This is a genomic window from Saccharothrix lopnurensis (genome assembly GCF_042658445.1).
Classification (GTDB): Bacteria; Actinomycetota; Actinomycetes; order Mycobacteriales; family Pseudonocardiaceae; genus Actinosynnema; species Actinosynnema lopnurensis.
This window is the reverse complement of sequence record NZ_JBHSQO010000007.1, coordinates 163483-220372: the sequence shown is the minus strand read 5'-3', so window position 1 is coordinate 220372 and position 56890 is coordinate 163483. Positions and strand designations below refer to the sequence as shown.

At 73.9% G+C, this 56890-nt stretch carries 54 protein-coding genes (1 of these 54 cut by a window edge); 31 read left to right on the top strand and 23 right to left on the bottom strand.

Annotated features, from left to right (window positions below):
• The 3 genes in view from alr to tsaE are tightly spaced (at most 11 nt apart) and all read left to right on the top strand, a layout consistent with a single transcriptional unit that may run on beyond the window.
• Nucleotides 1-679, top strand: partial view of an alanine racemase gene (gene alr, locus ACFP3R_RS10205; RefSeq protein ID WP_380634959.1) — the 3' portion only. Its footprint begins 431 nt before the window's first position; the window shows 679 of its 1110 coding nt (coding positions 432-1110); its start codon lies off the left edge, out of view; the stop codon is at nucleotides 677-679.
• Entirely contained in the window at nucleotides 676-1779 is a 1104-nt protein-coding gene (locus ACFP3R_RS10200) for an alpha/beta fold hydrolase (RefSeq protein WP_380634958.1), read from the top strand. Before alr ends, ACFP3R_RS10200 begins: the two co-directional genes overlap by 4 nt.
• Nucleotides 1780-1790: 11 nt before the next feature.
• On the top strand, nucleotides 1791-2243 hold the full coding sequence (gene tsaE, locus ACFP3R_RS10195) for a tRNA (adenosine(37)-N6)-threonylcarbamoyltransferase complex ATPase subunit type 1 TsaE (protein WP_380634957.1): 453 nt from the start codon (nucleotides 1791-1793) through the stop codon (nucleotides 2241-2243).
• A gap of 156 nt (nucleotides 2244-2399) precedes the next feature.
• Here tsaE and ACFP3R_RS10190 read toward each other — a convergent pair whose 3' ends face one another.
• From ACFP3R_RS10190 to ACFP3R_RS10180, 3 genes are read right to left on the bottom strand one after another with little or no spacing between them, the layout of a single operon-like run.
• Entirely contained in the window at nucleotides 2400-3731 is a 1332-nt protein-coding gene (locus ACFP3R_RS10190; protein ID WP_380634956.1) for an acyl-CoA synthetase, read from the bottom strand.
• Nucleotides 3732-3765: 34 nt separating this feature from the next.
• Complete coding sequence (locus tag ACFP3R_RS10185; protein ID WP_380634954.1) at nucleotides 3766-4071, bottom strand: thioredoxin family protein; 306 nt, start codon at nucleotides 4069-4071, stop codon at nucleotides 3766-3768.
• A complete protein-coding gene (locus ACFP3R_RS10180) occupies nucleotides 4059-4430 on the bottom strand; it encodes a MerR family transcriptional regulator (RefSeq protein ID WP_380634953.1) in 372 nt (123 codons plus the stop codon). Before ACFP3R_RS10180 ends, ACFP3R_RS10185 begins: the two co-directional genes overlap by 13 nt.
• A gap of 71 nt (nucleotides 4431-4501) precedes the next feature.
• Between ACFP3R_RS10180 and tsaB the strand changes: the two genes are divergently transcribed.
• The 4 genes from tsaB to ACFP3R_RS10160 are packed head-to-tail and all read left to right on the top strand — an operon-like array spanning nucleotide 4502 to nucleotide 7196.
• Nucleotides 4502-5191 (top strand): tRNA (adenosine(37)-N6)-threonylcarbamoyltransferase complex dimerization subunit type 1 TsaB, encoded by a 690-nt coding sequence (gene tsaB / locus ACFP3R_RS10175; RefSeq protein WP_380634951.1) that lies wholly within the window; start codon nucleotides 4502-4504, stop codon nucleotides 5189-5191.
• On the top strand, nucleotides 5188-5646 hold the full coding sequence (gene rimI / locus ACFP3R_RS10170) for a ribosomal protein S18-alanine N-acetyltransferase (RefSeq protein WP_380634950.1): 459 nt from the start codon (nucleotides 5188-5190) through the stop codon (nucleotides 5644-5646). The genes tsaB and rimI overlap by 4 nt, the downstream gene beginning before the upstream one ends.
• Complete coding sequence (gene tsaD, locus ACFP3R_RS10165; RefSeq protein WP_380634949.1) at nucleotides 5639-6691, top strand: tRNA (adenosine(37)-N6)-threonylcarbamoyltransferase complex transferase subunit TsaD; 1053 nt, start codon at nucleotides 5639-5641, stop codon at nucleotides 6689-6691. Before rimI ends, tsaD begins: the two co-directional genes overlap by 8 nt.
• Before the next feature lie 7 nt (nucleotides 6692-6698).
• Nucleotides 6699-7196 carry an imine reductase family protein gene (locus ACFP3R_RS10160; protein ID WP_380634987.1) on the top strand — a complete coding sequence of 166 codons (498 nt, stop codon included), beginning with the start codon at nucleotides 6699-6701 and terminating at the stop codon, nucleotides 7194-7196.
• Here the strand turns inward: ACFP3R_RS10160 and ACFP3R_RS10155 are convergent.
• Complete coding sequence (locus ACFP3R_RS10155) at nucleotides 7193-8719, bottom strand: alkaline phosphatase D family protein (RefSeq protein ID WP_380634948.1); 1527 nt, start codon at nucleotides 8717-8719, stop codon at nucleotides 7193-7195. The two genes, ACFP3R_RS10160 and ACFP3R_RS10155, sit on opposite strands and share 4 nt — an antisense overlap.
• Nucleotides 8720-8945: 226 nt before the next feature.
• Between ACFP3R_RS10155 and groES the strand changes: the two genes are divergently transcribed.
• Both groES and groL read left to right on the top strand, forming a co-directional pair.
• Nucleotides 8946-9239: a co-chaperone GroES gene (groES, locus tag ACFP3R_RS10150; RefSeq protein ID WP_015105192.1), complete on the top strand. Its 294-nt coding sequence runs from the start codon at nucleotides 8946-8948 to the stop codon at nucleotides 9237-9239.
• 83 nt (nucleotides 9240-9322) lie between these two features.
• Nucleotides 9323-10945: a chaperonin GroEL gene (groL, locus tag ACFP3R_RS10145; RefSeq protein WP_380634946.1), complete on the top strand. Its 1623-nt coding sequence runs from the start codon at nucleotides 9323-9325 to the stop codon at nucleotides 10943-10945.
• Nucleotides 10946-11154: 209 nt separating this feature from the next.
• Here groL and ACFP3R_RS10140 read toward each other — a convergent pair whose 3' ends face one another.
• On the bottom strand, nucleotides 11155-11451 hold the full coding sequence (locus ACFP3R_RS10140; RefSeq protein ID WP_380634945.1) for a WhiB family transcriptional regulator: 297 nt from the start codon (nucleotides 11449-11451) through the stop codon (nucleotides 11155-11157).
• Between the two features lie 271 nt (nucleotides 11452-11722).
• On the opposite strand from ACFP3R_RS10140, the gene ACFP3R_RS10135 reads away from it, so the two are divergent.
• From ACFP3R_RS10135 to ACFP3R_RS10115, 5 genes are all read left to right on the top strand, one after another.
• On the top strand, nucleotides 11723-12631 hold the full coding sequence (locus ACFP3R_RS10135) for a MerR family transcriptional regulator (protein ID WP_380634943.1): 909 nt from the start codon (nucleotides 11723-11725) through the stop codon (nucleotides 12629-12631).
• A gap of 108 nt (nucleotides 12632-12739) precedes the next feature.
• Nucleotides 12740-13648 (top strand): hypothetical protein, encoded by a 909-nt coding sequence (locus ACFP3R_RS10130; RefSeq protein WP_380634942.1) that lies wholly within the window; start codon nucleotides 12740-12742, stop codon nucleotides 13646-13648.
• 80 nt (nucleotides 13649-13728) lie between these two features.
• Nucleotides 13729-14325 (top strand): response regulator transcription factor, encoded by a 597-nt coding sequence (locus tag ACFP3R_RS10125; RefSeq protein WP_015805222.1) that lies wholly within the window; start codon nucleotides 13729-13731, stop codon nucleotides 14323-14325.
• Nucleotides 14326-14570: 245 nt separating this feature from the next.
• Nucleotides 14571-15143, top strand: a complete 573-nt coding sequence (locus ACFP3R_RS10120; RefSeq protein ID WP_380634940.1) for a sigma-70 family RNA polymerase sigma factor — start codon at nucleotides 14571-14573, stop codon at nucleotides 15141-15143.
• A gap of 36 nt (nucleotides 15144-15179) precedes the next feature.
• Nucleotides 15180-16088, top strand: a complete 909-nt coding sequence (locus ACFP3R_RS10115) for an anti-sigma-D factor RsdA (RefSeq protein ID WP_380634938.1) — start codon at nucleotides 15180-15182, stop codon at nucleotides 16086-16088.
• A gap of 67 nt (nucleotides 16089-16155) precedes the next feature.
• Here ACFP3R_RS10115 and ACFP3R_RS10110 read toward each other — a convergent pair whose 3' ends face one another.
• Entirely contained in the window at nucleotides 16156-16602 is a 447-nt protein-coding gene (locus ACFP3R_RS10110) for a DUF5319 domain-containing protein (RefSeq protein WP_380634936.1), read from the bottom strand.
• A 66-nt stretch (nucleotides 16603-16668) separates the two neighbouring features.
• Here ACFP3R_RS10110 and guaB point away from each other — a divergent pair, with 66 nt between their 5' ends.
• Entirely contained in the window at nucleotides 16669-18183 is a 1515-nt protein-coding gene (guaB, locus tag ACFP3R_RS10105) for an IMP dehydrogenase (RefSeq protein ID WP_380634935.1), read from the top strand.
• 61 nt (nucleotides 18184-18244) lie between these two features.
• Nucleotides 18245-19378 carry a GuaB3 family IMP dehydrogenase-related protein gene (locus tag ACFP3R_RS10100; protein WP_380634933.1) on the top strand — a complete coding sequence of 378 codons (1134 nt, stop codon included), beginning with the start codon at nucleotides 18245-18247 and terminating at the stop codon, nucleotides 19376-19378.
• A gap of 9 nt (nucleotides 19379-19387) precedes the next feature.
• Here ACFP3R_RS10100 and ACFP3R_RS10095 read toward each other — a convergent pair whose 3' ends face one another.
• Together ACFP3R_RS10095 and ACFP3R_RS10090 are read right to left on the bottom strand one after the other, a co-directional pair.
• Nucleotides 19388-21199 (bottom strand): hypothetical protein, encoded by a 1812-nt coding sequence (locus tag ACFP3R_RS10095; protein ID WP_380634931.1) that lies wholly within the window; start codon nucleotides 21197-21199, stop codon nucleotides 19388-19390.
• Entirely contained in the window at nucleotides 21196-21336 is a 141-nt protein-coding gene (locus ACFP3R_RS10090) for a hypothetical protein (protein WP_380634930.1), read from the bottom strand. The genes ACFP3R_RS10095 and ACFP3R_RS10090 overlap by 4 nt, the downstream gene beginning before the upstream one ends.
• 84 nt (nucleotides 21337-21420) lie before the next feature.
• Here ACFP3R_RS10090 and ACFP3R_RS10085 point away from each other — a divergent pair, with 84 nt between their 5' ends.
• A complete protein-coding gene (locus ACFP3R_RS10085; RefSeq protein WP_380634928.1) occupies nucleotides 21421-23139 on the top strand; it encodes an FAD-dependent oxidoreductase in 1719 nt (572 codons plus the stop codon).
• Between the two features lie 18 nt (nucleotides 23140-23157).
• On the opposite strand, the gene ACFP3R_RS10080 is transcribed toward ACFP3R_RS10085, so the two are convergent.
• Nucleotides 23158-24603 carry an aldehyde dehydrogenase family protein gene (locus ACFP3R_RS10080; RefSeq protein ID WP_380634927.1) on the bottom strand — a complete coding sequence of 482 codons (1446 nt, stop codon included), beginning with the start codon at nucleotides 24601-24603 and terminating at the stop codon, nucleotides 23158-23160.
• A 35-nt stretch (nucleotides 24604-24638) separates the two neighbouring features.
• Nucleotides 24639-25130 carry a protein kinase family protein gene (locus ACFP3R_RS10075; protein ID WP_380634925.1) on the bottom strand — a complete coding sequence of 164 codons (492 nt, stop codon included), beginning with the start codon at nucleotides 25128-25130 and terminating at the stop codon, nucleotides 24639-24641.
• Between the two features lie 42 nt (nucleotides 25131-25172).
• Between ACFP3R_RS10075 and guaA the strand changes: the two genes are divergently transcribed.
• Complete coding sequence (gene guaA / locus ACFP3R_RS10070; RefSeq protein ID WP_380634923.1) at nucleotides 25173-26732, top strand: glutamine-hydrolyzing GMP synthase; 1560 nt, start codon at nucleotides 25173-25175, stop codon at nucleotides 26730-26732.
• Nucleotides 26733-26805: 73 nt separating this feature from the next.
• On the opposite strand, the gene ACFP3R_RS10065 is transcribed toward guaA, so the two are convergent.
• Nucleotides 26806-27015, bottom strand: a complete 210-nt coding sequence (locus ACFP3R_RS10065) for a hypothetical protein (protein WP_380634921.1) — start codon at nucleotides 27013-27015, stop codon at nucleotides 26806-26808.
• Nucleotides 27008-28276 carry a PspC domain-containing protein gene (locus ACFP3R_RS10060; RefSeq protein ID WP_380634920.1) on the bottom strand — a complete coding sequence of 423 codons (1269 nt, stop codon included), beginning with the start codon at nucleotides 28274-28276 and terminating at the stop codon, nucleotides 27008-27010. Before ACFP3R_RS10060 ends, ACFP3R_RS10065 begins: the two co-directional genes overlap by 8 nt.
• Before the next feature lie 60 nt (nucleotides 28277-28336).
• Between ACFP3R_RS10060 and ACFP3R_RS10055 the strand changes: the two genes are divergently transcribed.
• Complete coding sequence (locus ACFP3R_RS10055; protein WP_380634919.1) at nucleotides 28337-29611, top strand: ATP-binding protein; 1275 nt, start codon at nucleotides 28337-28339, stop codon at nucleotides 29609-29611.
• Between the two features lie 16 nt (nucleotides 29612-29627).
• Nucleotides 29628-30278 (top strand): response regulator, encoded by a 651-nt coding sequence (locus ACFP3R_RS10050; RefSeq protein WP_380634917.1) that lies wholly within the window; start codon nucleotides 29628-29630, stop codon nucleotides 30276-30278.
• Between the two features lie 5 nt (nucleotides 30279-30283).
• Here the strand turns inward: ACFP3R_RS10050 and ACFP3R_RS10045 are convergent, their stop codons facing one another.
• The 3 genes from ACFP3R_RS10045 to ACFP3R_RS10035 all read right to left on the bottom strand — a co-directional run bounded on the left by ACFP3R_RS10045 (nucleotide 30284) and on the right by ACFP3R_RS10035 (nucleotide 33250).
• A complete protein-coding gene (locus ACFP3R_RS10045; protein WP_380634916.1) occupies nucleotides 30284-31660 on the bottom strand; it encodes a serine/threonine-protein kinase in 1377 nt (458 codons plus the stop codon).
• A gap of 38 nt (nucleotides 31661-31698) precedes the next feature.
• Entirely contained in the window at nucleotides 31699-32109 is a 411-nt protein-coding gene (locus ACFP3R_RS10040; RefSeq protein WP_380634914.1) for an SsgA family sporulation/cell division regulator, read from the bottom strand.
• Nucleotides 32110-32293: 184 nt separating this feature from the next.
• Nucleotides 32294-33250 carry a DMT family transporter gene (locus ACFP3R_RS10035; protein ID WP_380634912.1) on the bottom strand — a complete coding sequence of 319 codons (957 nt, stop codon included), beginning with the start codon at nucleotides 33248-33250 and terminating at the stop codon, nucleotides 32294-32296.
• Between the two features lie 54 nt (nucleotides 33251-33304).
• On the opposite strand from ACFP3R_RS10035, the gene ACFP3R_RS10030 reads away from it, so the two are divergent.
• Nucleotides 33305-34201, top strand: coding sequence for a LysR family transcriptional regulator (locus tag ACFP3R_RS10030; protein WP_380634910.1), 897 nt, complete (start codon nucleotides 33305-33307; stop codon nucleotides 34199-34201).
• 4 nt (nucleotides 34202-34205) lie between these two features.
• Here the strand turns inward: ACFP3R_RS10030 and ACFP3R_RS10025 are convergent, their stop codons facing one another.
• From ACFP3R_RS10025 to ACFP3R_RS10000, 6 genes are all read right to left on the bottom strand, one after another.
• Nucleotides 34206-35885, bottom strand: a complete 1680-nt coding sequence (locus ACFP3R_RS10025) for a serine/threonine-protein kinase (RefSeq protein ID WP_380634908.1) — start codon at nucleotides 35883-35885, stop codon at nucleotides 34206-34208.
• Nucleotides 35886-35993: 108 nt separating this feature from the next.
• A complete protein-coding gene (locus ACFP3R_RS10020) occupies nucleotides 35994-37358 on the bottom strand; it encodes a serine/threonine-protein kinase (RefSeq protein WP_380634907.1) in 1365 nt (454 codons plus the stop codon).
• A gap of 442 nt (nucleotides 37359-37800) precedes the next feature.
• Nucleotides 37801-38625, bottom strand: coding sequence for a hypothetical protein (locus tag ACFP3R_RS10015; RefSeq protein ID WP_380634906.1), 825 nt, complete (start codon nucleotides 38623-38625; stop codon nucleotides 37801-37803).
• A gap of 158 nt (nucleotides 38626-38783) precedes the next feature.
• A complete protein-coding gene (locus tag ACFP3R_RS10010) occupies nucleotides 38784-39566 on the bottom strand; it encodes a hypothetical protein (RefSeq protein WP_380634904.1) in 783 nt (260 codons plus the stop codon).
• Between the two features lie 129 nt (nucleotides 39567-39695).
• Nucleotides 39696-40733 carry a hypothetical protein gene (locus ACFP3R_RS10005; RefSeq protein ID WP_380634903.1) on the bottom strand — a complete coding sequence of 346 codons (1038 nt, stop codon included), beginning with the start codon at nucleotides 40731-40733 and terminating at the stop codon, nucleotides 39696-39698.
• 184 nt (nucleotides 40734-40917) lie between these two features.
• On the bottom strand, nucleotides 40918-41232 hold the full coding sequence (locus ACFP3R_RS10000; RefSeq protein ID WP_380634901.1) for a hypothetical protein: 315 nt from the start codon (nucleotides 41230-41232) through the stop codon (nucleotides 40918-40920).
• 64 nt (nucleotides 41233-41296) lie between these two features.
• Here ACFP3R_RS10000 and ACFP3R_RS09995 point away from each other — a divergent pair, with 64 nt between their 5' ends.
• Nucleotides 41297-42385, top strand: coding sequence for an arginase family protein (locus ACFP3R_RS09995; protein ID WP_380634899.1), 1089 nt, complete (start codon nucleotides 41297-41299; stop codon nucleotides 42383-42385).
• Here the strand turns inward: ACFP3R_RS09995 and ACFP3R_RS09990 are convergent.
• Nucleotides 42354-42626, bottom strand: coding sequence for a chorismate mutase (locus tag ACFP3R_RS09990; RefSeq protein ID WP_380634897.1), 273 nt, complete (start codon nucleotides 42624-42626; stop codon nucleotides 42354-42356). The genes ACFP3R_RS09995 and ACFP3R_RS09990 overlap by 32 nt on opposite strands.
• A 214-nt stretch (nucleotides 42627-42840) precedes the next feature.
• Here ACFP3R_RS09990 and pcrA point away from each other — a divergent pair, with 214 nt between their 5' ends.
• Together pcrA and ACFP3R_RS09980 are read left to right on the top strand one after the other, a co-directional pair.
• Nucleotides 42841-45153 (top strand): DNA helicase PcrA, encoded by a 2313-nt coding sequence (gene pcrA, locus ACFP3R_RS09985; protein ID WP_380634895.1) that lies wholly within the window; start codon nucleotides 42841-42843, stop codon nucleotides 45151-45153.
• 411 nt (nucleotides 45154-45564) lie between these two features.
• Nucleotides 45565-45870, top strand: a complete 306-nt coding sequence (locus tag ACFP3R_RS09980) for a hypothetical protein (protein WP_380634893.1) — start codon at nucleotides 45565-45567, stop codon at nucleotides 45868-45870.
• Here the strand turns inward: ACFP3R_RS09980 and ACFP3R_RS09975 are convergent.
• Entirely contained in the window at nucleotides 45860-46525 is a 666-nt protein-coding gene (locus ACFP3R_RS09975) for a M23 family metallopeptidase (protein ID WP_380634986.1), read from the bottom strand. The two genes, ACFP3R_RS09980 and ACFP3R_RS09975, sit on opposite strands and share 11 nt — an antisense overlap.
• A 1313-nt stretch (nucleotides 46526-47838) precedes the next feature.
• Here ACFP3R_RS09975 and ACFP3R_RS09970 point away from each other — a divergent pair.
• The 7 genes from ACFP3R_RS09970 (at nucleotide 47839) to purH (ending at nucleotide 56780) form a co-directional block, all read left to right on the top strand.
• On the top strand, nucleotides 47839-49473 hold the full coding sequence (locus ACFP3R_RS09970) for a hypothetical protein (RefSeq protein ID WP_380634892.1): 1635 nt from the start codon (nucleotides 47839-47841) through the stop codon (nucleotides 49471-49473).
• Nucleotides 49474-49866: 393 nt separating this feature from the next.
• Complete coding sequence (gene sucC / locus ACFP3R_RS09965) at nucleotides 49867-51036, top strand: ADP-forming succinate--CoA ligase subunit beta (RefSeq protein WP_380634890.1); 1170 nt, start codon at nucleotides 49867-49869, stop codon at nucleotides 51034-51036.
• A 2-nt stretch (nucleotides 51037-51038) separates the two neighbouring features.
• Nucleotides 51039-51929, top strand: a complete 891-nt coding sequence (gene sucD, locus ACFP3R_RS09960; protein ID WP_380634889.1) for a succinate--CoA ligase subunit alpha — start codon at nucleotides 51039-51041, stop codon at nucleotides 51927-51929.
• A gap of 174 nt (nucleotides 51930-52103) precedes the next feature.
• Entirely contained in the window at nucleotides 52104-52763 is a 660-nt protein-coding gene (locus ACFP3R_RS09955; RefSeq protein WP_380634887.1) for a DUF5336 domain-containing protein, read from the top strand.
• Nucleotides 52764-52865: 102 nt separating this feature from the next.
• Nucleotides 52866-54509, top strand: coding sequence for a cell division protein PerM (locus tag ACFP3R_RS09950; RefSeq protein ID WP_380634886.1), 1644 nt, complete (start codon nucleotides 52866-52868; stop codon nucleotides 54507-54509).
• Nucleotides 54510-54564: 55 nt separating this feature from the next.
• Nucleotides 54565-55200 carry a phosphoribosylglycinamide formyltransferase gene (gene purN / locus ACFP3R_RS09945; protein WP_380634985.1) on the top strand — a complete coding sequence of 212 codons (636 nt, stop codon included), beginning with the start codon at nucleotides 54565-54567 and terminating at the stop codon, nucleotides 55198-55200.
• A complete protein-coding gene (gene purH / locus ACFP3R_RS09940) occupies nucleotides 55197-56780 on the top strand; it encodes a bifunctional phosphoribosylaminoimidazolecarboxamide formyltransferase/IMP cyclohydrolase (protein WP_380634884.1) in 1584 nt (527 codons plus the stop codon). Before purN ends, purH begins: the two co-directional genes overlap by 4 nt.
• Nucleotides 56781-56890: the final 110 nt, after the last annotated feature.

Sequence of the window (56890 nt, the reverse complement as noted above, 5' to 3'; positions counted from 1 at the left end):
GCTGGTCGAGCGGGCCGCGCGCACCCCGAACGTCGAGGTCCACGCCGTCTGGTCGCACCTGGCCGTGGCCGACGAGATCGGCCACCCGGCCACCGACGCCCAGGCCGAGCGCTTCGACGACGCGTACCGCGAGGCGCGGGCCGCCGGGCTCGACCCGAGGCGGCACCTGGCCAACTCCGCCGCCGTGCTGACCCGCCCCGACCTGCACTTCGACCTGGTCCGGCCGGGCATCGCGGTCTACGGCCTCAACCCGGTGCCGGTCCCGGCCGACCTGCGCCCGGTGATGACGTTCCGCTCGGTGGTCGCGCTCACCAAGCGCGTCCCGGCCGGCGAGGCGGTGTCCTACGGCCTGACCTGGACCTCCAAGTCCGACACCACCCTGGCCCTGGTGACCGCCGGGTACGCCGACGGCGTGCCGCGCGCCCTGTCCAACCGGGTGCACGTGTGGCTCAACGGCCGCCGGCACCCGGTCGTCGGCCGCGTCTGCATGGACCAGGTCGTGGTCGACTGCGGCGACCACCCGGTGGCCGAGGGCGACGAGGTCGTGCTGTTCGGGACGGGCGCGCACGGCGAGCCGACCGCGCGCGAGTGGGCCGACACCGCGGGCACCATCGACTACGAGATCGTCACCGGCATGTACCGGCCGCGGGTCGTCCGCACCTACCGGGGGCGGCGGTGAACACGCTGTGGAAGGCCGTCGGGTGGGCGGGCGGCGTGATCGGCGCCGCCGCGACCGGCGTGGCGGTGGGCGTGGCCGCGAACCAGAAGAAGGTCTTCCAGGACCGGCAGGCCGCCGACCCGCTGGCCGCCGAGCCGCTGGGCGAGCTGCCCGCGAGCCGCGAGTCCACCGTCGCCGCCGACGACGGCGTGCCGCTGTCGGTCGACGAGGTCGACCCGGACGACGGCGGCGCGCCGGAGCTGACCGTCGTCCTCGTGCACGGCTTCGCCCTGGACCGCCGGAGCTGGCACTTCCAGCGCCGGGGCCTCGCGGCGCTGACCGACCCGCGCGTCCGCCAGGTCCTCTACGACCAGCGCAGCCACGGCCGCTCGGGTCGCGCCCCCGCCGGGTCGAGCACCATCGACCAGTGCGCCCGCGACCTGGACGCGGTGATCCGGGTGACCGCGCCCGAGGGCCCGCTGGTGCTCGTCGGGCACTCCATGGGCGGCATGACGATCATGGCCCTGGCCGAGCAGCGGCCCGAGCTGTTCGCCGACCGGGTGCGCGGCGTCGCCCTGGTCGGCACGGCGGCGGGCGCGGTCGGCGGCGCGGGCCTGCCCAAGTCGGTGCTGTCCCGGTACAACCCGGTGACGCTGGGCGTCGGCCGGCTCGCGGGCCTGCAACCCGGCGTGGTCGAGTGGGCCCGCCGCCGGGCGTCCACGCTGACCTGGAGCGGCATCCGGCTCCTGGCGTTCGGCGACCACCACGTCAGCCCGTCGCTGGTCGACCTGATGGCGAAGATGATCAACGGCGTGCCGGTGCGGGTGCTCACCGAGTTCCTGGAGACCCTGGGCACGCACAACCGCTACAAGGCGCTGGCCGGCCTGCGGCACTGCGAGGTGCTGGTCATCAGCGGCGACGCGGACAAGCTGACGCCGTTCTCGCACGCCGAGCGGATGGCCGAGGAGATGCCGCACGGCGAACTGGTCCGCGTGCCCGGCGCGGGTCACATGCTCATGTTGGAACAGGCCGACCTCGTCACCGGGCACCTGGTCGGTCTGGTTCGGCGCAGTGCCGCCGAACGGTCGGAAAGCAGGCGGTCGTGGTGGCGACGGACGTGACGATCCCCCGGGTGACGCTCCCCGGGGTGGCGGACACCGAGGAGTTCGGGCGCAGGCTGGGTGGCCTGGTGAGGGGCGGTGACCTCGTGCTGCTGTCGGGGCCGCTGGGCGCGGGCAAGACGGCGCTGGTGCGCGGCCTGGCCGCGGGACTGGGCGTGACCGGGCGGGTCAGCTCGCCGACGTTCGTCATCGCGCGGGTGCACGCCCCCGCGCCGGGCGGGCGGGGCGTGCCGCTGGTGCACGTCGACGCCTACCGGCTCGGCGGGCACCTCGACGAGCTGGACGACCTGGACCTGGACACCGACCTGGTGGACGCGGTGGTGGCGGTGGAGTGGGGCGAGGGCGTGGCCGAGCGGCTCAGCGCCGACCACCTGCTGATCACGCTGGAGCGGCGGGAGGACGACGTGCGCGTGGCGAGCCTGCACCCGCACGGCGCGTGGGCCGACCGGGAGCTGCCGGTCTGAGGTGCGGGCGGCGCGGGTCGGTGGGCGCGGGGCTGGGCTGACCGAGGCTGGGCTGACCGGGGCTGGGCTGACCCGGGGCTCGGTCACCGGGGGCTCGGTCACCGGGGGCTCGGTCACCGGGGGCTCGGCCGGTGCGCGCGGCCCCCGGCCGTCAGGTCACCGCGCCCGCAGCTCCCGCTTGAGCACCTTGCCCATGTCGTTGCGCGGCAGGGCGTCCAGGTAGCGGACCACCCGGGGCCGCTTGTGCGGCGCGAGCAGGCGCGCCACGTGCTCGCCCAGCTCCTCCGGCGCGGGCGGCTCGCCCTCGGCCACCACCCACGCCACGACCCGCTCGCCCAGGTCCTCGTCCGGCTCGCCGGTCACCGCGACCTCGGCCACCGCCGGGTGCTCCAGCAGCGCGTTCTCGATCTCGCCCGCGCCGATCTTGTAGCCACCGCTCTTGATCAGGTCCGTGGCGCGCCTGCCGACCAGGCGCAGGTGCCCGTCCGGCTCGACCACGGCCAAGTCGCCGGTGCGGAACCAGCCGTCGCGGAAGGCGTCCCGGGTGGCGTCCGGGCGGTTCAGGTACTCCAGGAACAGGTTGGGGCCGCGCACCTCGACCTCGCCCGGCTCGTCCCCGACGACCCGCACCTCCACGCCGGGCAGCGGCGGGCCGACCGTGCCGGGCCGCCGGTCGCCGTCCACGCGGGCGCTGGTGTTCATCAGCGTCTCGGTCATCCCGTAGCGCTCGACCACCCGCTGGCCGGTCAGCGCCTCGACCCGCTCGTGCAGGGCCGCGGGCAGCGGGGCCGAGCCGGACACCAGCAGCCGGGCGCGCCGGAACGCCGCCGCGTGCTCGGGCTCGTTCACCACCCGGTGGTACATGGTGGGCACGCCGAACACCACCGTGCCGCCGCCCTCCAGCGCCGCCGCGGCCTTCGCCGGGGTGAACGACCCCACGTGGTGCACGGTCCCGCCGCGCCGCAGCACGCCGAGCACGCCCAGCACCAGCCCGTGCACGTGGAACAGCGGCAGGCCGTGCACCACCACGTCGTCACCGGTCCACGCCCACGCCCGCGCCACCGCGTCCAGGTTGGACGCCAGGGCGCGGTGGGGGAGGACCACGCCCTTGGGCGGCCCGGTGGTGCCGCTGGTGTAGACGATCAGCGCGGGCGCCTCGCCGTCCGGCTCGGGCAGGTCGGTCCCGGACCCGGACGGCAGCTCGTCGTCGACCACCAGGTCGGGCTCGCTGTCGGCCAGGACGTGGGCGAGCTCCCGCTCCCCGATCCTCGGGTTGAGCGGCACCACCGGCACCCCCGCCAGCAGCGCGCCGACGATCGCCACGCAGGTCCCGGGCGTGGGCCGGGCCCACACCGCGATCCGCCGCCTGCCGCGCAGGCCGTGCGCGACCGCGCGGGCCTCGGCGGCCAACCGCGCGTAGGTCAGCTCCCGCTCGGGGAACCGCAGGGCGACTTTCTCGGAGGGGACGGCCAGCGCCGGCAGCAGCATGGGCCAACCCTGGCGGTCCCCACCGCCACGCGCATCACAGATGTGGTTCGAGCCACGCCATCAGCTGCACCTTCGGCCGCGCCCCGACCACCTCCGCCACCAGCTCCCCGTCCCTGTAGAGCTGGAGCGTGGGCGCCGACATGATCCGCTGGTCGCGCGCCGTCCGGGGGTTGGCGTCCGTGTCGAGCGCGGCCACCACCAGCCCGTCCAGCTCGCGGTCGATCTCGGCCAGCACCGGCTCCAGCATCCGGCACGGCGGGCACCAGTCGGCCCGGAACTCCACCAGCACCGTCCCGGTGCTCACCGCCTCGGTGAACGTCTCGTCGGTCAACGCGCGCACGGCCTGCTCCTCTGCTCGGCTTCCTCCAGTTGCGCGCGCACCAGGTCCCGCGCCGCGCCCAGCCGGGCCAGGCACTCGTCCAGCTCGGCCAGCTTGCGCCGGTAGACGGCCACCGACGCCGGGCAGGCGTCCCCGCTGTCGTGCCCGTCGCGCAGGCACTCCACGAACGGGCGCGTGTCCTCCAGGGCGAACCCGATGCCGGTCAGCGAGCGGATCTCCCGCACCAGCCGCAGGTCCTCCTCGTCGTACTCGCGCTGACCGTTGGCGCCGCGCCGCGCGGGCAGCAGCCCCAGGGACTCGTAGTAGCGCAGCGCCCGGGTGGAGATCCCACCCCGCCGCGCCAGTTCACCGATGCGCACGACGCCGATCCTCCGCCTTGACGTGGACGTCAAGGCAAGTGTGGCGGGAGCCACCTCTATCCTTGTCCGTTGTGCTAGTGCTCGCCTTGGACACCGCCACCCCCGCCGTCACGGCCGGCGTCGTGGAACTGACCGCCGACCGCGCCCCGCGCCTGCTCGCCGAGCGGGTGACGGTGAACCCGAAGGCGCACGGCGAGCTGCTGACCCCGCACCTCAGGGAGGCGCTGGCCGAAGCGGGCCACGCGCTGACCGACCTCGACGCGATCGTGTGCGGCTCGGGCCCCGGCCCGTTCACCGGCCTGCGCGTCGGCCTGGTCACCGCCGCCGCCCTCGGCCAGGCCCTCAACCGGCCCGTCTACCCGGTGCCGACCCCGGACGCCATCGCCCTGGACGCCCTCGCCCTGCCGGGCGCGGCGGGCAAGGCGCTGCTGGTGGCCACCGACGCGCGCCGCAAGGAGGTCTACTGGGCCGCCTACGACGCCGCCGGCCGCCGCACCGCCGGCCCGCACGTGGACCGGCCCGCCGACCTGGCGCCGAAGCTGCCCGCGGTGGGCGTCGCGACGGGCGAGGGCGCCGAGCTGTACGCCGACGTGCTGGGCCTGCCGGTGGTCGGGGCCCGCTACCCGTCGCCCGCCTCCCTGGTCGCCGCGGCGGCGGGTGAGCTCCTCGCGGGCGCCCGCCCGGCCGCGCTCACCCCGCTCTACCTGCGCCGGCCCGACGCGGTCGAGCCGGTCGGCCGCAAGCGGGTGACGAAGGCGTGAGCGCGCGCACCGTCACCACCGGGCCGCTGCGCCACGAGGACGCCGCCCGGTGCGCGCTGATCGAGCGGGAGCTGTTCGCCGGTGACGACCCCTGGAGCGAGCAGGCGTTCCACAGTGAGCTGGACAGCGGCAACTTCTACGTCGGCGCGTACTCCGACGGGCGGCTGATCGGCTACGCGGGCCTCGGCCTGACGGACTTCGAGTCCAGCGTGCACACCCTCGCCGTGGACGCGGGGTTCCAGGGCGGCGGGGTCGGCAAGACCCTGCTGCGCGCCCTGCTGGCCCGCGCCGACGAGTCGGGCCTGCCGGTGTTCCTGGAGGTCCGCACGGACAACGCGCCCGCCATCGCCCTCTACCTCGCGCACGGCTTCGAGCACCTGGGCCTGCGCCGCCGCTACTACCAGCCGTCGGGCGCCGACGCGTACACGATGGGAAGGCCCGCGAACCGTGACTGACCGGCTCATCCTCGGTATCGAGAGCTCGTGCGACGAGACCGGCGTCGGCATCGTCCGGCTCGGCCCGGACGGGGCGGTGGAGCTGCTGGCCGACGAGGTCGCCTCCAGCGTCGAGGAGCACGCCCGCTTCGGCGGCGTCGTGCCCGAGGTCGCCTCGCGCGCGCACCTGGAGGCCATGGTCCCGACCATGCGCCGCGCGGTGGAGAAGGCCGGGATCGAGCTGCGCGACGTGCACTCGATCGCGGTCACCGCCGGTCCCGGCCTCGCGGGCGCGCTGCTGGTGGGCGTGTCGGCGGCCAAGGCGTACGCGGCGGCCCTGGACAAGCCGCTCTACGGCGTCAACCACCTGGCCGGGCACGTCGCCGCGGACACCCTCCAGCACGGCCCGCTGCCGCGGCGGTGCCTGGCGCTGCTGGTCTCCGGCGGCCACTCGCAGCTGCTGCTGGTCGAGGGCCTGGCCGAGCGGATCACCGAGCTGGGGTCCACCGTGGACGACGCGGCGGGCGAGGCGTACGACAAGGTCGCCCGGCTGCTCGACCTGCCCTACCCGGGCGGCCCGCCCATCGACAGGCTGGCCAAGCAGGGCAACGGGTGCGCGATCGCGTTCCCGCGCGGCCTGACCGGGCCGCGGGACTCCCGGTACGACTTCTCGTTCTCCGGTCTGAAGACCGCGGTCGCCCGGTGGGTGGAGCGGCAGGAGCGGGCGGGCGAGGAGGTCCCGCTGGCCGACGTGGCCGCCTCGTTCCAGGAGGCCGTGGCGGACGTGCTCACCGCCAAGGCGATCCGGGCCTGCAAGGACCTCGACGTGGACACCCTGGTGATCTCCGGCGGCGTGGCGGCCAACTCGCGGTTGTCGGGCCTGGCCGCCGAGCGGTGCGCCGAGGCGGGCATCGAGCTGCGCGTGCCGCGGCCCCGGCTGTGCACGGACAACGGCGCGATGATCGCGGCGCTGGGCGCGCACCTGGTCGCGGCGGGGGCCAAGCCGTCCCCGCTGGACCTGTCCACCACGCCCGGCCTGCCGGTCGGCACGGTGCAGGTCTTCTGAGCCGGGCCTGCTGATCCGCCTGCCGGCCGGGTCTTCCGGGCCGGGCCTGCCGGCCTGGTCTGCCGGCCTGGTCTGCCGATCCGGTTCTGCCGATCCGGTCCTGCTGGGCGGGGTCTGTCGGGCGGGGTCTGCTGATCCTGGGTCCCCGCCCGCCCGCTCCCGCTCAGGCCACCCCGTCGGGACCACCGGCGTACCCGGCGTCGAACGCCGCCGCGAACCCGTCCGCGCCCAGGCCAGGCCCTCCAACCCCAGCGCGACCGCCCGCGGATCGCCGGACCCCCGGGCTCTCGACGCCGACGAGCACCCCGGTGACCGGGCCACCACCACCATGATGGGCGCCACGGCCGACCACGTCGTGGGCGCCACCGGGGCCGCGGGCCTGGACACCGCGCTGCCCGGGGCGGTCCGGTCGCCCTACCGCCGCGCCGTCGAGGCGGGGCACGGTCGAGACGGCTGGACCGCCCTGCTCACCGTGATCCGGGGCCGGACGGGGGCGGCGGCCTAGACCGCGTTCAGGCCGGGGCGGCGGTCCTCGACGACGAACGACTTCAGCGTCGTGGCCGGCGCCCCGGCCGTGCGGACGTGCGGCAGCGAGCGGAAGTCGGCCCGCAGCTCCCGCGCGGTGAACCTGGTCCGCACGTAGCCGCGCCGCCTGCTGTGCAGCTTGATGTGCGGGTTGTTGCGCAGCTGCACCTCGTCCGAGGTGTCGTCGCCGTCGCCGCCGGAGGTCACCGAGGTGCACACCAGCTCGGTGCCGACGGTGCGCGACGCCGGGTCGTCCCAGTCCGCCTTGATGTCGGCGGCGTAGGCGGCGTGCACGTCACCGGTGAGCACGACCGCGTTGCGGACCTTCGCGTCGACCCAGCCGCGCGTCACCCGGTCGCGGGAGGCGAGGTAGCCGTCCCAGGAGTCCATGGACAGCTCCTCCTCCGGGCCGTCCTCGCGGTCGCGCTCGGCGAAGAAGACCTGCTGGCCGAGCACGTCCCAGCGCGCCCGCGACCGGCGGAAGCCGTCGAGCAGCCACCGCTCCTGCTCGGCGCCGGTGATGGTCCGGGTGGCGGCGCCGGCCTCGGCGCAGGTCTTCCACCCGTCGCCGCACGCCTGGTCGTCGCGGTACTGGCGGGTGTCCAACACGTGGAAGTTGACCAGGCCGCCCCACCGGACCCGCCGGTAGAGCCGCATGTCGACGCCGTTGGGCTTGGCGCCGCGCCGCAGCGGCATGTTCTCGTAGTACGCCTGGAACGCCGCCGCGCGCCGGGCGGCGAAGTCCGGGTCCGGCTGCTCGGGGACCCCGTCGGCCCAGTTGTTCTCCACCTCGTGGTCGTCCCACACGACCAGCCAGGGCGCCACCGAGTGCGCCAGCTGGAGGTCCTCGTCGGTCTTGTACTGGGCGTGGCGCAGCCGGTAGTCGGCCAGCGTGCGGGTCTCCGGGCCCACCACGGCGCGCACGTCCGCCGCCTTGCCCGCGTACTCGTACTGGTAGTCGCCCAGGTGCAGGACCACGTCCGGCTGGTCCTCGGCGAGCCGCCGGTAGGCGGTGAAGTAGCCCTCGCCGTAGTGCGAGCACGACGCGAAGCACATGGTCAGGTCCTGCCCGACCACCCAGGGCTCGGGCGTGGTGCGGGTGCGGCCGACAGGGGAGACGTGGCGGTCGGCGCGGAACCGGTAGAAGTACTCGCGGCCGGGCCGCAGGCCGAAGGTCTCCACGTGCACGCTGTGCGCGGTCCGCGGCCGGGCGAGCTCCACGCCGCGCCGCACCACCCGCCGGAAGCGCTCGTCCTCGGCCAGCTCCCAGTGCACCGGGACGACCCGGTTGGGCATACCGCCGAGGCCGTCCTCGTCCAGGGGTGAGGGCGCCAGCCGCGTCCACAGCACCATGCCGTCGGAACCGGGGTCACCGGAGGCGACGCCGAGGGTGAAGGGGTCGTCGAGCTTCGCGAAGCCCGCGCCGGCGGTCGCGAGGCCCGCCCCCGCGGTCGCGAGGGCCGCACCGCCGATGAGCAGGGAACGTCGGGTCACCGAGGTCATGGCCCGCACGCTCCCCGACGCGGTTGGCGGTCGGGTGAACGCCGGTGTGACACGAGTGGACGACTTCGCGCGGGACGTTCCGGGGGGTCGTTGAACCGCTGGCACTCGCATGGGTAGAGTGCTAGACGCACGGCACCAGCAACCGCCCCGACCCCCGCGACGGCGGGGTGGCAGGAGCCGTAAACGCAACCTGCCAACGCTTTCGACGACCGTGGAGGTCAGCCCGGTGAGCGTGAACATCAAGCCGCTCGAGGACAAGATCGTCGTCCAGGCCAGTGAGGCCGAGACCACGACCGCTTCCGGCCTCGTGATCCCGGACACCGCGAAGGAGAAGCCCCAGGAGGGCAAGGTCATCGCGGTCGGCCCCGGCCGGATCGACGACAAGGGCAACCGCGTCCCGGTGGACGTGGCTGTCGGCGACGTCGTCATCTACTCGAAGTACGGCGGCACCGAGGTGAAGTACAACGGCGAGGAGTACCTGATCCTCTCCGCCCGCGACGTGCTGGCCGTCATCAACTGACGCTCGGCTGACACGCAAAGCGCCCCGGCGACCCCATCACCGGGGCCTCCCGGGGCGTTTCGCACTTGAGAGAGGCAGAGAGCATGGCCAAGCAGATCAGCTTCGACGAGGACGCTCGTCGGGCCCTTGAGCGCGGCGTGAACAAGCTGGCGGACACGGTCAAGGTGACCCTGGGTCCGCGCGGCCGGCACGTGGTGCTCGACAAGAAGTTCGGCGGGCCGACGGTCACCAACGACGGCGTGACCATCGCCCGCGAGATCGAGCTGGAGGACGCGTTCGAGAACCTCGGCGCGCAGCTGGCGAAGAGCGTGGCGACCAAGACCAACGACGTGGCCGGCGACGGCACGACGACCGCGACCGTGCTGGCCCAGGCCATGGTGCGGGTCGGTCTGCGCAACGTCGCCGCGGGCGCCAACCCGACCTCGCTCGGCCGCGGCATCCAGGCCGCCTCCGACGCCGTCGTGGACGCGCTCAAGGCGAAGGCCACCCCGGTCAAGGGGCGCGACAACATCGCGCAGGTCGGCACCGTGTCGTCCCGCGACGAGTCCATCGGCGCCCTGCTCGGCGAGGCGATCGAGAAGGTCGGCGAGGACGGCGTGATCACCGTCGAGGAGTCCTCGACGCTGGCCACCGAGCTCCAGATCACCGAGGGCGTCCAGTTCGACAAGGGTTACGTCTCGGCGCACTTCGCCACCGACCTGGAAGCCCAGGAGACGGTGTTCGAGGACGCCCGCATCCTGCTGCACCGCGAGAAGGTCTCGGCCCTGGCCGAGCTGCTGCCGATCCTGGAGAAGGTGGCCGAGGCGGGCAAGCCGCTGGTCATCATCGCCGAGGACGTCGAGGGCGAGGCGCTGTCCACTCTGGTGGTCAACGCCCTGCGCAAGACGCTGCGCGTGGTCGCGGTCAAGGCGCCGTACTTCGGCGACCGCCGCAAGGCGTTCCTGGACGACCTCGCGGTCGTCACGGGCGCCACGGTCATCTCGTCCGAGGTGGGCCTGAAGCTGTCCGAGGCCGACCTGGACGTGCTGGGCAGCGCCCGCCGCGTCGTGGTCTCCAAGGACGACACCACCATCGTCGACGGCGGCGGCACCAAGGCCGACGTGGCGGGGCGCTCCGAGCAGCTGCGCCGCGAGATCGAGTCGACCGACTCCGACTGGGACCGCGAGAAGCTCCAGGAGCGGCTGGCCAAGCTGTCCGGCGGCATCGCGGTGATCCGGGTCGGCGCGGCCACCGAGACCGAGCTGAAGGAGCGCAAGCACCGCATCGAGGACGCCGTCGCGGCGACCAAGGCGGCGGTGGAGGAGGGCATCGTGCCCGGCGGCGGTTCGGCGCTGGTGCACGCGGCCAAGGTGCTCGACGGCGGTCTCGACCTGACCGGCGACGAGGCGACGGGTGTCGCGATCGTGCGCGAGGCGCTCGGCGCGGCCCTGTTCTGGATCGCCGCGAACGCGGGCCTGGAGGGCGCGGTCGTGGTCAACAAGGTCCGGGAGCAGGAGTGGGGCTTCGGCCTCAACGCCGCCAACCTGACCTACGGCGACCTGCTGGAGGCCGGGATCATCGACCCGGTCAAGGTGACCCGCTCCGCGGTCGCCAACGCCGCTTCCATCGCCCGCATGGTGCTCACCACGGAGAGCGCCGTCGTGGAGAAGAAGGAAGAGGAGTCCGGCTCCGCGGGCCACGGCCACGGTCACGGTCACGGCCACTGACCCACCGGCTCCACCAGCTCCACCCCGGCGGGGCGGCGTCCACCGGACGCCGCCCCGCCTGCTTCCGCGAGTCGTACGTCCAGACCCGTCGTGTCGTACGTCCAGGACCCCCGAGTTCAGCGTTCAAGATCCCCCGAACGTGTAGCTCGGACCCCGGAAACGCGGAAGGGCGGCACCCGTGGGTGCCGCCCTTCTCCGCGCGTCGTGCCTCACACGGGTGTCAACTGCCGTTTGCGGGCTTTGAGGATGCCGTCCCGCTCCGACTCCGAGAGCCCGCCCCATATCCCGTACGGCTCCTGCACCGCCAGGGCGTGCTGCCGACACATCTCCAGCACCGGGCACGACAGGCACACGGCCTTGGCCCGCGCCTCCCGCCGGGCCCGGGCCGGACCGCGTTCGCCGTCCGGGTGGAAGAAGAACGCGCTGTCCATCCCGCGGCACGAGCCGCGCATCTGCCAGTCCCACAGATCCGCGTTGGGACCGGGAAGCCTACGGGTGTCCGCCATCGAGACCGCCTCCTTGGCCCATTGACGTGCACTGCTCCATTCGGCTTAACGATGATCCACCGTAGAACCGCGTCAATGGTTGTTCAAGGGGGTGCGGGGCATACAGGCGGCAATTCATTCGATGGGTGATCGGATGCGGTTCAAACCCGAAGTTGCCCGCGACATCAGGTGAACGGACCATGTCAGCGTGACGACGCCGGCCGATCACGACGGGAGCCCGCCCCGGGGTGAACGGGAAACCGTTGCGGCGGAGGGTGGTCCCGCGGGTTCCGTGCTGCTGCCCGTGGCCGCGGTGGCCCGCCGGTTGGGGGTCGCGCCGGCTACGCTGCGCACCTGGGACCGCCGGTACGGCCTCGGACCCGGTGATCGCACGACCGGGCGACACCGCAGGTACGGACCGCTCGACGTGGCCCGCCTGGAGCTGATGCAGCAGGCGCTGCTGCGGGGCGCGCCGTCCGCCGAGGCCGCCAGGTACGCCCTCTCCGCTCCCGTGCCCGAGGGCGCCGCGCGACCCGGTCCCGGGGACGTCCCCGCCGGTGGTCGGGGTGTCCGCGGCCTCGGGCTCCACGCGGCCAACCGGTGGGCGCGGGGCGTGGGGCGGGCGGCGCTGGCGCTGGACTCGGCGGCGGTGCAGGCGCTGCTCGCGGACGCGGTCGAGGCGGACGGCGTGGTCGCGACGTGGGACGGGGTGGTCCGCCCGGTGCTGGCCGCCGTTGCCGCGCGCCGGGAGCGGTCGGGCGCCGGCCTGGCGGTGTCGCACCTGCTGGAGGAGTGCGCGCGGGCCGCGATGATCCGGGCCGCGCCGATCGTGACCGAGCCGCGCAACCCCCGCCCGGTGCTGCTGGCGTGCACGCCGGGCGAGCGCCACGACCTGCCCCTCCACCCGCTGGCGGCGGTGCTGGCCCGGCGGGGGATCGGCGCACGTCAGCTGGGTGCCGACCTGCCGCTGGACGCCCTGGTCGCCGCGGTCCGGCGCACGGCACCGGCCGCCGTCGTGCTGTGGGCCCAGCTGCACCGGTACGCCGATCCGGGTGTGGTGATCGCGTTGCCCAGGACGCGCCAGCAGGTCCGCGTCTTCGTCGGCGGTCCGGGGTGGGAGCGTGGTGTCGTGCCGCAGCCGTCGGAGCGGGTCGACGACCTCGCCTCGGCCGCCGACGCGGTGGAGCGCGCCGTCTGCTGACCCGAGGGGCGCCCGGTCGGCGGGCGCACGGGGCCTGAACGCTGAACTCGGGGGTCCTGGACGTACGACACGGTGGGCCTGGGCGTACGACTCGCGGAGGATGGTGGGGTGGATGTTCGGCGTGCGGCGTTCGGTGACCTGCCCGGGGCTGGGGTGTGGGGAGCGGCCCGAGGGGGTGGGGTCGAGGAGCGGTGGCTGGCGGCGGTGGTGCTCGGCGGGCAGGGGCACTACGCGGCGGCGGCGACCGTGCTGGGTGGGCTGATCGGGGGTGGTGGGCTGTTCGGGTCGCTGGCGGCCTCGACGCTCGCCTCGCACCGGCGGCAGCTGGGCGGGCACGCGTCGGCCCGGCGGTGGGACGCCCTGGCGCTGGCGCTGTTGGCGGATCGGGGCGAAAAGGGTGTAGAGGAGGATCCGGACGGCGTGGACGTCGCCGGGGCCCGTGCGGACGCCCTGCTGGGGCTCGCGGCCGACGCCGTGGGGGCCGGACGGGTGGGTGAGGCCCGCAGGCTGCACGAACGGGTCGAGCCGCTCGGTTGGCGGAGCCGGGTGCGCCACCAGTGGGTGGCGGCCGAGATCGAGTTGGCCGACGGTCACGCGGAGCGCGCGGTCGCGCCCGCCGAACGGGCCGCGGCCCTCTCCGGGGAGGCGGGCGCGACGCGGCACGCCCTCAAGTCCGACCTGGTCCTGGGGACCACTTTGGTGGTGCTCGGGACCCCCGCCGGCCTCGACAGGGGCCTCGATCTGCTCCACTGTGACCTAAATCACACGGACCAACTGGGCCTCCTGTCGTTGATCTGGCCAACGGGCCTCGTCCTGGCAAACGCGCAGGAAAACCGCACTTATGCGGACGGTCAGAACGTGAAGGAACGAACTCAAAACGCTCTGAGCTGCGTGTTGCGGAGAGCTGATCCGATCGGCCGACGACTGGCCCACCGGTCGCCCTGGGTCCCGACCGCGCTGCTCCGTTCCGGGGAACCCCCGAACGCAGACCCTGAGGCGAATTTCTTGACGGATTAAGCACCGGATCGTGTCAAGGTTCGGTCCCCAGCGTCCGATAGGGGATGTGGAACGTCACTCGGCTGCAGGAAGGAGTCCCCGTGACCACGGTCCTTATTTGCGACGACCGGCGCAGTGTGCGGGAGGGTCTCACCCGCGTGATGTCGGCTGTCCCCGGGGTTAGCCGCATCGACTGCGTAGCGCACGGTGACGAGTTGTTGGCTCGGTTCTCTCGGCAGCCGGTCGACGTCGTACTGGTTGGCACCCAGCGCGCCGTCCCGACCGGGGTCGAAGCGACCCGGCGACTCGTCTCGGCCAACCCGCAGGCAAACGTCATCGTCTTCGGCGCACCGGACGACGCGGGCAGCATCGCCGCGGCGATCGCCGGCGGCGCCCGCGGCTACCTCCGCTGGGACGCCTCGCGCCCCGAGCTGGTGGCCGCGCTGGCGCACACGCTCGCGAGCACCAGCGTGCCCGCGCCGCGCCAACCGTCCGACCCGGGGGTGCAGCTCACCGAGCGCGAGCTCCAGGTGTTGCGCGGCATGAGCCAGGGCAAGAGCAACGGGCAGATCGGGCGTGAGCTGTACCTCTCCGAGGACACGGTGAAGACGCACGCCCGCCGGCTGTTCCGCAAGCTCGGCGTGCGCGACCGCGCGCAGGCCGTGGCGCACGGCTTCCGGCGCGGCCTCGTCTCCTGATCCCCAGGAACAGGTGAGGCGGCTCACGCCGACGCTCCTTCCTCTTGCCGGCCCGTCGACGTCCTCGTCGCCGGGCCGGCTCGCCGTTCCCGGCGTGTCGGCAGGTCACGGACCTCTTCTCACCCGTTGCGCAACGGGTGGCCGGACGACCGGTACCGTAGGCGTCACCGGTACGGGCGACGTTGGTCGTCCCGTGCTGTTCCTCGTCTATACGCCTGTGCGTAACACCAGGGCTGCTGTCTGCGATGACCAATTTGGGGGACGGACTGGACGCCGAAGTGGGCGCGGCCGTCGATGGCGACCGCCATGCGATCGAGCGGCTCCTGGCATCCATCCGCCCTCTGGTGGTGCGGTACTGCCGCGCCCGAGTCGGAAGGCAGGAGAGGTCTTTCGCTTCGGCGGACGACGTGGCCCAGGAGGTGTGTCTCGCGGTGCTGACGGCCCTGCCCAGCTATCGCGACCAGGGTCGGCCGTTCTTGGCGTTCGTCTACGGGATCGCCGCGCACAAGGTGGCCGACGCGCATCGCTCAGCCGCCCGGAACCGGTCCGAACCGGTCCCGGAGGTCCCGGACGCCCCCGAGACGGAGGCCGGTCCCGAACAGCGGGCCATGCAGGGCGAGCTGTCGAACCGGATGGCCGCGCTCCTGAAGGTCCTCCCGGAGAAGCAACGGGAGATCCTGCTGCTCCGGGTGGTCGTCGGCCTGTCGGCCGAGGAGACCGCCGATGCGGTCGGCTCGACGCCGGGCGCGGTTCGGGTGGCGCAGCACCGGGCCTTGGCCCGTCTCCGCAAGACCTTGGCAGCGGAGGAGGTGGTCTGAGTGGCTGATCAGCACGGGAAGGGCAACGGAAAAGTCGTGCGCGGACGAGATGAGAGACCGCCGCAGCCTGAAGACGCCCTGGTCGAACCGGGCGACGACCTCGCGGGTATCCGAGCCGACGACGCGCTGCTCGACGCGCTCGGCGGCCGGGACCCCGAGCAGGCTGACCCGCTCGTCGACGACGAGCTGAACGCGCTGCTGCTGGCCTGGCGGCGCGAGGTGGACAGCCGCCCGGTGGGCGAGCTGGTCGACACCGACACCGCCGTGGCGACCATCGCCGCGGCCCGCCCCCAGCCCCGGGGCAGGCACCGCTACCTCATCCCCCTCGCGAGCGCCGCCGCCGTGCTGGCCATCGCGTTCACCGGGGTCAGCCTGGTCGCCCGCGACGCCCAGCCGGGCGACGCGCTCTGGGGCCTGACCCGCGTCCTCTACTCGGACCACGCGCGGTCGATCGAGGCCGCCGTCGCGGTCCGCACCGACCTGGACAACGCGGGCACCGCGCTGCGCGAGGGCCGCTACCGCGAGGCCAAGGACGCCCTGGACAAGGCGGGCGAGTACCTCCTGTCGGTCTCCGACGACGACGGCCGCGACGACCTGACCCAGCGGCACGAGACGCTCAAGCAGGAGCTGGAGAGCACCACCCCGTCGCCGACGGCCACGCCGTCCACGGCCCCCCCGTCCACGACGGCGACGACACCGCGGGTGCCGACCAACCCGTCCTCGACGACCCAGCAGCCGAGCACCGAGCCGACGACGACCACGCAGCCGATCCAGACGACGGAACCGCCGCCGACCACGGACGTGTCGGGCCAGCCGCCGCCCCCGCCGTCCTCGGGCGAGTCCCCCGGTCAGTCGCGCGGCGAGTCCCCGGGCCAGTCCCGCGGCGAGACGCAGGCCCCGAGCGGCGACAGCACCGGCGACACGCCCGCCACCCAGGAGCAGTAGCGCGACCTGTGACGAAGCCCGCCCCGCCGAACCGGGGCGGGCTTCGTCACACCGTCACCAGGCGCTCTCAGCGGGCGCTCTCGGCGGTGGCGCCGTCCGCGTAACCGCGGCAGTACTCCCAGCTCACGTAGGCGGAGGGGTCCGGGTCGTACGCGGGCTCGTGCGGTCGCATCCGACCGTCGGCCAGCAGCTGCTCCAGGCTGGACCTCAGCAGGGCCCAGTCGTGGTAGTGCGGTTCCTGGCACTCGCCGCAGTCCACCACGATGCCCCTGATCGCACGGGGTTCCAGCAGCGCCTGGTACACGGCCAGGTCGCTGAGGTCGCCCACCAGCTCGGCGCGTTCGGCGTCGTCCATCGGCGGGTGCTCGTGGTCGTGCTCGGGTTCGCCGAGCGCCCGGGCGGGGTCGTCCGGGTCACCCGCGAACGGGTCTGGTGGCAACGCGTCGTGCGGCACGACCCCGCACGGTACCGGGCGGACCCCGGACCACGTCCAGATACCATGGGCTGAACCCATCGCCGCCTGTGGAAACCCGATCCGCGGCGGCGGGATCACCGCACGACGGAAGGCAAGCCAGCCGCCATGACCAGCGAGCTCAACGCTGACGGAGTCCCGCCCAAGTTCGCCATGCTGGGACTGACCTTCGACGACGTACTGCTGCTGCCCGCCGAATCGGAGATCATCCCGAGCGCGGTCGACACGGCCACCCGGCTCTCGCGCAACGTCTCCCTGCGCATCCCGCTGGCCTCGGCCGCGATGGACACGGTGACCGAGGCGCGCATGGCGATCTCGATGGCCCGCCAGGGCGGCATCGGCGTGCTCCACCGCAACCTCTCGGTCGACGACCAGGCCCGCCAGGTGGAGACGGTGAAGCGCTCCGAGGCGGGCATGGTGAGCGACCCGGTGACCTGCTCGCCGGAGGACACCATCAGGTACGTGGACGAGCTGTGCGCCCGCTACCGGATCTCCGGCGTGCCGGTGACCGACGACAGCGGCAAGCTCGTGGGCATCATCACCAACCGCGACATGCGGTTCGAGGTGGACCACTCGCGCAAGGTCAGCGAGGTGATGACCAAGGGCCCGCTGGTCACCGCCCAGGTGGGCGTGTCCGCCGAGGCCGCGCTGGGCCTGCTGCGCCGCCACAAGGTCGAGAAGCTGCCGATCGTGGACGGCGACGGCAAGATCCGCGGCCTGATCACGGTCAAGGACTTCGTCAAGACCGAGCAGTACCCGAACGCCTCGAAGGACCCGGACGGCCGGCTGCTGTGCGCCGCCGCGATCGGCGTCGGCGAGGACAGCTTCGCCCGCGCCATGGCGCTGGCCGAGGCAGGCGTGGACGTGATCATGGTCGACACCGCGCACGGCCACCAGCGCAACGTGCTGGAGATGGTCGCCCGGGTCAAGAAGGAGCTGGGCGACGAGGTGGACGTGGTCGGCGGCAACGTCGCGACCCGCGCCGGCGCGCAGGCCCTGGTGGACGCGGGCGCGGACGGCGTGAAGGTCGGCGTCGGCCCCGGCTCGATCTGCACCACCCGCGTGGTCGCGGGCGTGGGCGTGCCGCAGATCAGCGCGATCTACGAGGCGAACCTGGCGTGCGCCCCGGCCGGCGTGCCGGTGATCGGCGACGGCGGCATCCAGTACTCGGGCGACATCGCCAAGGCCATCGCGGCCGGCGCGAGCGTGGTCATGCTGGGCAGCCTGCTCGCGGGCACCGCCGAGGCGCCCGGCGAGGTGGTCCTGGTCAACGGCAAGCAGTTCAAGACCTACCGGGGCATGGGCTCGCTGGCGGCGCTGCGCGGGCGCGGCGACAACAGCAAGTCCTACTCCCGGGACCGCTACTTCCAGGACGACGTGCTGTCCGAGGACAAGCTGGTGCCCGAGGGCATCGAGGGCCGCACGCCGTTCCGCGGCCCGCTCCAGCAGGTGGCCTACCAGCTGGTCGGCGGCCTGCGGATGGCCATGGGCTACACCGGCTCGAAGACCGTCGCGGAGCTCCAGGACAAGCAGCTGGTGCGGATCACCGCGGCCGGCCTGAAGGAGAGCCACCCGCACGACATCACGATGACCGTGGAAGCGCCGAACTACACCAGTCGGTGAGCTCCAGTCGGTGAGCTAAGGTCCACTGGTTTGAGCAGGCACTGCGGAAGGACGACTTAAGGTGCGCGATCTGGTCGAGATCGGTATGGGCCGGACCGCGAGGCGGGCCTACGAGCTGGACGACGTCGAGATCATCCCGTCCCGCCGGACGCGGTCCTCGAAGGACGTCTCGACGGCGTGGCAGATCGACGCCTACCGGTTCGAGATCCCGCTGATCACCCACCCGACCGATGCGATCGTGTCGCCGGGCACGGCGGTCGCGATCGGCGAGCTGGGCGGCCTCGGCGTCCTCAACGCGGAGGGCCTGTGGGCCCGGCACGGCGACGTGGAGGAGGCCCTGTTCCGCCTGGTGCGGGCGGTGGAGGACACCGACGACCCGGCCGCGCCGGTGCGGGTGCTCCAGGAGCTGCACTCCGCGCCGGTCCGGATGGACCTCATCTCGGAGGCGATCAAGCAGGTCCGCGAGTCGGGCGTGACGGTGGCCGTGCGGGTGAGCCCGCAGCGGGCCGCCGAGCTGACCCCCGACCTGCTGACCGCGGGCGTGGAGATCCTGGTCGTGCAGGGCACGATCATCTCCGCCGAGCACGTCTCGCGCGACGGCGAGCCGCTGAACCTGAAGTCGTTCATCGCGGACCTGGACATCCCGGTCATCGCGGGCGGTGTCGGGGACTACCGGACGGCGATGCACCTGATGCGCACGGGCGCGGCGGGTGTGGTCGTGGGCTACGGCTACACGCCGGGCGTCACGACCACGGACGCCGTCCTCGGCATCGGCGTGCCGATGGCCACCGCCATCGCGGACGCCGCCGCGGCCCGCCGGGACTACCTGGACGAGACCGGTGGCCGGTACGTGCACGTGATCGCCGACGGCGGCGCGCTGACCAGCGGTGACGTGGCCAAGTCGATCGCCTGCGGCGCGGACGCGGTGATGCTGGGCGAGCCGCTGGCGGCCGCGGCGGAGGCGCCGGCCCAGGGCCTGTACTGGACCGCGGCCTCGGCCCACCCGTCGGTGCCGCGCAGCCACGTGTCCAGCGGCGTGGAGCAGGTGGTCGACCTGCGGAGCCTGCTGTTCGGCCCGTCGGTGGACCCGCGGGGCGTGACGAACCTGTTCGGCTCGCTGCGGCGGGCGATGGCGAAGACCGGTTACTCAGACCTCAAGGAGTTCCAGAAGGTCGGCCTGACCATCCGCGGCTAGCCGCGCGGGTCAGAAGACGTCGGGCACGCCGGGGCAGTGGACGCCCACCACCCCGGCGAGCCGCGCCGGCATCGCCCCGTCCCCGTCCGCGGCGGAGGTGGTCCGGTCCTCGGCGATCCGGACGAGCCGCCCGGACGCGGGGTCGGCGGCGTAGGTGACCTCGGTCAGCACGTACTCGGCCGGGCCGGCGGCCGGGGTGGTCGCCCCCGCCGTGACGGTGCTCGTGCGCACCAGCGCGCGGTCGCCGTCCACCAGGCACTCGACGCCGGTCGCCTCGTGGGCCGAGCCGCCCACCACCAGTTCGGCCAGGTCGCCGCCGACGCGGGCGAGCCGGCCGTCCACGCGCTCGAACGCGCCGATCACCACGGAGTGCGCGCCCGTGCCGGTCGGGACCAGCACCTCGGCCCGGCCGTCGCCGGTGAGGTCGGTGGCGCCGATCCAGCGGGGCACGCCCAGGTCGACGGTCGCGGGCAGGTCGAGGTGCTCCTCCCGCCCGTCCGCGAACGCGACCTCCAGCCGGGCCGAGGCCGTGCCGCCGGCCCAGGACTGGACGGCCGCGAGTCGGTCCGCCGCCCCGTCGCCGTCGAGGTCGCCGCTGGTCGAGGCGAGTTCGTAGGCGCCGCCCGTGCGGGACAGGCACACCGGGTCCGCCGGGTCGCACAGGTGGGCCAGGACCTCGTCGGAGCCGGGCGGCCGGAACCCGGGCGCGGTGATCGACCGCACGCCCGAGGCGACCGCGGTGCGGCGCCCGCCGCGTTCGAGGACCAGGGACGCGCCGTCGCGCGGCGCCCCGGGCAGGCGCGTGACCAGCTTCGAGCCGCTGCGCAGGTGGAGCGAGCCGAGCGTCGGCTCGCTCGACACCTGGACCCACCTGTTGCGCTCCAGCAGCCACTCGCCGGTGGTGGGGGCGAGGGCGGAGGTCCCGTCGCACACCCCGGCGAGCACGGCGGCCCGCAGGCGGTGCGCCGGGTCCCACCACAGCGACAGGACGTCGGTGGTGGTGGTCCGGGTGTCGGCCGGGGTGGCGGCGCTGAGGTCCGTGGGCACGGTCGACCCGGCGGCGGGCAGGGCCGCGAACACCTCGGCGGCGCTCTCGCACCGGTCGTCGCGGCCCCGGAAGGACCCGGCGACCGCGTAGGCGGTGTTGCCCGCCCCGTCGACGGCGGCCGCGACCTGGCCCCGGCCACGCAGGTAGGGCTGCCCGGAGCGGTCGCGCCGGGTGGCCGCGACCGAGCCGACCGGCGTGGTCGACCCGTCGGCCCGCACGCGGAACCAGCTCTCCGCGCCGGTCGGCCCCACCCCGCCGAGCAGCACCTCGCCGCCCGTGCCGGAGAACAGCTCCACCCGGTCGAGCGGGGGCAGCCGCACGGGGACCTCCGCCGGCTCGCCACCCCTGCCCGGGTCGAGCGCGAGGAGCCCGGTGAACGGGCCGTCGGTGCCGGTGCCGACCAGCAGCGTGCCGACCAGCAGCGTGCCGCCGCCGGGGGCCGCGACGCCCGCGCACCCGTCGCACCGCGCGGAGCGGGTGTCACCCGACCGGGCGTCCACGGTGACCAGCCGGCGGATCGCCCCGGAGGTGTCCGGCGCGCCCGTCGAGGTCAGGAACGCCGCGTGCCGCCCGTCGTCGGTCCACACCACGGGGCCCACCCGCGCCGCCCGCTCCTCCCGCCACCGGGTGACGACCCGTTCGCCCCGCATGACCACCACCTCGTCGGCGGTCGCGTAGGCGTAGGACCCGTCGTCGGGGGCGGGCGCGCCGGCCGGCGAGGACGCGGCCGCGACCAGCGCGGCGGCCGCGGCGAGCCCTCGACCGGGCCTCACCGGGGGTACCGCGCCCTGCCGAACCCGATCTGCACGGTCCGCTCGCCTTCCTCGGCCGGTGGGTCGTGCACCAGGATGCCCGTCGCCAGCCTCCTCGACCACGCGGACATCGGCGACGACCGGGGGCGCACCGCCACGGAGCCGCCCCCCGGTGCCGGTGTCGTCGGGCTGAACCGATGAAGAACTAGCTGTTACCCGAGGTAACCCCTAATCTCGCAACCATGGGTGAACTCGCCGGTAACAACACCGACTACGACGTCGTCGTGGTGGGCTCGGGGTTCGGCGGCAGCGTGGCCGCGCTCCGGCTCACCGAGAAGGGCTACCGGGTGGCCGTCGTCGAGGCGGGCCGCCGGTTCGCCGACGGCGAGTTCGCCAGGACGTCGTGGAACCTGCGCCGCTACCTGTGGGCGCCCCTCCTGGGCTGCTACGGCATCCAGCGCATCCACGCGCTGCGCAACGTCATGGTGCTCGCGGGCTCCGGCGTCGGCGGCGGGTCGCTGGTGTACGCCAACACCCTGTACCGGCCGCTCAGGCCGTTCTACACCGACCGCCAGTGGGCGCACATCACCGACTGGGAGGCCGAGCTCGCCCCGTTCTACGACCAGGCGAGCCGGATGCTGGGCGTGGTGCAGAACCCCACCACCACCCCCAGCGACCGGGTCATGCGGCAGGTCGCGGAGGACATGGGCGTGGCCGACAGCTACCGCCCGACCCCCGTGGGCGTGTTCTTCGGCGAGCCCGGCGAACCGGCCGAGGACCCGTACTTCGGCGGCGCCGGCCCCACCCGCACCGGCTGCACGGAGTGCGGCGCGTGCATGTCCGGCTGCCGCGTCGGCGCGAAGAACACCCTGGTCAAGAACTACCTGTACCTGGCCGAGCGCAACGGCGCCGAGGTGCTGCCGCTGACCACGGTCACCGACCTGCGCCAGGCCCCCGACGGCACCTGGGCGATCGGCACCCGCCGCACCGGCGGCAGGCCGCGCCGCGGTCGCCGCACCATCACCGCGGACCAGGTCGTGCTCGCCGCCGGCACCTGGGGCACCCAGCAGCTGCTGCACCGGATGCGGGCGACCGGCGCCCTGCCGCGCCTCTCGCCCAGGCTGGGCGAGCTGACCAGGACGAACTCCGAGGCGATCATCGGCGCGGGCCGCCTCACCGTGGACGAGGAGCGCAACTTCAGCCAGGGCGTGGCCATCACCTCGTCGATCCACCCGGACGAGCAGACGCACATCGAGCCCGTCCGCTACGGCAAGGGCAGCAACGTCATGGGCCTGCTCCAGACCCTGGCCACCGACGGCGCGAAGTCGACGCCCCGCGTGCTCCAGTTCCTCGCCCAGGCGGTCCGGCACCCGGTCCGCCTGGCCCGGCTGCTGTCGGTGCACCGCTGGAGCGAGCGGACGGTGATCCTGCTGGTGATGCAGAGCCTGGACAACTCCATCACCACCTACCTGAAGAAGGGCCTGTTCGGGCGCGGGCTGTCCTCGAAGCAGGGCCACGGCGAGCCCAACCCGGCGTTCATCCCGGCCGGTCACCGGGCGAACCTGCTGGCGGCCGAGCGCATCGGCGGCATCCCGGGCGGCACCTGGGGCGAGCTGTTCAACATCCCGCTCACCGCCCACTTCATCGGCGGCTGCCCGATCGGCTCGGACCCGGCCTCCGGCGTCATCGACGCCTACCACCGGGTCCACCACTACCCGACCCTGTCGGTCGTCGACGGCGCGGCGATCTCGGCGAACCTGGGCGTGAACCCGTCGCTGACCATCACCGCGCAGGCCGAGCGGGCGTTCGCGCTGTGGCCGAACAGGGGCGAGCCGGACCGGCGGCCCGACCAGGCGGCGGGGTACCTGCGCCTCGCGCCCGTGGCGCCGGGGAACCCCGCCGTGCCCGCCCACGCCCCCGGCGCGCTGCGGCTGCCGATCGTGGAGGTGAGGTCGTCCTGAGGCCGCCCCGGAGCCGGCTCAGAGGCTGATGCCGGTGAGCACCAGGGTGCGCTCCTCGGTGAAGTCCTCCATGGCCGACCGCACGCCCTCGCGCCCGGTGCCCGAGCCCTTCACCCCGCCGTAGGGCATCTGGTCGGCCCGGTACGAGGGCACGTCGCCGATGATCACGCCGCCCACCTCCAGCTCGGCCGCCGCCTCGAAGGCCACCGCCACGTCCCGGGTGAACACGCCGGCCTGCAACCCGTAGTCGGTGGCGTTGGCCCGCTCGAACGCCTCGGCCACGGAGTCGACCACGGACACCGCGAGCACCGGCCCGAACACCTCCTGGTGCCACAGCCGCGCCGAGGGCGGCACGTCCTGCACCACGGTCGGCTCCACCGTCGTCCCCGACCGGCCGCCGCCCACGTGCAGCACCGCACCGCCGGCCACGGCCTCGGCCACCCACTCCTCGACCCGCCGCGCGTTGTCCTCGTCGATCAGCGGCCCGACCTCGACCTCCGGGTCGTGCGGGTCGCCGGTCCGCAGCGACCGCACCGCCGCGACCAGCTTCGGCACGAACTCCTCGGCGACGTCCCGGTGCACCAGCACCCGCTGCACCGCGATGCACGACTGCCCGGCCTGGTAGTTGCCGAACGTGGCGATGCGCGAGGCGGCCAGGTCCAGGTCCGGCCAGTCCGGGCACACGATCGCCGCCGAGTTGGACCCCAGCTCCATGACGACGTGCTTGCGCGGCGCGCCGTCCATCAGCGACCACCCGACCGAGGTCGACCCGGTGAACGAGATGACCGGCAGCCGCTCGTCGGTGACCAGCGCCTTCATGTCGCCGCCGCGCACCGGCAGCACCGAGAACGCGCCCTCGGGCAGGTCCGTCTCGGCCAGCAGCTCGCCCAGCATCAACGCGGACAGCGGCGTCGTCGAGGCGGGCTTGACGATCACCGGCGCGCCCACCGCCAGCGCGGGGGCCACCTTGTGCGCCACCAGGTTCAGCGGGAAGTTGAACGGGGCCACGGCCAGCACCGGCCCGCGCGAGACCCGCCGCACCACCGCGAGCCTGCCCTCGCCGGTGGCGTCGGTGTCGAGCCGCTGGAGGTCGCCGGTGAACCGGCGCGCCTCCTCGGCGGCGAACCGGAACGTGTTCACCGCTCGCTGCACCTCGACGCCGGCCCACTTCAGCGGCTTGCCGTTCTCGGCGGTGATGATCTCGGCGATCTCCTCGGCCCGCTCGGCGAGCGCCTGCGAGACCTGGAGCAGCGCCTTGGCCCGCACGTGCGCGGGCGTGCGCCGGAACTCCTTGGCCACGGCCGCCGCGGCGGCGACCGCGCGTTCCACCTGCTCCGGTCCCGGCACCGCGACGGAGGCGACCTCCGTGCCGTCGAACGGGTGGTGCACGGTGATGGCCTGCACGCCCTGCTCGGCGTGTCCGGCGATCCAGCAGGGCCGTGGCTCGGGGGTGGTCGCGTCCATGGGGATCACCGTATGCCCGTACGGCGTGCTCGGCGCTATTGATCTTGGAAGTGCGCCCGTACGTACGCCGCGTGGCCGAGGTAGTGGGTGTCGTGCCCCTCCGCCCGCTGCCGGTGGATCACACCAACGTGTGATCCCCGGCGGAACACGACGTTGTACGGCGCCAGGTCGTTGTGGCAGATCACCTCGACCGGCGGGAACCGCCGGCCCTCCCGCAGGTGCGCCAGGCCCGCGCTCGCGTCGTGCGGCCGGCGGGCCGGCCGCGCCACCTCGACCGGCACCCGGTCCGAGCGCCGCGCCGCGGGCAGCGGCGGGTGGGCCACCTCACCCTCCAGGTAGGACAGCACCTCCCGGCCGCGCTCGTCCACGCCGTGCGGCACGGGCGAGATCCCCAGCGGCGCGAGGTGTTCCGGCAGGCGGTGCACGTCGGGCGTCCACGGGCCGGTCGGCCGCCGCACCGCGGCGCCGATCCGCACGACCTCGTCCAGCCCGCCACCGGTGAGCAGTTCCCCTTCCCCGCATGACATCCTTCACCTGCGCGGACCCGCCGGACGAGAGGTTTTCCCCCAGTGGTCGAGAGCAGCAACCGCCCTGTGCTGGTAGTCGACTTCGGCGCGCAGTACGCGCAGCTGATCGCCCGGCGCGTCCGGGAGGCGCAGGTCTACTCGGAAGTCGTGCCGCACACCACCCCGGTGTCCGAGCTGGTGGAGCGCGACCCGGTGGCCATCGTGCTGTCCGGCGGGCCGTCCAGCGTCTACGAGCCGGGCGCGCCGCAGGTCGACCCGGAGCTGTTCGACGCGGGCGTGCCGGTGTTCGGCATCTGCTACGGCTTCCAGGCCATGGCCGGGGCCCTCGGCGGCACGGTGGAGCACACGGGCACCCGTGAGTACGGCCGCACGGAGCTGGGCGTCGAGCACCCGGGCGGCCTGCTGCACGACGAGCTGCCCGCCAAGCACCCGGTGTGGATGAGCCACGGCGACTGCGTGACCAAGGCGCCCGAGGGCTTCACCGTCACCGCGACCAGCGAGGGCGCGCCCGTGGCCGCCTTCGAGGACCGGGAGCGCCGGTTCGCCGGCGTCCAATATCACCCGGAAGTGGGTCATTCGCCCCACGGCCAGGAGGTCCTGCGCCGGTTCCTGCACGACATCGCGGGCATCCGCCCCCGGTGGACGACGTCCTCGATCGTGGACGAGCAGGTGGCCCGCATCCGGGAGCAGGTCGGCGACGGCAAGGCCATCTGCGGCCTGTCCGGCGGCGTGGACTCCGCGGTCGCGGCGGCCCTCGTGCAGCGCGCCATCGGTGACCGCCTGACCTGCGTCTTCGTCGACCACGGCCTGCTGCGCGCGGGCGAGCGGGCCCAGGTCGAGCGCGATTTCGTGGCCGCGACCGGCGTCAACCTGGTCACCGTGGACGCCCGCGAGCGCTTCCTGGACGCGTTGCGGGGCGTCACCGACCCCGAGCAGAAGCGCAAGATCATCGGCCGCGAGTTCATCCGGGTCTTCGAGCAGGCCGAGCGCGACCTCAAGGCCGAGGGCGACTACGGGTTCCTCGTGCAGGGCACGCTGTACCCGGACGTGGTCGAGTCCGGCGGCGGCTCGGGCGCGGCGAACATCAAGAGCCACCACAACGTGGGCGGCCTGCCGGACGACCTCCAGTTCACCCTGGTGGAGCCGCTGCGCGCGCTGTTCAAGGACGAGGTGCGCCGGGTCGGCGCGGAGCTGGGCCTGCCCGAGACCATCGTCCAGCGCCAGCCGTTCCCGGGGCCCGGCCTGGGCATCCGGATCATCGGCGAGGTCACCCAGGAGCGCCTGGACATCCTCCGCAGGGCGGACGCGATCGCCCGCGAGGAGCTGACCACCGCGGGCCTGGACCGGCAGATCTGGCAGTGCCCGGTGGTCCTGCTCGCGGACGTGCGCAGCGTCGGCGTCCAGGGCGACGGCCGCACCTACGGTCACCCGGTGGTGCTGCGGCCGGTGTCCAGCGAGGACGCCATGACCGCCGACTGGACCCGCCTGCCCTACGAGGTGCTGGAGCGCATCTCCACCCGCATCACCAACGAGGTGAACGAGGTCAACCGGGTCGTGCTGGACGTGACCAGCAAGCCGCCGGGCACCATCGAGTGGGAGTGAGCGCACGGTGAAGGGCCCGTCCACCAGGACGGGCCCTTCACCTCCCGCACCCCCGTGCGTCACCCGGGCCGGGCTACCCCCGCCGGCGCACCGACCCCGCCAGCAACCCGATCCCGATCACCATCGCCCCCCCGGCCAGCGCCCACCTCAGGTCGAGGAACTCCGGCCACGCCGCCCCGTCCGACAACACGTAGGCGGCGGCGACCAGGGCCGCGACCCCGAACACCAGGCCGACCACGTCCACGCCCCGCTTCTCCACGCACCGGTGCTCCTGGTCAGCCACGGCTCACCTCCACCTCTCCCACGTCGCTGCGCACGTCCAGCTCGACCCTCAGCCCGCCGGGCCCGTCCGGGCCGTCGTCGTCGATCCGCTGGACCGCGTCCTTGCCGTCCGACTCCCGCCCCAGGCACCGCACGCTCCCGAGGCCGGCCCGGCACGTCACGCTCACGTCCGCGCCCTGCGGCACCCGCACCCGGGCGCTGCCCAGGCCGACCTCGACCTCCGTGCGCACCGTGCCGGTACCCGGCAGCCGGGTCAGGTCCAGGTCGACCTCGCCGACCCCCGAGTCGTACCGGCCCTCCACCTGCTCGATCGACGCCGGGGCGTCCCGGGTGCTGCCGACCCGGTCCGACCGGATGCCGTCGAAGTCGGCCGCGGTCGCGGCCACGCCGATCACCGACAGCGGCACGACCAGCCAGATCAGGCCGCGCCCCCCGCCGCCGCGCAGCGCGCCGAACACCAGGCCCGCGCCCAGCACGGCCACCACCAGGCCGAGGGTGTGCACCTCGTCGAACCACGACCACTCCCGCGACACCGCCGCCGCGGTGGCCAGCACGATCAGCGCCAGCGCGAACGTCACCGTCCCCACCCGCGACCGCCGCCGCGCCGGCCGGTGCGCCGCGGGCGCCTGCTCGACGTCCGCCGCGGGCTCCGGCAGGTCCCACGCGAACGGCGCCGCGCCCAGCGGGTCCCACGCGGGCGGTGTCGCCCGCCCGTCCCGCTGCTCCTGGAGCGCCGGCCCGCCGACCGGGTCCACCCCACCCGTGCTCGCTGTCACCGGGCCCACCCCCACCCCGTCGAAGGCCGGGGCGGGCGCCGGGACCGCCTCCGGCCGGTTGAACTGCCCGCGACCGCGGTGCAGCAGGTAGATCCCGCCCACGGACAGCAGCACCCCGCCGACCATGGTGAACCCGCCGTCGACGAACACGCCGGTCGCCGGCACCACGGCCAGGCCCAGCAGCACGGTCAGCGGCGTCGGCGTGGCGCTGCGGCCCCGGCCGAGCAGCGCCTCCGCGGGCGACACCTCGTCGTCGGCCTGCGCCAGCCACAGCCAGCCCAGCAGGTAGACGAGCACCCCGGCGCCGTTGCACAGCGCCATGGCCACGAACGCGACCCGCACGATCACCGGGTCCACCTGGTACCGCCGCGCGATACCGGCGGCCACCCCGGCGATCTTGCGACCGTCGTGGGGCCGCCTGGGCCTGCTGGCCCAGAAGTCCTTCAACGTCTCCTCGACGTTGGCCGCGTTGATGTTCCCGCTCACGGTGACGAGCTTGCTGGAGCCGGGGGCCCGCGCACATCCGGGACCCACCCTGAACCCGACATGGGGTGGAACCCTGATGACCGGCCCTCGGGGGCGTGTGACCCTGTGGGGGTGAGCGTGGAGACGAAGGCCGTCAAGACCGTCGAGCCGGTGCGCCGCAGGCGGACCGGCCGGGTGGTCGCGGGCGTGGCGGGCGGGGTCGCGGACCACCTCGGCGTCGAGGTGTTCTGGGTGCGGGCGGTGTTCGCCGCCCTGACCGCGCTCAACGGCGTCGGCGTGATCGCCTACGGCCTGCTGTGGCTGTTCGTGCCCCAGCACACCGCCGGCGGCCCGGAGGGGCCCTCGAACCCCCGGGAGCGGCAGCAGGCGCTGGGCCTGGTCGCCCTGGGCATCGCCGCGGCCGTGCTCACCGGCCTGTTCTCCGGCCCGGTGAACGGCTGGATCGCCGGACCGCTCGCGGTGGCCCTGGTGGGCGCGGCCGTGGTGTGGCGGGAGGCGGACGAGGCGCAGCGCCGCCGCTGGCGGGACGGCGCCAGGTCCGGGTTCCTCGGCACCGGGCGCACCACCGCGGTGCGGGTGCTGGCGGGCGTCGCGCTGGTCGCCATCGGCATCGGCGTGCTGCTGGTCAACAGCTACGGCATCGACCAGCTGCGGTTCGCGCTGCTGGCGGTGGTGGCCACGCTCGGTGGCGTGGCGGTGCTCACCGTGCCGCTGTGGGTGAGGCTGATCAACGACCTGGGGGAGGAGCGGCGGGCCCGCATCCGCACGGAGGAGCGCGCCGAGATCGCCGCCCACCTGCACGACTCGGTGCTGCAAACGCTTGCGCTGATCCAGAAGCAGGCCGAGCGGCCGCGCGAGGTCAAGCGGCTGGCGCGGGGCCAGGAGCGGCAGCTGCGCGAGTGGCTGTACGGGCGGGTCGTGGAGGAGAACGACCTGCCCACCACCCTGTCCGTCGCGATCGCCAAGGCGTCCGGCGAGGTGGAGGACGCGTTCGCGCTGGTGGTGCAGCAGGTGGTGGTGGGCGACTGCGAGCTGGACCCCAACCTGCACGCGCTGGTGCAGGCGGCCCGCGAGGCGGTGGTCAACGCGGCCAAGCACGCGGGCGTCGCGGAGATCAGCGTCTACGGCGAGGTCGAGCCCGAACGGGTGACGGTGTTCGTGCGCGACCGGGGCAAGGGCTTCGACCCGGACACCGTCCCGGAGGACCGGCATGGCCTCGCGGACTCGATCCGGGGGAGGATGGACCGGCACGGCGGCGAGGTCCGCGTCCGCACCGCACCGGGTGAGGGCACGGAGGTGCAGCTGATGATGCCGAGGAAGACAGCGGACAAGTGAGGACGGGGGCCTGACCGTGGCCGTACGGGTGTTCCTGGTGGACGACCACGCGCTGTTCCGCGCGGGGGTGCGGGCCGAGCTGGACTCGATCACCGACGAGATCGAGGTGGTCGGCGAGGCGGGCTCGGTCGGCGAGGCCGTCGTGGGCATCGCCCACCACCGCCCGGACGTGGTGCTGCTGGACGTGCACATGCCCGACGGCGGCGGCGCGGAGGTGCTGCGGCAGGTCCGCACGTCGCTGCCCGAGGTGGTGTTCCTGGCGCTGTCGGTGTCGGACGCGGCCGAGGACGTCATCGCGGTCATCCGCGCGGGCGCCCGCGGCTACGTGACCAAGACCATCTCCAGCCAGGAGCTGGTGAAGGCGGTCGTGCGGGTCGCGGAGGGCGACGCGGTGTTCAGCCCGCGCCTGGCCGGGTTCGTGCTGGACGCGTTCGCCGACCGGCCCGGCGCGGCCCCGATCAGCGACCCCGAGCTGGACCTGCTGACACCGCGCGAGCGGGACGTGCTGCGGCTGCTGGCCCGCGGCTACGCGTACAAGGAGATCGCGTCCGAGCTGTTCATCTCGGTGAAGACGGTCGAGACGCACGTGTCGAGCGTGCTGCGCAAGACGCAGCTGTCCAACCGGTACGAGCTGTCCCGCTGGGCGTCGGACCGCCGGCTCGTCTGAGGAGGTCAGCCGATCGGGGGAACGGTCGGGCCGGGCAGCTCCTCGGCCGCCACGATCCTCGGCCGCCCCTCGTAGTGCTCGACCCGCAGCAGGTAGGTCCCGGTGCTCTCCACCCCGCCGCGCACGAACGTCACCGCGACGTGCACCCAGACCCGCGCGGCCTCCTCCCGGACCTCCACCAGCTCCGCCCGCACGTCGTCGTACCGGCCCCAGAACGCCCGGTACTCCTCCGGCGACTGGCTGTAGGACGGGGTGAGGTTGTCGTAGGCGACCCCGGGGTCCTCGGGCAGCAGGTCGTAGTGCCCCTGGACGAGCGCCACCGCGTCCTCCACGGCGACCCGCGGCAGGGAGGCGGGCTGCGCGTGCTCGCCGGCCCGGCCGCCGGTCCCGTCGGGCAGCATCGACATGGCCGCGACCGACGCCGCGCCCGCCACCAGCACGATCGCCGCGACCAGCGGGGCGAGCCACCGGCGCCGGCGCGGGCGCTCCACCGCGCCCGCCGGCTCGACGGGCCCCTCCTCCGCGCGCGCCGCCGGCTCCTCGGTCCGCTCCGGCTCCTCCGGTGCCCCCGCCGGGAGCTCGGCGAGCAGCCCCACGGCCCCCTCCGCGGTCGGGCGGCGCTCCGGGTCGGTGTCGAGCATCCTGGTCAGCAGGTCGGTCAGCGCGCCCGCCCGCGCGGGCGGCTCGACCCTGCCCGCGGCGGCCCGGTACAGCAGGCCGAAGCTGTTGTCGGAGCTCCCGTACGGCGACCGGCCCTCGGTCGCCGCGTACAGGGTCGCGCCGAGGGAGAACACGTCGGAGGCGCTGCTCGGCTGCTCGCCGCGCGCGACCTCGGGCGCGAGGTACGCCGGGGTGCCGGTGATCATGCCGCTGTCGGTGAGCGTGCCGTCCCCCGCGGCGCGCGAGATGCCGAAGTCGGTGAGCTTCACCGTGCCGTCGTGGCCGATGAGCACGTTCGACGGTTTCACGTCCCGGTGCACGATGCCCGCCGCGTGGGCCGCGGTGAGCGCGGCGGCGAGGTGGCAGCCGATCAGGGCCGCCTCGTCCGGGTCCAGCCGGCCCCGTTCCGCCAGCAGGGCGGCCAGGCTCCGCGAGGGCAGGTGCTCCATGACCAGCCAGGGCCGGTCGTCCTCGACCACCACGTCGAAGACCGAGATCGCCCCGGGGTGGTGCAGCCGGGCGGCGTTGCGCGCCTCGCGCATGGCCCGCGCCCTGGCCGTGCCGGCCTCCTCGGGCGTCAGGTCGGGCAGGCGCAGCTGCTTCACCGCGACCTCGCGGTCCAGGAGCTCGTCCCGGGCCCGCCAGACGACGCCCATGGCGCCGCTGCCGATCCGCTCGACCAGCGCGTACCGACCGCCGACCATCCCCCCGGCCTCCGTCACGGGTCAGAGGGTAGGCGACGGACGGGCGGGCGCCGCCGTCAGTTGGTCGAGACGAGCTTGGCCAGTTCGCGGTCGAAGTCGATCCACAGGTCCTCCTCGCCGGGCTGGACCACGTCGTAGGTCAGGTCCAGGAACTCGGCGATGTGCTCGGCCTCGGCGGACAGGATGGCGAAGCCCGTGGGCGCGTTCAGCTCCAGCAGCACCCGCTCCGGGTCGTCGGCGGCCGGGCGGATGAGGATGTCGCCCTCGCCGGAGGGGGTCAGCAGGCCGTCGGCCAGCAGGTCGCGGGCGAAGATCCACTCCACCTTGCCCTGTCCGGTGTGGAACAGGACGGCGACCGCGTACGGGTCCTCCGGTTCGTAGTGCAGCTCGGCCTCCACCGGTGCCGGGGCGATGCCCGGGACGAGGAGGTGGAACGTCGTCGTGGTGGTGATGCTCTCGGTGCTCATGGCTCTGGGGTTCCCTCCTGGGTCGAGTCCTTTCATCTGAGGAGACGTCCGAAGGGGCGTTCCAGGACGCGGTTCGCCTGAACACCACGCGATCGGGGGAGACCTGCGTCGCAATACCACCCATTTGCCCAGGAGGCATGTCTCAACTGGACTGTACCGACGAGTAACCCATTGTTACCGCAGGTCACTTGAGCGTAGTCAGGGTGACCGGGGTCACCGGCACGGCCGCCGTCACGGCCGCCGGGGCGGGCCGCCGCCGGGTCAGCGCGACCCCCACGAGCACCACCGCCATGCCGATCACCACCCGCGTGCCGATCGCCTCGTCCAGGAACACCGCGCCGAGCAGGACGGAGACCACGGGCAGCAGGTAGCCCACGGTCGTGGCGTTGGTCGCGCCCTCGTCCTCGATGATCCGGTAGTTCAGCACGAACGCGACGCCCGTCCCGAACACGCCCAGGACCGCCACGGCCGCGAGCGGGGCCCAGGACGCGTGCACCGGCTGGAGGCCGCCCACCGGCACCGCCAGCCCGGTCAGGCCCGCCGCGCCGATCAGCTGCGTGGAGGAGATCTGGACGGGGGTCAGGCCGCGCCCGGAGATCGTGCGGCCGATGTAGGCGTAGCAGACCGCGTAGGACGCGGCGGCGAGCAGGCACGCCAGCGCCCCCCAACTCGCCAGCCCGGCGCGCTCCCACGGCGCGAAGATCAGCAGCACGCCGACGAAGCCGAGCGCCAGGCCGACCAGCCGGGCCGGGTTCCGCTGCCGCTCGGTGCCCAGCGCCAGGCCCAGGCCCAGCGCCCACAGCGGCGTGGTGGCGTTGAGCACCCCGGCCACGCCGGAGTCCACGGTCTGCTCGCCCACCGCGAACAGGGCGAACGGCACGGCGCTGCCGAACACCGCGGCGACCAGCAGGTGGAGCCGGGAGCGGCGGTCGGGCGGCAGCCGCTGCCCGCTCACCCGCAGCACCACCAGGAGCACCAGCGCGCCCAGGAGGCTGCGCGCGAAGGCGATCTGCACGGGGGAGAGCCCGGTGAGCGCGATCTTGATCCACAGGAAGCTCGAACCCCACAGGAGGGCGAGCGCACCCATCCTGACCAGCGTGCCGGAACTGTTCACGTCCACACCCTTCGCCTCGCGAAGCATCAGGACAAGTGAATAGAACTGCACGACCGTTAAGCACAGCTGTAAGGTCCGTCCATGTTGGACGTGCGACGGATGCAGGTGCTCCGGGCCGTGGTGACCACCGGCTCCATCACCGCCGCGGCGGTGAACCTCGGGTACACGCCCTCGGCGGTCAGCCAGCAGGTCGCGGCCCTGGAGAAGCAGGCGGGCCTGCCGCTGCTCGACCGCGTCGGGCGGGGCGTCCGGCCCACGCCCGCGGGCCGGCTGCTCACCGAGCACGCCGCCCGCGTCACCGACCGGCTGGCCGAGGCCGAGGCGGCGCTGGCCGACCTGCGGGCGGGCCGCACCGGGCGGCTGCGGGTGCGCTACTTCGCCACCGCCGGCGCGGCGCTCGTGCCGCCCGCCGTGGCCGCGTTCCGCCGGCACCACGCCGACGTGCGGCTCGACCTCAAGCTCACCGGGCCCGACGACCCGGTGGCGGAGCTCCAGGCGGGCCGCGCGGACGTGGCCATCGTGGTCCGCCGCCGGAACGCCGAGCCGCCGCGCGGGGTGCGCGTCGTGCACCTGCTCGACGACCCGTACGTGGCGGTGCTGCAGCGCGGCCACGAGTTGGCCCGCAAGCGCGTGCTGGACCTGGCCGACCTGGCCGGGCAGCCGTGGGTGGACGCGGTGGTCGCGCCCGGCGCGTGCCGGGACGTCGTGCTCGACGCCTGCGCGGCCGCCGGGTTCGCGCCGAACGCCGTGGTCGAGGCCGACGACTACCCGACCGCGCAGGGGTTCGTCGCCGCCGGGCTCGGCGTCACCATCGTGCCCAGGCTCAGCCTGGACGTCGTGCACGCCGGCGTGGTCGTGCGCAGGCTGCGCCACCCCGAGCCGACCAGGACCATCGGCGCCGCGGTCCGCGAGGACTCGGCGGGCGCGCCCGCGGCGGCCGGCCTGCTGGCCGCGCTGCGGGACGCCGCGAACCGCTGAGCGCCTACGGCGTGCCCAGGTTCTGCTCGTTGGAGATGAACAGGCTCTGCTGGGCCCACTGGAGCACGATCAGCTTCTTCTCCTCGCTGGTCGTGCCGTCCTTCATGCGGAAGGTGACCTCGATCACGTAGGCGAAGTCCTCGTTGTACTCGACCTCGTCCAGCTCGACCGACTCGACGCGGTCCCACCAGTTCCGGTAGCTCTCGAAGCCGCCCTGGACGTTCTGCATGGTCGGCGCCAGCCGCGCCCAGCTGTCCTCCAGGTTGTCCGGCACCAGCGCGTAGTAGTCGCGGAGGGCCTGTTCCTGCTGCTGGCGCGTCGGCGTGGAGGTGTACGTGGCGGGCGGGCCGGCCGACTTCTTCGTCTGCGAGGTCGACGGCTCGCCGCCGGCGGCCTGCGCCGTGCTGGAGGACGTGGGCGACGTGGCGTCGTCGTTCGGCGAGTTGTCGGAGAACACGCTGGCCAGCACGATGCCCACCACGGCCGCGCCCGCGATCGCCAGCGCCGTCAGCACGGCCGACCGCTTGTTCCTCAGCTGACCCGACCCGTCGGTGCGGGGCGAGCCGCTCGTCCCGGGGGACCGCTTCCGGCCGGCGTCCGGGTGCTGCGGCGGGGGCACCGGGGCCACGCGCGTCGCCGGGTGGTGCCCGCCCTGGTTGTGGCCGGACTGGTTGTGGCCCGACTGGTTGTGCCCGCCCTGGTGGTGCGCCGCGGCCTGGTGGTTCTGCCCTTGGTGGTTCTGGGCCTGGTGGCCCTGGCCGACCGGCGGCATCGCGCGGGTCTGCGCGGGCGCCTGCACGGGCGAGCCCTGCCACGACGGCGGGTGGCTCTGCGGCATCGGCACCGGGAAGTCCGGCGCGGCCCGGCCCGCGGCCACCGCGGCCAGCGCCTCGCGCGCCTCCGCCATGGTCGGCCGGTCCTCCGGCTCGGCGCGCAGCAGGCGCATCAGCAGCGCGGTCAGCGGCCCCGCCTGCTTGGGCGGCACCACCTTGCCCGACGCGACCTGGTGCAGCAGCGCGATGGTGTTCTCGTTCAGGCCGAACGGGGGCGCGCCCTCGACCGCCGCGTACAGCGTCGAGCCCAGCGAGAACACGTCCGACGGCGGGCCCGGGTCGTAGCCCTTGGCCACCTCCGGCGCCAGGTAGGCGGGCGTGCCCGCGAGCATCCCGGTCGCGGTGACGGTGACGTCGCCGGTGGCGCGGGAGATGCCGAAGTCGGTGATCTTGACCGTGCCCTCGTTGCCGAGCAGCACGTTGCCGGGCTTGATGTCGCGGTGCACGATGCCCGCGTTGTGCGCGGCGGCCAGCGCGGAGGCCACCTGCGAGCCGATCGAGGCCACGTCCCGGGGCGGCAGCGTGCCGCGCTCCGAGAGGGCCGCCGACAGGCTCTGGGACGGCAGGTACTCCATCACCAGCCAGGGCTGGCCGTCGTCCTCCGCCACGTCGTAGACCGCGATCGCGTGCGGGTGCTGGAGGCGGGCCGCGATCCGGCCCTCCCTCATCGCCCGGCGCTTGGCCTCGTCGGTGTCCGCTTCGGCCAGGCCGGGCTGGAGCAGCAGCTGCTTCACGGCCACGGTCCGGTGCAGGCGCTCGTCGTGCGCCTGCCAGACGATGCCCATCGCTCCGCTGCCGATCCGCCGGCCAAGGCGGTAGCGGCCGGCGACCAGGCGGCCATCGTCGGTCACGGCGTGCTCCCAGGTAGCTGCTAGGGCTCTTCAGCGGCGAAATGCAGGACGCCACTAGGACAAAGACGTTGCGTCACCCGATCGGGTTCAATGCCCACCTTACGAGGTTCACGACTGCTCCTGTGTGGTGGGCGGCACCTGGGGTGTCGTCGTGGGCGGCGTCGTGGTCGGCACCGGCCTCGTCGTGGTGGTGGGGGGCGGGGTGGTGGTGGTCGGCGCCGGGGCCTCGGTCGTGGTCGTGGGCTCGGGCTCCGGCGTGGTGGTCGTCACCTCGACGGTGACCGTCTCCGTCTGCACGGTGGTGGTCACCGGGGGCGGGGTGGTCGTGGTGGTCGGCGCGGGCGTGGACGTGGTGCTCTCGTCCGCGGGGGGCGTCGTCGGGTTCCGGTCGAACACGTCCAGCGCCACCAGCAGCACCCCGAGCAGCAGGATCACGCCCAGCACCACGGCGGTGATCACCAGCGGCCTGGTGCCGTTCTGCCCGGCCGGCGGCCCGACCGGCGGCATGGCCCCCGTGCGCGGGCCGACCGTGCGCGGGCCGGGCCGCACCACGCGGGTGCGGTCGGGGTCCACCACGGTCGTGGCGCCCGCGCCGACGACCGGCGCGATGGCGGTCGCGGTGGACGCCGGCATCCCGGTGAGGCTCGGGTTCCGGCCCTGCGCCACCGCGTTCAGCAGGTCCCGGGCCTGGACCATGGTGGGCCGGTCGGCGGGGTCGTAGTTCAGCAGGCGCAGCAGCACGTCGGTCAGCGGGTGGTCGACCGTCGGCGGGTTGATCCGGCCCGCGGCGACCGCGTGCAGCACGCCCAGCGTGTTCTCCGACAGCCCGAACGGCGGCTCGCCCTCGGCCGCCGCGTACAGCGTCGAGCCGAGCGAGAACACGTCCGAGGCGGGCGTCGGGTCCTGGCCGCGGGCGATCTCCGGGGCCAGGTAGGCGGGCGTGCCCGCGATCAGCCCGGTCTTGGTGACCGTGACGTCGTCGCTGGCCCGCGAGATGCCGAAGTCGGTGATCTTGACCAGGCCGTTGTCGGCGAGCAGCACGTTGCCGGGCTTGACGTCCCGGTGCACGATCCCGGCGGCGTGGGCGGCGGCCAGCGCGGCGGCGGCCTGCGCGCCGATCTGCGCCACCTCCACCGGGTCGAGCGGGCCGTGCTCGGCCATCGTGTCGGCCAGGCTGTAGGACGGCAGGTACTCCATGACCAGGCACGGAGCGCCGTTCTCCTCCACCACGTCGTAGACCGCGATGGCGTTCGGGTGGTGCAGCTTGGCGGCGATGCGGCCCTCGCGCATGGCGCGCTGGATCGCCTCGTCCTGCTCGCGCTCGTCCAGGCTGGGCTGGAGCAGCAGCTGCTTGATGGCCACGATGCGGCCGAGCCGCTCGTCCTGGGCGCGCCACACGACGCCCATCGCACCGCTGCCGATCCGGTCCAGGAACCGGTAGCGGTCGGCGATGACACGACCGTCGTTGCTCACCGGACCACCTCGCTGGGGCGCTGCGTGACCGCGGCAAGGGCAGCTGGTCTCACGCTCGGGCTCCTCGTCGTGCGGATCGGTGCGCGGAACAGGCTAGGCCACCGCTCGCCCGCAGAGCCTACCCCGGCCCGAACTACCGCTCGGGCACCGTTGTGCAGGTCACGCGAGCCGAGGGGTGACCGGGAAGGGATACCTGATGCCGGCGGAAAACGGCACCCGTTCGTGTGAAGATCACCACGATTGCGGCCGAACGGCCCAACCTCCGCCGCCCACGACCCCCGGTGGGCGCGAGTCGAACACCCGGACCCACCGTGTCGAACACCCGGGACCCCCGAGTTCGTCATTCGGGACATCGGCGTGTCGCCCACCCGGGCACCGCGTGTCGTCGACCCCGGTGCCGCGCATCCCTCGTTCCGGTCGGGCGTGTCGACCGATCGGGGGATCAGTTCGACGGGTCGAAGAAGTCGAAGCCGCCGATCGGCTCCAGGATGCCGCCGAGGTCCAGGCCGATCCCGATGCCCGGCGCGGGCTGCTCGGAGGACGAGGGCGGCGGCGTGCCCGGGTCCGCCGAGGACGGCGTGGTCGAGGGCGGGGTGGTGCTGGAGGAGGGCGGCACGGAGGACGACGAGGGCGGCGGCGGGGTGCTGGTGCTGCTGGGCGGCGGCGTCGTGGTGCTCGTGCTCGGCGGGGTGGTGGTCTGGTTCGTCGTGGTGCTCGGCGCCTGCGTGCTCGTCGGCGCCTGCGCGAGGGGGACCTGCCGCTGCTGCGTGGCGCGCGGCGTGCGCTGCGTGGTGGTCTGCTCCGGCGCGTCGGTCGTCGTCTCCGCCTGCGCCTGCTGGACCTCCTGCTGCTTGGCCGCGGCGGTGAGGTCCTTGGTCAGCGTGTTGGTGGGCCGCGCGGCCTGCCGGGCGTCGAAGCGCACCTCGGCGAGCGGCCGCTCGTCCGGCGAGGACACCAGGCTCGACGCGGTGAACGCGACCGCGCCGGCGAGCACCACACCGCCACCGGCCATCGCCACGATCTTCGGCACGGGCAGCCCGCCGCCGCGCTCCTCCTCGCCGGCGCGCCCCTCGCGGCGCAGCAGCTCGGTGATGTGCAGCTCGCGACCCGAGAGGTTGGCGGCCGGCTTGAACCGCACCGTCTCCGGCTCCACCTCGGTGATCCGCGGGATCGGCTGCGTCTCCGTCTCGCGCCTGGCCACCAGGTCGGCGACGGACAGCTGTGCCGTCGAACCATCCCGCCGACGGCGTTTGTCGTCGTTCGACACCGCTGGACACCTCTCCCGGGGAGTGCGTTGCGCTACTGACCGGGATCATGGATACCGAATCGTGACCGAGTTCGTAACCCCTTCGGGGGAAGTTTGGCACAGAAACACAGTTGACATCAACGCTGTGTTAGTTCCAGAACGCGAAAAGTCACGATGAGTCAGTTCCGCTGGGCCGACAGCACCTCGGTGCCGACGATGAGCGGGACGGTCGTGTCGGACAGCCGGAACAGCTGCTCGACCCGCATCCAGCCGCCGGTGCGCTCCTGCATCGACACCACCGCGAGCACGGCGCCGCCCGGCTGGAGCGTGGTCGACTCGATGGTGATCGCCTGCACCCGGTCCCACGCCGCCACGAACTCGCGGGCGTCCTCGCCCAGCAGCTCCGGGGCCAGCAGCCGCAGGGCCTCCGCGGGCCTGGCGGGCAGCAGCTCGTAGAACCGCCGCACCACGTCCACCCGCGGCCTCGGCCCGGGACGCGGCGCGGCGGGCATCACCACGGCGTCGCCGGTCGGCACCTCCACGGCCTGCGGCGCGGTCGGCCGGTCCACCGCGAGCAGGTCGGCCCGGCTGCCGCCCAGCTCGGCCGACAGCAGGTCCGGGCGCAGCGCCGGTGGCCCGCTGATCTGCGGCGGCGCCTCGACGAACGGCCGCTCGGGACCGGCGTCGCGGTGCCCCGCCAGGACGGTCGCCGCCGCCACGGTCGCCAGCAGCACGACCACACCGGTGGTCACGCCGACGAGCTTGGCCACCCGGTTGGGTGGCCGCCGCGCGGGTGGCGCGGGCGGGTCCGCGAGCAGGTCGCGGACGAGTTCGTGCGCGGCGGTCCGACCGCGGTCCCCGGACCGGATGCGCAGCGGGGCCGGCTGCTGCCTGATCAGCTCGGCCACGCTCACCGAGCCCGCGCGGTTGTGCCGGCGGCCGCTCGTCGTAGGGCGCTGCACTGGCGACTCCCTCGCTGTGACGTCGCCAGCACTCGTACCGTCTCCCACCAGCGAAAAGCCAGCTCAGGGCCGGAGTTCACCCGTTCGTGGCGACTAGTGGTCGGTCGCTGGGCGCTATCGGGTGAACGACTACGGAGCGACGTGCCGTTCCGCGTTCCCGGTGGACCCCTGGGCGCCACCCGCCGGTCGTTCGGCGTTGATCAACGGCTCGCCGGTGGTGGCGAACCCGAGCTCCCGCTCCTCGACGACCCGGGTCCCGTCCTTCAGGGTCAGCTGCAACGTGCTCAGCGTGACGCCCCTCGCCGGGTCCACCCGGATGGCGGTCACCTCGACCAGCGACACGTCCGCGAACCGCTGCGCCAGCAACGCCTCGGCGCCGGGCCGGAAGGAGTCCGAGACCATCGCCAGCGCGGTGCCCGCGTCGCGCACCGCCTCCTCGTAGAACCGCTCCGTGCGCGCGGCGATCACCAGCCCGTCCACCCGCGGCGGTTCCGCGCCGCCCGGCACGGTGGTGACCTCCGGCGACCCGGTCGGCGCGGCCAGGACGGCGGTGGCGGTGGCGGGGTCGCCCGCGGCGGGCTCGGTGGTGGCGGGCGCGGCGTCGACGGGTTCCGCGACCACCCCGACCCCGGCGGCCCGGCGCCGCGCGTCGGGCGACCAGGGCGCGTCCGGGCGTCCCGGCTCGGCGGCGGCCGGCGCGGCGGTGGCGGGCGGCGGGCTGGTCGCGGAGCTGGACCCGGTCAGCAGCGGCACGTCGGTGGGGTAGCCGGGCAGGCCGACGCGCTCCGCCGGGCCACCCGAACCGACCAGCTCGGCCGCCGCTAGGGCCAGCCCGACCAGCACGGCCGCCGAGGACAGGACCGCGAACCACGCGGCCCGCTTCCACGTCCCGGGCGGCGTCGCCGACGCGGGCACCAGGCCGATGTTGAACTTGCGCAACCCCACCGCGTCGCTGTCCGCGAGCGGATCGCGTGCGCGCTGCGCGGGCAGCACGCACGCGCCGTACGCGCGTTGCGGCGGCAGCGCCGGGATCGGCGGCAGCGCCGGGGTCGACGGCGGCGCCGGCGCCGCGGGCGAGTGGTCCAGTTCGCCGCCCGCGGGCAGCCACATCGCCGCCCCGTCCTCCGACCGGTGCCGTCCCGAGCGCTCCGGTTCCCCGATCTCCATGCGTGTGGATCCCTCCACCCCGCTCTCGCGACCCTCGCGACTGCGCACCTGTTCTGCTCAAGTGGCGCGGGGTGGGGGTGGGACGACGAGGGGCCCCGCGACCACCTCAGGGTAGGCGCAGGGCCCCGAGTGAACGGCCCAAATCAACCTCGGAGCGGCAAGTGACACTCGGAAGAGTGAATCTTCACCTGCCGCTGTTCAGCTGCTTGCGCGTGCCCTGGAGCGAGTTCGCCGCGGCCAGGCCGGCGCCGCCCGCGATGAGCGCGCCGATGATGTCGCCGGACACCCCGCCGCCCGCGGTGATCAGCAGGCCCACGAGCGCGATGATCGTCGTCACCCCGGCGAGGGTCCACCGACTGCGCACGTACTGGGCGATGGGCGCGCCGGCGGCGCGCTTGGACTTGGCGGCCGAGCCCAGCATCGCGAGGTAGCCGTCGTGCGCCAGCGTGGCCAGCACACCCACGATCGCGATCAGGCTCGTGATGAGACCGATGACCATGCCAACAGTGTGCCCACGCCCAAACCCGCTGGACCATGGGTGATCGCCCTGATATCCACCCCCGGTGGAGGTCTTCTGGCACGACGCCTGCCTTGAGCACGACACCGGGAGCGGCCTGTGGGAGCTGCCCGGCCGCTGGGACTGGCTCGACGTCGCCGAACCGCACCCGGAGAACGCCGCCCGGCTGCGCACGTTCCGGCACGCCCTGCGGCACGGCCCGGTCGCGCCGCACCTGACCTGGTCGACCGGCCGGTTCGCGGACGGGGAGGAGTTGGCCCGCGTCCACACCCCGGACTACCTGGCGCGCCTGCGCGAGGCGTGCCGGGAGCGCACCCGCGTCGAGGTCAACACGGTCGTGGGCCCCGGCTCCTGGGACGCGGTCCGCGCCGCCGCGGGCACCGCCCTGGCGGCCCTGGACGCGGTCGCCGCCGGCCGCACCCGCCTGGCCTACGCCCTGGTCCGCCCGCCCGGCCACCACGCCCAGCCGGACCTGCCGGACGGGTACTGCCTGGTCAACAACGCCGCGCTGGTCGCCGAGACCGCGCGCCGCGGTGGCCGGCGGGTGGCCGTCCTGGACTGGGACGTGCACCACGGCAACGGCACCCAGGAGATCTTCCGCGACACCTCGGACGTGCTCACCGTCTCCGTGCACATGCGCCACGGCCCGTGGGGCGCCAACCACGCGCAGACCGGCGCGCCCGACGAGAGCGGCCCGGCCAACGTCAACGTCGAGCTGTCCCTGGGCGCGGGCGACCTCGCCTACCGGCGGGCGCTGGAGGAGATCGCGTTCCCGGCGCTGGCCGAGTTCGGCGCGGACCTCCTGGTCTGCGCCTCCGGGTTCGACGGCTCCGCGTTCGACCCGAACGGCAGGCACAACCTGACCGCCGCCGGCTACCGGTGGATCGGCCGGGCGGTGTCGGACCTCGGCCTGCCGACCGTGCTCACCCAGGAGGGCGGCTACCTGCGCGGCTACTCGGCGCTGTGCCTGCACGCCCTGGTGGAGGGCCTGCTCGGGCTGGAGCTGCTGGAGGACCCGCTGGCCTACGTGCCGGACGACACCCAGCTGGTGGACGCGGACCTGGACCGGGCCAGGGCCGCGCTCACCGACTGGGCGTTCGCCACTAGCGCCCCAGCGGGCCGCGGCCGAGCTTGAGCAGGACCATGGCCAGGTCGCGGCCCTCCGGGCCCAGCTCCCGGTAGCGGTTGAGCACGTCCAGCTCGCGGTTGTGCACGATCCGCGTCCCGCCGGCGGCCATCCGCGCCGCACCGATGATCTTGGAGATCTCGATCCGCCGCTTCACCAGGCGCAGCAGCTCGGCGTCCACGTGGTCGATCTCCTGGCGCAGCGCGTCGATGTCCTGGGCGGACTCCGTGCCGGTGTCGGTGCTGTTCATCGTGACGACCTCTCGGGGTGGTCTGCGGAGTGCCGGCCCCGGCAGCAGCGAAGCCCCGGGTCCGAGGACTCCGGGGCTTCGTGGTGGCTGGTCGCGCTAGCGGTCCACGGGAGCCGGAGTCCGGTTCCCGTAAAAGTAGAAGTTGGCCGCGAGCACGACCACATCATGCCACAGCCCCCGGCCCGTCGGGGGGTGCGGGTAACGTGGACAGGCGATGAGCGCCTTGTTCGACTTGCCCTCAAGTCCCCCCGCCCCCCGGACCGCGCGGCTGCTCGACGACCTCAACCCGGCCCAGCGCCGGGCCGTCGAGCACGCCGGTTCACCGCTGCTGGTCGTCGCGGGCGCGGGGTCCGGCAAGACCCGCGTGCTCACCCGGCGCATCGCCCACCTCCTCGCCGAGCGGGGGGTGCACCCCGGCGAGGTCATGGCGATCACCTTCACCAACAAGGCCGCCGCCGAGATGAAGGAGCGCGTGGCCGACCTGGTGGGCCCGCGCGCCCGCTCGATGTGGGTCTCCACGTTCCACTCGATGTGCGTGCGGCTCATGCGCCGCGAGGCCAAGGTCCTCGGCATGTCGTCCAACTTCTCGATCTACGACTCGGACGACACGCGCCGGCTGATCACGCTGGTGGCGCGCGACCTGGACCTGGACCCGAAGCGCTACCCGGCCCGCACGCTGGCCATCCACATCTCGAACCTGAAGAACGAGCTGGTGGGGCCCGCGACCGCGAAGGACCGGGCCGCCAACGACCTGGAGCGCCGCGTCGCCGAGGTCTACGAGAGCTACCAGCGCCGGCTCACCGAGTCGAACTCGCTGGACTTCGACGACCTCATCATGAGGACGGTCGAGCTGCTCCAGGACCACCCGGACGTGGCCGAGCACTACCACCGCCGGTTCCGGCACGTGCTGGTCGACGAGTACCAGGACACCAACCACGCCCAGTACACGCTGGTCCGCGAGCTGGTCGGCACCGGCGCGGACGGCGTCCCGCCCGGCGAGCTGTGCGTGGTGGGCGACGCTGACCAGTCGATCTACGCCTTCCGCGGCGCGACCATCCGCAACATCGTGGAGTTCGAGCGGGACTACCCGCAGGCCACCACGATCCTGCTGGAGCAGAACTACCGGTCCACGCAGACGATCCTGAGCGCCGCGAACGCGGTCATCTCGCGCAACCCGGACCGGCGCGACAAGCGGCTGTGGAGCGACCTGGGCGACGGCGAGAAGATCGTCGGCTACGTCGCGGACAACGAGCACGACGAGGCGCAGTTCGTCGCCAACGAGATCGACCGGCTGGTCGACTCGGGCGACGCGAACAACGGCGAGATCGCCGTGTTCTACCGGACCAACAACCAGTCGCGCGTGTTCGAGGAGATCTTCATCCGCCTCGGCCTGCCCTACCGGGTCGTCGGCGGCGTGCGGTTCTACGAGCGGCGCGAGGTGCGCGACGCGCTGGCGTACCTGCGGGCGTTGGCCAACCCGGACGACACGGTCTCGCTGCGGCGGATCCTCAACGTGCCCAAGCGCGGCATCGGCGACCGCGCGGAGGCGTGCGTGGCCGCCCACGCCGAGCGGGAGCGGGTCAGCTTCGCGGTGGCGCTGCGCGCCGCGGTGGCGGGCGGGGTGGCGCTGCTCAACCCGCGCTCGCGCAACGCGATCGCCGGGTTCGTCGAGCTGATGGACGAGCTGGGGGAGCTGGTCGAGCGCGGTGACGACGTGGCCGACGTGCTGGAGGCGGTGCTGGAGAAGACCGCCTACCGGGCCGAGCTGGAGGCCAGCGAGGACCCGCAGGACCACTCCCGCGTGGAGAACCTGAACGAACTGGTCACGGTGGCCCGCGAGTTCACCGACCTGGGCGCGGCCGTGCCCGTGCCGGACGAGGACGAGGGGCTGCCCGCGGAGGGCTCGCTGGCGGCGTTCCTGGAGCGGGTGTCGCTGGTCGCGGACGCGGACTCGGTGCCGGACGCGGAGTCCGACGGAGTGGTCACGCTGATGACCCTGCACACCGCGAAGGGCCTGGAGTACCCGGTGGTGTTCTGCACCGGCTGGGAGGACGGCGTCTTCCCGCACATGCGGGCGCTGGGCGACCCGGCGGAGCTGTCCGAGGAGCGCCGGCTGGCGTACGTGGGCATCACGCGGGCCCGGCAGCGGCTGTACCTGTCGCGGGCGCTGGTGCGCTCGGCGTGGGGGCAGCCGGCGGCGAACCCGGCCTCGCGGTTCCTGGACGAGATCCCGGCCGACCTGGTCGAGTGGCGGCGGGTGGAGCCGAGGCGCTCGGCGCCGTCCGCGCCCACGTCGTGGGGCCGCTCGTCGACCTCGTCGCGGCCCTCGCCGTCGAACTCGCAGTGGAAGGACACGCCGGCGGTCAAGCTGGACGTGGGCGACCGGGTGAGCCACGACAAGTACGGGCTGGGGCGCGTGGTGGCCGTGGACGGCTCCGGGCCGCGCGCGACCGCCACGATCGACTTCGGCGGGGCCGGGACGGTCCGGTTGATGCTCATCGGCGGGGTGCCGCTCGTGAAGCTCTGAGGGCTTCCCGGAGCTTGTTCCTCACTCGTTCGGGTTGAATCCGGTTTCCGGGCAACCCGGATCGCTCGTGCGCGTCTTGAGGGTTGTCACCAGCGGGATGGCCGGGCGTTCGGGGCGCGGGGTCATCGGGGAGCCGCGGTCGTGGCGCGGGGGGATCGCGGGAGCCGTGTCGGGGCGGTGACCGCGGTGGGGATCGTCGGCAGGGGGCCTGGGCGGCGGTTCTCGTGAGGGGGAGGTTCTACGAGGGGAGGGCCGGGTCGCTTCGGCGGCCCGGCTTCTCGCGTTCTCGGCCCGGCTTCTCGCGTTCTCCGCCTGGGCCCCCGGTCCCCGCTCCCCGTCTCCCGTGCGCCCCGCCGCCACGTTTTCGCGGCTCAGGCACCCCACGACCGAAAATTGTCGGTGCCCGGGTGTTTGATCCACACCGAGGCCGACGACACGGGGGTGTGCGGTGTGGACGAGGTGCTGGCCCGGCTCTTGGACGAGCGCGTGGGGGACTACCTGGACGCGGTGGACCGGCTGGGCGCGCGCGGTGGCGCGCCGGGCCTGGAGGCCCGGCGGTTGGCCGCGGCGTGGCGGGCGCTGCTGGGTGTGCACCGGCGCACGCCCGCCGGACGGTGCCGGCGGTGCGTCGAGCGCGGGCGCATGTGCGCGGTGTGGCGGGTGGCCTGTGCCTACTTCGTGCACCGGCTCCCGTTCGACCGCGGGGTCAGACGCTGATGCCCTTGGAGTTCAGCCAGGTCAGCGGGTTGGTCTTGCGGCCGGACGCGTCCCAGACCTCGAAGTGCAGGTGCGGGCCGGTGGAGAAGCCGCGGTTGCCCATCCGGGCGATCTGCTCGCCCGCCCTGACCCGCTGGCCCTCGCGCACCGAGTAGGTGTCGACGTGGCCGTAGACGGTGACCGAGCCGTCGGCGTGCTCGACCTTGACCCAGAGGCCAAAACCGCTTGCCGGACCGGCCTCGATCACGACACCATCCGCGGCGGAGAGGATCGGCGTGCCGATGGGACCCGCGATGTCGATGCCGTAGTGCATCGTGCCCCAGCGTCCGCCGAAGCCGGAGGTGAAGTCACCGGCGGCCGGGCGGGCGAACTTGGGGCGCGCGGCCTCGGCGGCGGCGGCCTCGCGGTCCTGGGTGATCTGCTGGCTCTTGACGAGCTTCTGCGCCTCGGCGGCCGCGTCGACCGTCTTGGCGACGGGGAGGACCTGGGGTGCGGCGGGGCCGGTGCCGCCGACGCCGAACGCGGCGGCGCCCTCGGCGGCGTTCGCGAGGGGGGTCACCTCGTCCGAGCTGCTCGGCGAGTCGGAGCCCAGCGCGTGCAGCGTCTGCCCGGCGCCTGCGGCGGCGAACGCGCCTACGGCGACAGCGGCGACCATGATGCGGCCGCGCAGCGCCGAGGGGGGTGGCGGGATCCGGTGCGTGGCCACAGCACGCGTCGAGGCACGGTCTACCGCCTCTTCGAGCGCGTTCGAACTCGTATGGCCGCCGGGGGAGCGGTGTCGAGACAAAACCTGACCTTCCGTCTTCGGGGAGTCCGGTCGGACACCGGGCGGGGGATCCCGGTTGAGCCGGTTGGGGTAACCGACTCCCTGTCCAGGTTGTGACCAGACCGTGACAACGGACCGGGGGACAGTAACGGCGCGGAGCCCTTAAGGGCAATCCCTGGTGGGGATCTCTACCGATTAGCGGTCAGGTGGACTACTCGGCACACGACTGGTGACTTTGGGTCATGACAGCGCTACTAAACCGCGAGCGTGCAGGCACGATGGGGTGATTCTGGACGTCATACGAATGCGTGATGGCGATCACAAAGAGGTGGGGGTGCGCCCGGAGATCGTGGACCAAAGGTGACCTGAATCACGTATCCGGTGCTCCTGGGTGGCCGAAACCCACTGCTCCAACCGGACGTCACCCTCCGGGGCAGCGCTTGGGTACCTCACGCCGGGTCACCTCACGGCGTGGTGGAGCGGGTGCGGCTCGGCCCCGTCCCGGGCTGACCAGGTCCCGGGCTGACCAGGTCCCGGGTTGTCCCGCCCCGGGCGGTTCGCGCCCCGCAACCCCGGGCGGCCCACGCCCCGGGCGTGGTCAGGTCCTGCTCCGGAGTGGCCTGCGCGGACGCGCTCCCCGGGCGTTCGCTCGACGCGGTGGTCAGCCGCGTTCACCACTCCGGTTCCCCGCCTCCGCAGCACCCCCGACAGCGCTGCGAAGGCGGACCGATCGTCCCCCGGTGCCCCGTGCACCAGACGCGAATCGGGTGCCCGCCACCTCCGGGGTCGAAACGGGCCGGGGCGCCGGCCGGGCGGTCCGGGGGAGCCTCCACCACGCCCTCCAACCCGCAACCGCCCTTCGGCAGTGATGAGGTGGAGCGGGATCGCCGGACGTCCCCGCACCCGGCGGCTCTTGCGGCACCACCTGGTGAAACGGTGAACCGGCCAAGATCGTCGGAAACGCCGGTTCCCTCCCCCGAGGGGCGCCGGACATTCCCGGTCCCGCCCACCCCCACCCCGACCGGATTTCCGCGCTAGACCACCCGTACGGGTGAGCAAAGGCGACATCAGGCCCAATTCGGCGGCGCCCAGGGCCCGTTCCCGCGCCGGACCAGGTCAGGTCCAGGGGGCCGCCGGCGCACCGGGGGACCGCCCCCGCGACGGCGCGCGGGACCTCCCCGGCCTTTGCTAGCGTCCGACCGGTGATCCGAACCGGAACCGCTGACCCGGTCGCCCCGACATCCACGAGGCTGCGGACGGCGGTCGGGCTCGCCGCCCCGGGCTCGGTGTTCGCGGCGGCGGCCCCGGTGGTCGGGGTGGTCGACGCCTCCGCGCCCCCCGCGTTCACCGCGTGGCCGCTGCTGGCGGTCCTCGCCCTGCTGCCCACCGCGCTCTCCGTCGTCCTGCTGGCCCGAGGCCAGGAGACGACCGCGGCGGCGGTCCTCGTCGCGCCCGCCGTGTTCGCGGTCGGCCGCCTGTTCAACGACCTCCAGATCGTGGTCGACCCCGTCGACACCTCCCGCCCCGAGCTGTTCCTCCTCACCGACCTCGGGTCCCCGGCCCCGGGCGCCGGGGCGTGGCTGCTCCTCGTCGGGCACGTGCTGGTGATCGCGGGCGGCGCCGCGGCCGCGACCGCCCTCGTCGAACCGGACGTGCGCAGCGAGCCCGCGGGGTTCGTCCTGCCGGCCACGGCGGGCCTGGTCGCGGCGGTCGGGCTGTTCACCGTTCCCTTCACCTCCACCGACGCCTTCATCCCGGCGCGCGGCCCGTTCGAGTCGGCCGCGCTGCCGATGGTCGGTGGCCTCCTGCTCACGATCGCCGCGCCCGTCCTGGCGGTGGTGGCCGCGAGCGCCACCACCCCGGAGGTCCGGCGGGGCGGCCTGCTCGGGCTGGCCGCCGTCCTGGTCGCCGTGGCGCTGCCGCCGGTCGCGACGGGGATCGCCGTCGACCGCGTCGGGTTCGCGCCCGGTCCGTTCCTGGTGCTGGTCGCCGCCGCGGCGCTGGCCTGGCCGCAGTCCACCAGGGCGGAGCGCGCCGAGCCCTCCGAGCCCGAGCTGCCCGGCCCGCGCCGCCTGCACGTGATCACCGGCTGCCTGGCGCTGGCCGCCGCGGCGGCCGCCGTCGCGGGCGCGGTGACCGACCAGCTCGTGCTGCCCGAGGGGCTGCCGGTCCCGACGGACTACGCCGCCCGCCTCCTCTGGCCGGCCGCGATCGCCACCGGTGGCCTGGCGGTGGCCCTGCTGGCCAGGGTCCCGGTCCGGCCGGCGCTCGCCGTCGCGCTGGTCACCGTCCCGCTGGCGGCCGCCTCCGCGCTCGACGCGGTCTTCGCCGCCACGCAGGTCGAGACCGTCGAACCCGGGCCCGGCACGTGGTTCACCGCGCTGGCCGTGGTCCTCGCCGCCGCGGCCGGCCTGGTCGCGGCCCTGGCCGGTTCGGTCGAGCGGGACGAGGCGGGCACGGCCGCGGGCGAACCGCCGCTGCCGCTGGTCGCCGGGACGTTGATCGCCGCCCTGTTGGCGCTGGGCGCGTTCGCCCTGCCGGTGCTGAGGGCCCCGGAGTACGCGCCGGTCGGCGCCTTCGACTTCCGAGTCGGGTCCTGGGGCCTGCTGCTGGCGCTGGTGTGGGTGGTGGTCGCGGCGGCGATCGCCCTCAAGGCGCGTCCGGGCCAGGGCGCGGCGTTGCTGCTGGGCGCCTCCCTGGTCACCGCGGTGCGGGCGCTGGAGTACCCCCTGACGTCGGGGCGGGCCGTGGACGCCGCGGCCGGGCCGGGCCTGTGGCTGGCCGCCGCCGCGACCGCCGCGTTCCTGGTGTCGGCGGCGCTGCGCACGGCGCGCTGAGGACGAGGTGCTGAGGACGGCGCGTTGAGAGCGCTTCGTTGAGAACGGTTGGCTGAAGGCGGTTCGGCTCACCGGCGCGGAGGGGCGCTCGCCGCCGGGCCGCGCGGAAGAGACGAGCGGTGCTCGGGTCCGCGCCGCCCGCCGGGTTGCTGAATCGGTGTGGTGATCGACCTCACCACCTCTATGACGGACTTCACGGGCGTGGGGTGCGGAGTGGTCCGGGCAGGTCGATAGTGTTCTGCGCAGCCGCGTCGAGCCGGTCCCCACGGCTGAGCCGGCGTTCCAGGTGATGCCTGGTACGTGGTGCACCAGGCCCCAGCCTGGAGCGCCGGACCTTCGAGGACCGCACCAGCGAGGACGCGGTGTCCGACACCGACGTCGCAGGAGACCCGAGTGGACCTGTACGAGTACCAGGCGAAGGATCTCTTCGCCGCCCACGACGTCCCGGTACTGCCGGGCGACGTGGCGACCACCCCCGCCGAAGCCAAGGCCATCGCCGAGCGCTTCGGCCAGACCGTCGTGGTCAAGGCCCAGGTGAAGACGGGCGGCCGCGGCAAGGCCGGTGGCGTCAAGCTCGCCGAGACGCCCGACGAGACCTCGACCAAGGCCGAGGCGATCCTCGGCCTGGACATCAAGGGTCACGTCGTGCACCGCGTGCTGGTGACCCCCGCCTCCGACATCGCGGAGGAGTACTACTTCTCCTTCCTGCTGGACCGGGCGAACCGGACCTTCCTCGCGATGGCCTCCGTCGAGGGTGGCATGGACATCGAGGAGGTCGCGGCGACCAAGCCCGAGGCCCTCGCCAAGGTGCCCGTCGACGCGATCAAGGGCGTCGACCGCGCCAAGGCCGAGGAGATCGTCAAGGCCGCGAAGTTCCCGGCCGAGGTCGCCGACCAGGTCGCCGACGTGGTCGTCAAGCTCTGGGACACCTTCGTGTCCGAGGACGCCACGCTGGTCGAGGTCAACCCGCTGGTGCGCGACCCCGAGGGCAGGATCGTCGCGCTCGACGGCAAGGTCACGCTCGACGAGAACGCCGGCTTCCGCCACCCGGAGCACGAGGCGCTGGTCGACAAGCAGGCCGAGGACCCGCTGGAGGCCAAGGCCAAGGAGAAGGGCCTCAACTACGTCAAGCTGGACGGCCAGGTCGGCATCATCGGCAACGGCGCCGGTCTGGTCATGTCCACCCTCGACGTGGTGGCCTACGCGGGCGAGCGGCACAGCGGGGTCAAGCCCGCGAACTTCCTCGACATCGGCGGCGGCGCGTCGGCCGAGGTCATGGCCAACGGCCTGGAGATCATCCTCAACGACCCGGACGTCCGGTCCGTGTTCGTGAACGTCTTCGGCGGCATCACCGCGTGCGACGCGGTGGCCAACGGCATCGTCAAGGCCCTGGAGATCCTGGGCGACGAGGCCGCCAAGCCGCTGGTCGTCCGCCTCGACGGCAACAACGTGGAGGAGGGCCGCCGGATCCTGGCCGAGGCCGACCACCCGCTGGTGACCGTGGTGGACACTATGGACAACGCGGCCGACAAGGCCGCCGAGCTCGCGGCTGCGGGGGTCTGACGATGGCTATCTTCATCAACCGGGACAGCAAGGTCATCGTCCAGGGCATGACCGGCGCCGAGGGCACCAAGCACACCAAGCGGATGCTGGCCTCGGGCACCACCATCGTCGGCGGCGTCAACCCGCGCAAGGCCGGCCAGAAGGTCGACTTCGACGGCCACGTGCTGCCGGTGTTCGGCACCGTGTCGGAGGCCATGGAGGCCACCGGCGCCGACGTGACCGTGATCTTCGTGCCGCCGGCGTTCGCCAAGGCCGCCGCGATCGAGGCGATCGACGCCGGCATCGGCCTGGCCGTCGTGATCACCGAGGGCATCCCGGTGCACGACACCGCCGCGTTCTGGGCCCACGCCGTGGCCACCGGCAACAAGACCCGGATCATCGGCCCGAACTGCCCGGGTCTGATCAGCCCCGGCCAGTCCAACGCGGGCATCATCCCGGCCAACATCTCGGGCGCCGGCAAGATCGGCCTGGTGTCGAAGTCCGGCACGCTGACCTACCAGATGATGTACGAGCTGCGGGACTTCGGCTTCTCCACCGCCATCGGCATCGGCGGCGACCCGATCATCGGCACCACCCACATCGACGCGCTGGCGGCCTTCGAGGCCGACCCGGACACCGCGGCGATCGTGATGATCGGCGAGATCGGCGGCGACGCCGAGGAGCGGGCCGCGGCCTACATCAAGGAGAACGTCACCAAGCCGGTCGTCGGCTACGTGGCGGGCTTCACCGCCCCCGAGGGCAAGACCATGGGTCACGCGGGCGCGATCGTGTCCGGCTCGGCCGGCACCGCGCAGGCGAAGAAGGAGGCCCTGGAGGCCGCCGGTGTGAAGGTCGGCAAGACGCCGTCCGAGACCGCCGCCCTGATGCGCGAGATCATGGGTTCGATCGGCTGACATCCGCCCGTTCGTGGCAGACACTGGAGGCCACCTCCCGAGGGGAGGTGGCCTTCGGTGTGTGCGAGCACGCGTCCGGGGGAACCACAGGAGTCCGGTCGTCGTCGGAGAGTGCGCATCGGCTAGCGTTCTGCCGACGACCTGATCAGCCCACCAGTTGGAGGAGTCACCACCATGTCCCAGCCGTACGGCGCCCCTCAGCAGCAGCCGGGACCGGCGCAGCCGGCGGTGGGCGTCAACCTGAACCTCATCCTCCCGCTGGTCGCCGCGGGTCTGGGCCTGATCGCCTACCTGCTGGCGTTCGCGGACGACGTCGCGTCGGTGCAGATCCAGTTCCTGCTGGCCGCCGCGGTGCTGGCGGGCCTGTCCGTGCTGCCGAAGGCGCCGCGGCTGCTGCCCGCCGCCGCCGTGCTCGCCGCGGTCACCACGCTGCTCCTGCTCCAGGACATCGTGAAGACCGAGGCCGACGTCGAGGGCATGCAGGTCGTCCTGCTGATCGTGGCGCTGCTCCAGACCGCCGCCGTCGTCGTCGCGGTCCTGCTGGACGCGGGTGTGGTGAAGCTCCAGCCCAAGCCCGCCAACCCCTACGCCCAGCAGGGCGGTTGGAACAACCCGCAGTCCGGCGCGTTCCCGCAGCAGGGCCAGCACCCGCAGCAGCAGTTCGGCCCGCCGTCCGGCCAGTTCGGCCAGCAGGCGCCGCCGCAGCAGCAGGGCCAGCAGCCCAACCAGCCGCAGCCGACCTCGTACATGCCGCAGCCCGGCCAGTTCAACCAGCCGCAGCCCGGCCAGGGCACCCCGCCCAGCGGGTTCGGCGGACCCCAGCAGCAGGGCTGACCAGGCTTGAGGAGGGGTGGCACCGGGATTCCGGTGCCACCCCTCTTCGCGTACCCGGCGTGCCTCACCCGAACGGCTCATCGCGACTGAGACAGTGGACAGGTGCCGGTGCTCCAGACGACTTCCCACGGCGCGGTGACCGACTCCGTGCGCCCGCCCGAGTTCTCCCGCGCCGAACGGGTGCGGGTGCTCGCCACGACCGCCGCGGGCTCCGTGGTGGTCGGCTACGCCGCGGTCGCCGCGCTGCTCGCGCTGATCTCCTCCACGGCCGCGCACGCCTCGTTCTCCACCACCGGTGTGCTGACCGCGGCCGCGCCCGGCTGGCTGGCCGCGCACCACGTGCCGCTGCGGTTCGACGGCGGGCAGCTCGGCCTGCTGCCGCTGCTGCCGACCGCGCTGGTGATGCTGCTGGTGTACCGGGCGGCGGCGGGCGCGGCCGACCGGTTGGGCCTGTTCGAGCCGCTCCAGGCGCGGTCGGTGGTGTTCAGCATCGCGGGCGCGCACGCGGGGGTCGGCGGGGTGATCTCGTTCCTGATGGGCGAGGAGGGCCCGGTGCGCGCGACGCCCGCGGTGGCGTTCTTCGGCTGCGCGGCGGTGTCCGGGCTGGCGGCGGTGGCGGGCGTGGCGCAGCGCTGCGGCCTGGTGGAGGTCGTGTTCGAGCGCGTCGACCCGGTGGCCCGGCGCGGCCTGCGGGCGGGCGCGGTGGTGCTGTTCGCGTTGGCGGCGGCCGGCGCGCTGGTGCTGGTGCTGGGCCTGGTGCTCTCCTGGCCGACCACCGCGGCGCTGTTCGACCAGAGCGGCGGCACCATCGGCACCGGCCTCGGGATCTGGCTGCTGTGCCTGGCCTACCTGCCGAACGCCGTGGTGGGCGCCCTGTCCTACGTCGTGGGCGCGGGGTTCTCCCTCGGCCCGGTGGTGGTGAACCCGCTGGAGTTCACCGGCGGCGCGGTGCCCGCCGTGCCGCTGCTGGCCGCGCTGCCCGAGGAGCAGTCGGGGTGGCTGCCGCTGGTGCTCGTGCTGCCCGGCGTGATCGGCGTGCTGGCCGGGTTCACCCTGCGCGACGCCGCCCCGGTGCCCCGGTCGCGGGTGCGGGCGGTGCTGATCGCGGGGGTCACCGCGGGCGTGGGGGCGCTGGTGCTGGCCGCGGTCGCGGGTGGGGCGCTGGGCGGTGGGGCGTTCGACCCGGTGACCGTGCCGGCCGGGTTGCTGGGCGTGCTGACGCTGGTTTGGGTCGCCGTGCCGGGCGGGATCGTCGCCTGGTTCGCGGGACCGCGCCCGCCGCGCCCGCCGCGCGTGGTCGAGCCGGTGGCGGTGGCGGTGCCCGCGGTGGAGGAACCGGTCGTCGCGGAGGAGGGGGAAGAGGAGGACGGGGAAGAGGAGTACGACGAGGACTTCGAGTACGACGAGGACGAGTTCGAGGACGACCCCGAGGATTCCGAGGACCCCGAGGACTCCGCCGCCGACGACTACGAGGACTTCGAGGACGACTACGACGACGACTTCGAGAACGTGCCCGAGGTCGGTTCCGACGACCCGGACCCCGAACTCGACGACCCCGAACTCGACGACCCCGACTCCGAACTCGATCCCGAGTCCGGCGCCGATCCCGAGTCCGAGCCCGACCTTCAGCCCGAGTCCGGTGCTGATCCCGCCCTCGACGCCGACGCCGACGCCGACGCCGACGCCGGGCCCGGCTCCGACGAGTCGGCCGACCGCGACCCGGACCTGCCGACCGAGCGCCGGTGAGCACCGCCTAGGCTGCTCTTGAGCTGCTGTGACAGTCCCCAGCAAGGAGAGCAAGCTGAGCGCCGCGACCACACTCCGGCTTCCCGTCCCCGCCAGGGTCGTCGTCCTCGTCTCCGGTTCCGGCACCCTCTTGCAGGCGCTGCTGGACGCGGCGGCCGACCCCGGATACCCGGTCGAGGTGGTCGCCGTCGGCGCGGACCGCGACGGCATCGCCGGCCTGGACCGCGCCGGGCGCGCGGGCGTCCCGGCCTTCTCGGTGAAGCTGCGCGACCACGCCGACCGCGCGGCCTGGGACGTCGCGCTGGCCGACGCCGTCGAGGCGCACCGGCCCGACCTGGTCGTGTCGGCCGGGTTCATGAAGATCCTCGGGACTGCCTTCCTGGCCCGCTTCGGCGGCCGGATGGTCAACACCCATCCCGCGCTGCTGCCCGCCTTCCCCGGCGCGCACGGCGTCCGCGACGCCCTGGACTACGGCGTGAAGGTGACCGGCGCGACCGTGCACCTGGTGGACGGCGGCGTGGACACCGGGCCGATCCTGGCCCAGGAGGCGGTGGTCGTCACCGATGACGACGACGTCGAAAGCCTGCACGAGCGCATCAAGGTGGTGGAGCGGCGGCTGCTCGTCGACGTGGTCGCCCGCCTGGCCCGCGAGGGCTGCACCGTGGACGGACGAAAGGTGAGCATGCCGTGACCACTCCTGCCGAGAGGCGACCGGTTCGTCGGGCCCTGATCGGGGTGTCCGACAAATCGGGGCTGCTGGAACTGGCCACCGGCCTGCACGCGGCCGGGGTCGAGATCGTCTCCACCGGCGGCACGGCGCGCGCGATCGCCGACGCGGGCATCCCGGTGAGGTCGGTGGAGAGCGTGACCGGGTTCCCCGAGATGCTCGACGGCCGGGTCAAGACGCTGCACCCCGGTGTGCACGCGGGCCTGCTCGCCGACACCCGGCGCGAGGCGCACCTGGAAACCCTGCGTGAGCACGACATCGCGCCGTTCGACCTGCTCGTGGTGAACCTCTACCCGTTCGCTCAGACCGTCGCCTCCGGCGCGTCACCGGACGAGTGCGTGGAGCAGATCGACATCGGCGGGCCCGCCATGGTCCGCTCCTCCGCGAAGAACCACGCGAGCGTGGCGGTCGTGGTCGACCCGACCCGGTACGAGTGGGTGCTGGAGCAGGTCCGGGAGGGCGGCTTCACGCTCCCCGACCGGCAGCGGCTGGCCGTGGACGCGTTCCGGCACACCGCCTCCTACGACGTGGCCGTGGCCTCGTACCTGGGCAGCGTCGTGGCGCCGGACGACGGGGGTTCCGGCTTCCCCGGCTGGGTCGGCGCGACGTGGCAGCGCAAGCAGGTGCTGCGCTACGGCGAGAACCCGCACCAGCGCGCGGCGCTCTACACCGGCGTCGACGGGCGCTCCGGCCTGGCCACCGCCGAGCAGCTGCACGGCAAGGAGATGTCCTACAACAACTTCGTCGACGCGGACGCCGCGTGGCGGGCGGCGTGGGACCACGAGCTGCCGTGCGTGGCGATCATCAAGCACGCCAACCCGTGCGGCATCGCGGTGTCCGACCTGGACGGTGCGGCCGCGGTCGCCGAGGCGCACCGCAAGGCCCACGCGTGCGACCCGGTGAGCGCGTTCGGCGGCGTGATCGCGGCCAACCGCGAGGTCACCGTGGAGATGGCCGAGCAGGTCGCGGAGATCTTCACCGAGGTGATCATCGCCCCGGCCTACGCCGACGGCGCGGTGGACGTGCTGACCCGCAAGAAGAACATCCGCATCCTGGTCGCGCCGGAGCCGGTGCGGGGCGGGACGGAGATGCGCGCGGTGTCCGGCGGGCTGCTGGTGCAGACCGTCGACACCATCACGGCCGAGGGCGACGACCCGGCCAAGTGGACGCTGGCGTGCGGCGCGCCGCTGGACGAGCAGGGCCTGGCCGACCTGGCGTTCGCCTGGCGGTCGTGCCGCGCGGTGAAGTCCAACGCGATCCTGCTGGCGTCCGGCGGCGCCACGGTCGGTGTCGGCATGGGCCAGGTCAACCGCGTCGACGCCGCCCGGTTGGCGGTCGCCCGAGCTGGTGACCGGGTCCAGGGCGCGGTCGGCGCGTCCGACGCGTTCTTCCCGTTCCCGGACGGCCTGGAGGTGCTGCTGGAGGCCGGCGTGCGAGCCGTCGTGCAGCCCGGTGGTTCCGTCCGCGACGCCGAGGTCATCGCGGCGGCCGAGGCGGCCGGCGTGACGGTGTACCTGACCGGTACGCGGCACTTCGCGCACTGAGGGTTTCGGCGCCGGAGGTTCCGCGCTGCCGGTTCCGCGCCGGCGGTTCTGCCGCTTTCCGTTGGGGGGCTCCCGATCCGGGAGCCCCCCCACCGCCGTTCCCCGCCCCC

Coding starts and splice junctions, on each gene's coding strand:
- ACFP3R_RS10190 (WP_380634956.1), bottom strand. CDS start 3,731: ATGCTGCTGCCGGCGCTGGCCGTCCCCTCCGAGAAAGTCGCCCTGCGG.
- ACFP3R_RS10155 (WP_380634948.1), bottom strand. CDS start 8,719: ATGACCTCGGTGACCCGACGTTCCCTGCTCATCGGCGGTGCGGCCCTC.
- groL (WP_380634946.1), top strand. CDS start 9,323: ATGGCCAAGCAGATCAGCTTCGACGAGGACGCTCGTCGGGCCCTTGAG.
- ACFP3R_RS10140 (WP_380634945.1), bottom strand. CDS start 11,451: ATGGCGGACACCCGTAGGCTTCCCGGTCCCAACGCGGATCTGTGGGAC.
- ACFP3R_RS10120 (WP_380634940.1), top strand. CDS start 14,571: ATGACCAATTTGGGGGACGGACTGGACGCCGAAGTGGGCGCGGCCGTC.
- ACFP3R_RS10110 (WP_380634936.1), bottom strand. CDS start 16,602: ATGGGTTCAGCCCATGGTATCTGGACGTGGTCCGGGGTCCGCCCGGTA.
- guaB (WP_380634935.1), top strand. CDS start 16,669: ATGACCAGCGAGCTCAACGCTGACGGAGTCCCGCCCAAGTTCGCCATG.
- ACFP3R_RS10085 (WP_380634928.1), top strand. CDS start 21,421: ATGGGTGAACTCGCCGGTAACAACACCGACTACGACGTCGTCGTGGTG.
- ACFP3R_RS10080 (WP_380634927.1), bottom strand. CDS start 24,603: ATGGACGCGACCACCCCCGAGCCACGGCCCTGCTGGATCGCCGGACAC.
- ACFP3R_RS10075 (WP_380634925.1), bottom strand. CDS start 25,130: ATGTCATGCGGGGAAGGGGAACTGCTCACCGGTGGCGGGCTGGACGAG.
- ACFP3R_RS10055 (WP_380634919.1), top strand. CDS start 28,337: ATGGGGTGGAACCCTGATGACCGGCCCTCGGGGGCGTGTGACCCTGTG.
- ACFP3R_RS10040 (WP_380634914.1), bottom strand. CDS start 32,109: ATGAGCACCGAGAGCATCACCACCACGACGACGTTCCACCTCCTCGTC.
- ACFP3R_RS10035 (WP_380634912.1), bottom strand. CDS start 33,250: ATGCTTCGCGAGGCGAAGGGTGTGGACGTGAACAGTTCCGGCACGCTG.
- ACFP3R_RS10030 (WP_380634910.1), top strand. CDS start 33,305: ATGTTGGACGTGCGACGGATGCAGGTGCTCCGGGCCGTGGTGACCACC.
- ACFP3R_RS10005 (WP_380634903.1), bottom strand. CDS start 40,733: ATGGAGATCGGGGAACCGGAGCGCTCGGGACGGCACCGGTCGGAGGAC.
- ACFP3R_RS10000 (WP_380634901.1), bottom strand. CDS start 41,232: ATGGTCATCGGTCTCATCACGAGCCTGATCGCGATCGTGGGTGTGCTG.
- ACFP3R_RS09990 (WP_380634897.1), bottom strand. CDS start 42,626: ATGAACAGCACCGACACCGGCACGGAGTCCGCCCAGGACATCGACGCG.
- pcrA (WP_380634895.1), top strand. CDS start 42,841: ATGAGCGCCTTGTTCGACTTGCCCTCAAGTCCCCCCGCCCCCCGGACC.
- ACFP3R_RS09975 (WP_380634986.1), bottom strand. CDS start 46,525: ATGGTCGCCGCTGTCGCCGTAGGCGCGTTCGCCGCCGCAGGCGCCGGG.
- sucD (WP_380634889.1), top strand. CDS start 51,039: ATGGCTATCTTCATCAACCGGGACAGCAAGGTCATCGTCCAGGGCATG.
- ACFP3R_RS09955 (WP_380634887.1), top strand. CDS start 52,104: ATGTCCCAGCCGTACGGCGCCCCTCAGCAGCAGCCGGGACCGGCGCAG.